Raw genomic sequence first — 57,671 nt, forward strand, 5'->3', positions numbered from 1 at the left:
TGGAATCCAGACGGAACATACACGTTTGAACCAGCCGATGATTTTTCAGGAACGGTAGATATAGTTTATGAAACCTGTGATGATAATGCTCGTGTACCAGCATGTGATACGGCTACATTATCGGTAACAGTAATCGACAATACATCAGAAGTAAACAGTGTGATAGCTAATAATGATGAGAATGTATCTTATGGAAATACAGTGTCAGGCGATGTTTATGCCAATGATGTAGATCCGCAAGGGGATACTTTTACAATCACCGGCTTTGAAGTAGATACTGATGGCGATGGCATAGCCGAGGCACAAACCCCAGGCACAACAGTACCAGTTTACGGAACGGATTCCGAAGGCAATGTTGTCGAAGCCGGAACCATCACGGTAACAGATTCAGGCGTATACACATTCACACCAAACGATGATTTTGTAGGTGAAGTAGAGATCAGTTATACCATAGCAGACGATGGTAGTCCATCGGCATCCGACAGTGCATTAATCACCATTGATGTGTTAGAAGATCCGAGTGAAGGTTTAGCTAATCTGGCACCATTTGCAGGCGACGATCAGTCAATTACCGAGGAGAATACTTCAGTAATGGGCGAATGGGCATCGAATGATAACGATCCAAACGGAGATATGATTGTGTTAAACGGCACGAGTACAGAGATCGATTTAAGCAATCCGACAGGAACAACAAGTTTAGGAACGTATCCAACAGATATGGGCGGAAACATCGAGTTCTTTAGTGATGGTACTTATCAGTACACGCCACCAACAGATTACTATGGCGGCGATCAGGTAAGTTATGAGATCTGTGATGTAACAAGCGTTGAACCACAACCATTATGTAGTACAGCAACGATTTACCTAACGGTATTAGAAACAAACACTACGGTAGCTATAGGAGATGAGAACACCACTTTATCAGGTTTACCAGTAAGTGGGGATGTAACGACGAATGATTTTGATCCGGAAGGAGATAATCAGATATTCCAAGGATTTATAGATGAAAACGGGGATCCGATAGCAAGTGGATCGACGGTGTCAGGAGTAGATTCCGAAGGCAATGAAGTAGCTAATGCCGGAACAATCACCTGGAATCCAGACGGAACATACACGTTTGAACCAGCCGATGATTTTTCAGGAACGGTAGATATAGTTTATGAAACCTGTGATGATAATGCTCGTGTACCAGCATGTGATACGGCTACATTATCGGTAACAGTAATCGACAATACATCAGAAGTAAACAGTGTGATAGCTAATAATGATGAGAATGTATCTTATGGAAATACAGTGTCAGGCGATGTTTATGCCAATGATGTAGATCCGCAAGGGGATACTTTTACAATCACCGGCTTTGAAGTAGATACTGATGGCGATGGCATAGCCGAGGCACAAACCCCAGGCACAACAGTACCAGTTTACGGAACGGATTCCGAAGGCAATGTTGTCGAAGCCGGAACCATCACGGTAACAGATTCAGGCGTATACACATTCACACCAAACGATGATTTTGTAGGTGAAGTAGAGATCAGTTATACCATAGCAGACGATGGTAGTCCATCGGCATCCGACAGTGCATTAATCACCATTGATGTGTTAGAAGATCCGAGTGAAGGTTTAGCTAATCTGGCACCATTTGCAGGCGACGATCAGTCAATTACCGAGGAGAATACTTCAGTAATGGGCGAATGGGCATCGAATGATAACGATCCAAACGGAGATATGATTGTGTTAAACGGCACGAGTACAGAGATCGATTTAAGCAATCCGACAGGAACAACAAGTTTAGGAACGTATCCAACAGATATGGGCGGAAACATCGAGTTCTTTAGTGATGGTACTTACTTGTACACACCTCCAGTAGATTATTTTGGTCCAGACCAGGTAAGTTATGAGATTTGTGATGTAACAAGCGTTGAGCCACAACCATTATGTAGTTCTGCAACAATTTTCGTTACAGTCTTAGAAAAACAATGTTTAGACTTTGACTTGTGGGTTTACTTAGAAGGTAGTTTAGTAGAACCGCAAACAGGTTTGTATAATAATCCGCCAATGCGAACAGCATTAAATGATTCTTATTTATTACCTGGACAGTACAACGAGAACACTACAGGAACTAAGTATGCATTACCGGGTCAACCATTTGCTGCGGCTCCGTGGAATTATAATGGAATTGAAGGTAGCTATTACGATTCAGAAGGATTAGTTGCTAATGCAAAAGCTAATTATCCAGCAACAGTAGTAGATTGGGTATTAGTTTCATTGCGAACAACTCCAGATGAAGGAGGCGAAACAATTTGTCAACGAGCTGGATTATTACATAGCGACGGTCACATAGAATTATTAAATACTTCAGATTGTTGTTATATTGATGCTAATGTTAGTTACTATATTGTTATAGAACATAGAAACCATTTATTAATAATGTCTCAAGATCCAGTTAGCGTAGTAAATAAGACAATTACCTATGATTTTAGAGATAAACAAACCTATATTAATGATGTATTTAATTCAGGGGTATACATTGGTCAGAAAGAAGTACTTCCAGGAGTATTTGTAATGTATGCTGGTAATGGTGATCAAACCACTACAGAAAATGAAGATACAGACATTACGGCAGAAGATGGTAACAAATGGATTAACAATGGTACAGCTAGTGATGTTTATAACGCAGCAGATTATAATATGGATGGCGAAGTAAACGCATTAGATTATGAGCTATGGAAGAAAAACTCTCCAGGATTTACAAGTGTACCACGTAAATAATAGTTAAGTAAATATTTTAAGTGAAAGGCACCTTGAAACTCAACTTGTTTCAAGGTGTTTTTTTTATTATTAGAATGCGAAAATACAACTGTGATAAAAAGTAGGAGTAATAACTAACGGATAACACTTAATTACTAAAAAGAAATTTAAACATTAGCAAACCACATTCAATTTTGTACTTTTGTTTCACTATGAAAGAAGAACAAGTCATTTTAGTAGATCAAAACGATGAGCAAATAGGACTGATGCCAAAAATGGAAGCCCACGAAAAAGCATTATTGCATCGTGCGTTTTCAGTGTTTGTCTTTAATGAGAAAAACGAATTAATGCTACAGCAGCGTGCAGCGCATAAATATCATTCTCCTCTGTTATGGACGAATACCTGTTGCAGTCATCAGCGTGAAGGGGAATCTAATATAGATGCAGGTAAGCGCAGATTGCAGGAAGAAATGGGATTTGTTACCGATTTAAAGGAAACAACCTCTTTTATATATAAGGCTCCTTTTGATAATGGGTTAACAGAACATGAGTACGATCATATTATGGTTGGACATTATGAAGGCAATCCCAAAATAAATCCAGATGAAGTTGAAGCTTGGAAATGGATGTCGTTGGATGCTGTAAGAGCCGATATTGAAGTACAGCCAGAACTTTATACGGCTTGGTTTAAAATAATTTTCGAGAAATTCTATCAACATATTAATATTAAAAAATAATGAAAGCAACTGTTAGCAGAAAAGCTCATTTTAATGCTGCTCACAGACTTTTTAAGGAAGGATGGAGTGATGAGAAAAATCTACAGGTTTTTGGAAAATGCAGTAATCCTAATTATCACGGGCATAATTATGAGTTAGTAGTTAGTGTGACAGGAGAAATAGACCAGGAGACTGGTTTTGTAGTTGATTTAAAAATATTAAAAGATATTATAAAACAAGAGGTAGAGGAACCATTGGATCATAAAAATTTAAACATTGAAGTTGATGCATTTAAAACCTTAAATCCCACGACTGAGAATATAGCAGTATATATATATGAAAAACTAAAACCTCATTTAAAGCCAGAATTAGATTTAGAGGTTACTTTATTTGAAACTCCTAGGAATTTTGTAACCTATTCAGGAGAGTAGAATTTATTAAAACAAAAAAATCCCAAGTCCTTTACTTGGGATTTTTATTTAACAAGCAGTTTTACTTTCGGTAAATTCTGTATTGTTTACAGGGAAATTAAATAATGCGCTACAAACCCTCTCATGATGATTTAAAGTGGTCTTCGCTTTTGTTACTAGAATATTCACAGTAAAACTAGTCGTGGTTTGTTTTACCAATTGAGCCTGAATAGTAAGTTTGTCCTTAATAAAGGCGTTTTTATGCATTTTAAATTTATAATCTGTGAATTCAGGAACATCCTGTAAATAAAAACCTTTAACAGGAATTGTTGCAATATCTTTTACCGCGTCGTAAAGAGTACTTGGTAATAAAAATCCGTTGGCGTTACTAATTTTTTTTGTCACTATAAAAGATGCGTTTGTATGTGTATTTGTTTTCATAATTTAAAGGGTTAGGGGTACAACAATATGGGAGAGAGTTTAAAATGACTAGGCATAAAACATAACGTTTTCTGTATAAGAAATAAATTAATAATAGATTGGACGGTTTTGGAAATGGTTTTAATTGTTTTCATAATTTAAAAATTTAAGGTTTGAATTTGTTTTAAATAAAAAAGGTGCTTTTATTAATAAAAGCACCTTTAAATTGTTATCTATTGTTAAAAAGAATTATTTGTAATGAAGATGCTCACGAGATGAAATATGTAACATAGTAAAAGCGACCGCTTTCCACTGTTGCGAAATACGGCTACACTTCTGTTTATATGACATCATTGTTGTGTTCATCGATATAAAAGTACGTATATTTTTTTTATAATTAATTATTTAATTTAAAATAGATGTTTTTATTTAGGATTAATGTAATTTTGCACGCAAATAAAACACATTATAATTATGGCAAATAAGAGAGACCTTAAAAAAGACATTAACTATGTATTAGGAGATATTATTGAGGCAGTGTATGTTTGGGAGTACGCCAATACAGATAAAGATACAAAAGAAAGTTCGGCTATTATAGACGAAGCTATTGTTACTTTTGATGAGTTAATCGCTAAAGTAAATGCAAAGGATATTGATAATGCTAAGGCGCATTTTAAAAGCATCCAAAACGAGTTAGAAAGTAGAGGAAACGAATTAATTGAAAAAATTAATAAATTAAGTTAATTTTTTTGACGGAATATTTGCAGATTCAATTTTTGCTTTTATATTTGCACCCGTCAAAAACGCCGATATAGCTCAGCTGGCTAGAGCAGCTGATTTGTAATCAGCAGGTCGTGGGTTCGAGTCCCTCTATCGGCTCAAAAAAAGCTTCACTTTTTAAGTGAAGCTTTTTTATTTTAAATAGTTAATAGAAAGTTATATTTAAGGATTAAAAAAAAGACATTCAATAACTATTGAATGTCTTTTTTGATGTCAAAATGAATATATATTATTCTGCTTCTTTTATCTTATCAATAAATTTTTGAAGTTCTACACCATATTTAGAGGCTTTAACCTTATCGGTTAAAGAATTGTTTATCGTGTCTAGTAGATTTACTTTAGCATTATATATTTCTGATAGCGCTAAATAAGGAGCCACTTCACTATTTTTATTGTTAATTGCGAAATTAACTGTAAATAGGTAACGTCTTTTTATTAAGTTAAGCGATAGTTTATCGATACTATCAATTTTTGTTTGATCATTTTCTTTACGGGCCTCAAAACTTGCTTTTATCAGGTCTAAATTTTGGTCGTTTAGACGTCCAATCATTTGTTGGTAATTTTCCAGTGTTTTTTGTTGTTCAGATCCATTTATTTTGGCGTCTAAAGCGAAGTCTTTAACCGTTGTATGGATCTCAGTAACTCCTTTGTCAGCAAAAAAAGGAATTCTTTCATTTTCGGACGTATTTTTATTTAAATATAAAAAGAACATTTCAGGAGATTCAAGAGGGCTGTAAAGTTCAAATTGGGAATTACCATTAACTACAACTGAGTCTACAGTTACTAAAACCGTGTCTTGTACTTTTTTTAAATACACTGTTCCTTTTTTTAAACCTTTAACGTTTGTTTTTACAACTAAATCATGCTGCTCTTTAGAACAGGAGGCAATAACAATCATTGCTAGAGCGAATACTATTTTCTTCATATTTAAAATAAAATTTTACCCGATAATCGAGCGAATACTGTTTTGGGATTCAACCCTCTTTAAGTTCAAATAAATTTACCTTGATATTATTTTAGGGAATTTTTTAAAAAGCAAATATGCTAATAAAATTGTTAAGTTTTAGCTTGCTGAAGCTAATTCCATCAAAATGGTACAAACAATTGCTGATATAGTCCCTATGGCATAACCAAATACAGCCAGTAACACGCCTACAGTTGCCAGCGATGGATGAAATGCAGATGCGACAATGGGGGCTGACGCTGCACCTCCTACATTTGCTTGGCTACCAACAGCCATAAAAAAGTAAGGGGCCTTTATCAATTTGGCTACCAAAATTAATAAGCCTGCATGTATAGACATCCAAACGAGCCCCACGGCAATCAAACCAACATTATCAAAGATCAAATTCAGGTCCATTTTCATGCCTATTGAAGCAACTAAAATATAAATAAATACACTTCCAATTTTACTAGCACCAGCGCCTTCGTAATTTCTAGCCTTTGTGTATGATAGAAATATGGCTATTACTGTTGATAAGCTAATCATCCAAAAGAAACCCGAACCAAGGAAAGTAAACATGTTTCTGGTTGTAGAATTGCTAATTTCAGAAACTAATTTATCAAAATAAGGAGCAATATAACCAGAAAGTAGATGCGCAATGCTTACTGTTCCAAAAGCAATTGCAAGCATGAGCATATAATCGGTTAAAGTTGGTGTTTTTTTTATGCCCTCTGTAAAATTAGAAACTTTTTCTTTTAGGCTATCAATAGAGGACGTATCTGCTTTTAGCCATTTGTTAATTTTGTCTCTTTTTCCAATGCCTATTAATAATATAGCCATCCAAATATTAGCAACAACAATATCGACAAATACCATTCCGCCATATAATTTTTGGTTGTAGCCGTAAATTTCCAACATAGCGGTTTGGTTGGCTCCACCACCAATCCAACTGCCCGCTAAAGTCGAAAGACCACGCCAAACTGCATCAGGACCTGCTCCTCCAACAGTTTCTGGCGAGACTATCGAAATGAGCAATATAGCAATTGGGCCGCCTATTATAATGCCAATCGTACCCGTAAAAAACATGATTAAAGCTCGCCATCCAAGATTGAATACACCTTTAAGGTCAATACTTAATGTCATTAAAACAAGTGCAGCAGGTAGCAAAAATCGGCTTGTTATAAAATATATATTGCTTTTATGTTTAACAACTTCATTCGCTTCATTTACTGTTTCCCATTCTGGGGAAATTAAACCAAAGGACGTTAAAATAGCTGGTACCATATAAGCCATGAAAAGTCCAGGAACAATTTTATAAAATTTTGACCAAAAACCGGTTGTTCTAGACTCAGTATAAAAAACAAAGCCCAGTGCAAGCATAAGTAGACCAAATGTGATTGTATCGTTTGTGAAAATTGGAGAGTTATCCATGATTGTTTATTAATGTTTTGAGAAGTTTCAAAATTAATATAATAAACTATGTGGTTGTAAACTTGTGATATTAATTTAAAATTTTGTTTTATGTTTTAGTTTGGCACAGTAATTGAAACGTTAATATTAGTTGTATTCAAGTATAAAATTATTGAGTGGTTACTTTAATTTTTGAATTGCAACTCATATTTTTGGTTGGTTAGTTAAAAAAAGCATCCTCGTTCGGATGCTTTTTTTCATTTATAGTATTAAAGCTAAACATTAATCATAAGGGCATGCGCAAAATTTCTTTTTAAACAAATCTCCAAGTGGCATATCTGTTCGTAAAATGTCAATAAACAAGCTAAGTCTTATCATACTGGCTTGATAGGGCTTGAGGTCGGCTAGGTTAGTGCCGTATTCGCTATAAATAATATCTAGAAGTTCTTCTTCGGTGGTATTATTCGAACGTTCGTAGCGTAGATCTAGTCCAAATCGGTTATAACGAAACATAACTCCAAAATTAAAACTCATGGTATTTTTATCTAAATCTGGCCCGCCATCACTATAAGAGGTAACTTGAACACCTTCTAATTGTGTGTCATCGTAAAAATTAAAGCTTGGCCCTAGATAAAGTCTAACGGGTTTCAAAATGCGTACACCAACTAATAACGGGATTTCCATTTTTGTTGTTCTCCATTCAGCCTTCTTTCTAGGTAATTCGTAATTATTATTTAGGGTTACATAGTTAAATTCTGGTTGCACGAAAAAAATGCCGAACTCACCTGTAACGTAGGCACCCAGCTGATAGCCCAGTTCTTTGTTCGGTTCATGGTTTATGGCAGGTTCGTTATTGTATGCACGTTGATATAATGTCCCAATACTATTATTATTTAGCCCTCCTTTTATTCCAAAGGCATATTCTTGAGAGAAGCTAATTATAGTATATAATAAAAGTGTAGAAGTTAGTAGTTTTAATTTCATATCTGATTCGTTTTCAGGGCTTCGATTTAAAATTAAAAGGCTTCAACGAGTAGATTGTAATTTAATCGTTAAAAAGAATGTTTTTTCGATAAGGATTTGTTTATCGATAAAATAGTTACTGATTTATGCAATGTTTATGTGGTTAATTATTCAAAATAAACCAGTTTTTATAATTATAGAGCTTGCTTTTAATCGATAAAACCGGATTTTAATCGTTAAATGTTAAAATTTTATGCATTTCATCGAATATTAAGGTATTTTGTCGTTGTGTAATTATGAATAGTTATATATTTGAAGTGTACTAAATAAAATACTTTTAGTTCAATGGATTAATTAATTAATATTTGCATTATGTTGTTAGTTAGGAAACCCTGAATCTACTTCGTAATAAAAAGCAAATTAGAAAAGGCCGAGTTTGAGGGAACTCGGTTTTTTTGTGCTCATTAGTTTTTTTTCGACAGATTTTACTTATTTTAGCCTACATGAGTAGTGCTATCAAATATCTTTTCTTTTTTCTTATTTCTTTTTCTTATGCTCAATTACCGGAAGGCTTCGTTTATGTTAAGCAAGTTGTTCCTGATTTGGATGTAGATTTACGATATTATTCAAATAATAATTTTATAGGTAAGCCTGTAAAAGGATATGAAACTGATAAATTGATTTTAACAGTTGAAGCTGCAAATGCCCTTAAAAAGATTCAGAAAGAATTACAGGATATGAATCTGTGTTTGTTAGTTTTTGATGGTTACCGACCGCAACAAGCTGTTAATCATTTTATAGACTGGGCAAAAGATTTAAACGATACTGTAAATAAGCACGCATTTTATCCGAATGTAGATAAGAGAAATCTTTTTAAGGAAGAATATATTGCCACACGTTCCGGCCATAGCAAAGGAAGCACAGTAGATTTAACCATTATAGATGGCAATACAGGAGAGCCCTTAGATATGGGAAGTTCTTTCGATTTTTTTGGCGAAGTGTCTTGGGTAAATTATAACAACATTACAGAAAAGCAAAAAGCGAACAGAATGCTTTTGCAGCAGGTTATGCTAAAATATGGCTTTAGGAATTATCCTAAAGAATGGTGGCACTTTACCTTAAGAAATGAGCCGTTTCCAAAAACCTATTTCGATTTTCCTGTTCAATAAAATTAATACCAACGTTTCTTTTTCTTTTTAGAAGCTTCACTTTTTCGACCCTTTTTGTGCTTGCTTCCTTGTTTTTTAGATTTATGAACAACTGGTTTTGCTTTCGGATCTAGGGGGTAGGGGTGATCTTCAACAACATCTAATTGTAATTGAATAAGTTGTTGAATTTTGGTGATGTATGTTTTTTCATCTGCCGAACACAGTGAGTAAGCAGTACCGCTTTTACCTGCTCTGGCTGTTCTTCCAACACGATGTACATAAGTTTCAGGAACGTTTGGTAAATCGAAATTGATAACAGCATCTAATTCATTTATATCAATACCGCGAGCGGCAACATCAGTAGCAATTAAAATATTAACATAGCCTGTTTTAAATTTATTTAGGGCTTCCTGACGTAAATGCTGGGTTTTATCACCATGAATACTATCTACTTTATAGCCGTTTTTAATTAGTGTTTTCTCCAGTTTGTCTACACCAAATTTGGTTCGTCTAAAAATAATGATCGTGCCTTTTATAGTGTTTCTCAATAAATGCAAACATAATTCTATTTTATTACGCTTCGGCACATAATAAAGCACTTGGTTAATGTTTCCAGATGTGGACGCATTAGGTGCTACTTCAATACGTTCTGGATTTTTTAAAATGGTATTAGCCAGTTGTTCTACTTTATATGGGATAGTTGCAGAGAACAGTAATATTTGTTTTTCTTTAGTGCAAAGTCGTTCTATTTTTTTAACATCATCAATAAAGCCCATATCTAGCATTAAATCGGCTTCATCAAGAACAAGAGTTTCTACGTGGTCTAAATTAACCAAATCTTGTTTGTGTAAATCCAGAAGTCTGCCTGGAGTGGCGATTAAAATATCAATGCCTTTGTTTAGAATATCTTTTTGAGGTTCTATAGAAGTTCCTCCAAAAACAACGGCAGTGCGTAAATTTGTGTAGATACCGTATGTTTTAAAATTATCAAGAATTTGAACGGCCAATTCTCTGGAAGGACTAACAATTAAAGCTTTAATTTTTTTTCCTTTTTTAGGTGCATCTTGATAATCGAAAAGCGATTGTAAAATAGGAAGCGCAAACGCAGCGGTTTTTCCGGTCCCTGTTTGTGCAGATACAATAACATCTTTTTTATTTAGTACAAAAGGAATGGTTCTTTCCTGAACTAAAGTTGGATTATCATAGCCAGCTTCAGCAATGGCTCTTAAAAGTGGTTTGTTTAATTGTAAGTCTTTAAATGACATAATCGTGTTTTATGCCACAAAGATAAGTGAATTTTAAACGAGGATTTTTTTTATTTTAATGGCATTCCAAGTGTCATCAACTGAAAGTAATTTTGTGGGTTTTAATCTGTAATCCCCTAAGAAATCCCAATCGAATTCAATGTGTAATTTGGAAATTTCGCTAATGGTGGTTTCATTTGGATAAAATACCCATAAAATGGAGTTGTCTAAAAGTCTAGGAAAAAGGGTGAGCATCTGGTTAACAAAGTCTTCTTTGCTTTCTACAAATACCAACGCGCATTCTACACAAGAGGTTGTAACCAGCGATTCAGAATAATTAACATCGCTAAAAATGGCATTAAAAGATTCTGGTTTATTTAAAATATAAACGTCCTTAAAGTTTTGAAGTTTTAGTTTTTTAGGTAATGTTCGCATATTCTAAATATACAAAAAATATCAATGTTTTAAAATAACAGGACCTGTATAATTCTATGAGATGAACTGAAGTAATTTTTCCTTTTTTTTCGCAGGAATAGCATCACTTTCGATTAGCGATTTTACTATGTTTTTATCTTTTTCAGGGTTGTAAAGTAAATTGAAAAATGCGTGAACAGAGATCTTGTTTTTGTCTTTTTGAATACGTTTTAAAGCATCTCCAGAGGATGCAAAACCTTCCTGCAGTACGCGTACGTATGTGCCAGAATAGCCTCTTTTTATAAATTGTTTTAAAACATCCTGAGTGCCAAACTTTATACCTAATTTATAACAAGGTTCACGTGGTTCGGTAATTTGGATTATAGCTGTGCCCACCTGAAAAATATCGCCAACAAAAATTTTAGTTTCATCTAAGTTGCTAACCGTTAAATTTTCACCAAACATTCCCCATTCCCAATTTAAATCAGGATAAAGCGATTTCCAGTATTTGTATTCATTTTCTGAAAAAAGATAGCAGGCCTTAAATTCACCACCGTGATATTTTCTATCAATAACCTGATCGTTTTTTACATCACTTTTTCCTAAATAGATAGGAGAAGTAGTTGGTATTTTAAATATGCCTGTTTGTTCTTCTTTGTTATTCCAAATAATCGTTTTGGCATTGGCAATATTGGTAGATTTTATATACATAATTATGTAGCTTCTATTTTTCTAAGGTACCAAAAATTATAGGCTTAATTAATTTTTAATCTAAAAACTTTGTTTAATCCATGCTTGGCTGGTTTAAGGGTTATGGCTTTATAATTGAAGGATAGAAACAACAAAGCCATCTTAAAAATTAAGATGGCTTTGTTAAGTTATAATTGTATGTGCTTAATTGATCGATTTTAATTCGATATCGAAAATTAAAACAGAGCCACCAGGAATAGTGTAATAATTCGAGTTTCCGTAGCCCAAATGTGCAGGAACTAATAATTTTCCTTTTCCACCCTCGTTGAAATAAGGAATGCCTTCTTTCCAGCCGCTAATAACCTGATTTAAACTAAGTGTTGCTCCAGAGACTGTGCTTTCATCAAAAACTTCTCCATTTGTAAAATACCCTGTGTAAGCAACGGTTACTTGGTCGGTAGAAGTAGGGTTTTCTCCTGTTCCTGTTTCATCTATAATATAATAAAGACCAGATTCTGTTTTTTGAGCTTCTAAATTATTATCAGTTAAATACTGTTGAATTTCAATGTCGTTTTCTGTTTTGTAATTCACGTAAACCACTTCAATATCAAAAATAATAACTGATCCAGCAGGGATATTGTTGTGTTTGTTGCTACCGTATGCCAAATGTGCTGGAATTAATAATTTTCCGCTTCCACCTTCATTAAATTTAGTTAGTCCTTCTGCAAACCCCGGGATTACGTATTGTAAGATGAATGAAGCTCCTTCAGCTGTACTCTCGTCGAAAACCGTTCCATTGGTAAAATACCCTTTATAAACAACTTTAACACGGTCGTTTAAATTTACAGGTGCTTCGCCGCCACCTTGTTCGTCGATAACATAATAAAGTCCTGATGTTGTTTTTTCTGCGTTTAGATTGTTTTCAAGAATATAGGCTTGAATTTCTTCATCATTTTGAACTGTATAGTCCACAGGTTCATCTGTACTGCATGATAAAAAGCATACTATAGCAGTCGCTAATAAAAATAGTCTTCTCATAATTTTTTTTGAGGGCAAATATAAGAGAACCTATTCGTTTAATCTATTTTTTTAAGACTTAGCGTTTCTTCGCCGTTAGCATTTAAAAATGTAAGTTTTAACTCTTCCTGCTTGTAGCTAACCGATTCGTTTAACGCTTTATTAAACTGCATTGAAACCGTCATGTCCGGACACATTTTTCTTGTAGAAGCTAAAGGACCTAATGTTATATTTCGGGCAGTAAGGTTTTTTATTTTTCCTGTAAAATTGTTGCAACCATCGTTACCTGAAATTTGCATTTTAGAGATGTCAATTTCAATACTTGGTGTTTTTGGGGCATTTGTAACTGGCTCGCCTTTTATAGTTGTTACCGACCATATATCATTTAAAATCATTTTCGGATCTTTTATTTTTTCCATAACTTTTACTAGTTTGTATTTAATAGACGATGCATCGGCAGGCACGTTTTTAGGGTCTAATTGCGTTTCGGTAACTTCAATTTTTTGAAAATATCCAAATTCAAAATCGAACCCTTCAATTGGGGCATAAAAGGAACTCCAGATTGCTTTATCGACGTCGGTGCCTTTGTAAACTTGTAAACACATCATTTTACCTGCGCCTGAACTGCATTCTGTTTTTACACTATTAACCCAATAGGTTGTCGTTTTAATTGAATTGCATGAAGTAAAAAGTGTTGCTATAATGGTAATTGGTAACATGGATTTAAGTAATGACATATTTTATTTTGTTTTTAAAGTTATTCACTATGTCTTTTCAAATGTCTTGCCAAATTGTGGCGAATTAAGTTAATGAAATGTTATAAAATAAAAAAGCCCATTCTAAATTAATAAAATGGGCTTTAAAATAACGCTTTTTTTAAATTACTTTAAAATATCGTAACTACGTTTAATGAAGTTTGTTAACTCTTCACCTTTTAATAGGCCTTGAGATAAACGTGCTAAATCTAAACTTTGATTAATTAAACGTTCTTGCTCTGCTTTATCGTCTTTATTTAAAATGTCGGTAACCAAGTCGGCGTTTGTGTTAACCACTAGGTTGTACATTTCTGGCATATTGCCAAACATGTTCATGCCTCCGCCACCAGTTGCCTGCATTTCTTTCATTCTACGCATAAATTCTGGTTGTGTGATGATGAACGGCGACGCATTACTGTCCATTGCTTCTAGTTGTACCATGAATTTTTCAGAAGGAATGACTTCTTTTAATAATTCATCTAATGCTTTCTTTTGGTCTTCATCTAATTTCGAAACAGTACTGTCCTCTTTCTTAATTAAATTGTCAATATGATCTCCATCTACACGAGCAAAGGAAATATTCTCTTTTGTCGTCTCCAGTTTTTGAATTAAGTGAGAAACAATTGGAGAATCTAATAATAAAACTTCATAGTTTTTCGCTTTTGCAGCTTCAATATAACTGTGCTGCGCATCTTTATCGGCTGCGTAAAGTATAACTAGCTTGCCATCTTTATCGGTTTGATTGGCTTTAATTTTATTGAAAAGCTCTTCGTATGTGTAATAAGTTCCATCAACGGTTGGGTAAAGTGCAAAAGCATCGGCTTTTTCGAAGAATTTTTCTTCAGAAAGCATACCATACTCAATGACCACTTTAATATCGTTCCACTTGGCTTCAAAATCTTCACGGTTATTATTGAATAACGATTTTAATTTGTCGGCCACTTTACGGGTAATGTATGATGAAATCTTTTTAACCGCACCATCAGCCTGTAAGTAAGAACGCGATACATTTAACGGGATATCTGGCGAATCGATAACACCGCGTAACATGGTTAGGAATTCTGGAACAATACCTTCAACGTTATCGGTAACGAAAACTTGATTTTGATATAATTGAATTCTATCTTTTTGAATGTTCATATCCTGACCTAGCTTTGGGAAGTATAAAATTCCAGTTAAGTTAAACGGATAATCTACATTTAAATGAATGTGGAATAACGGATCTTCGAATTGCATTGGATACAATTCACGATAGAAATTTTTATAGTCCTCATCCTCTAAATCGGTAGGTTGTTTTGTCCACGCCGGGTTAGGGTTGTTAATAATATTATCAACAGTAATTTGTTTGTGAGGTTCTTTGGTTTCTTTGCCGTCTTTATCGGTAATTGTAGCAGGCTCATGCTCTGGATCGTTAATTTCCTTAGTTCCAAATTTAATTGGAATCGGCATGAATTTGTTGTACTTAGTAAGTAGCGCGCTAATACGAGACTCTTCTAAAAATTCGGTTGAATCTTCTGCAATATGAAGGATAATTTCTGTTCCCCTATCTTCTTTGTTAGCTTCTTCTAGTGTAAACTCGGGAGATCCATCGCAAGTCCAGTGCGCAGAAGGTGCGCCAGTGTGTGATTTAGTGATGATTTCTACTTTTTCTGCAACCATAAACGCTGAGTAAAACCCTAAACCAAAGTGACCAATAATTCCGGAGTCTTTAGCTGAATCTTTGTACTTATCTAAAAATTCTTCAGCCCCAGAAAACGCTACTTGGTTAATGTACTTTTCAACCTCCTCGGCTGTCATACCAATACCTTGATCTATAATATGAAGTTTTTTACCTTCTTTATCAATTTTAACTTCAATTTGAGGGTTTCCATATTCAGATTTAGATTCCCCAATACTTGTTAAATGCTTTAACTTTAAAGTGGCATCTGTGCCGTTACTAATTAACTCACGTAAAAAGATTTCGTGATCGCTGTATAAGAATTTTTTAATGAGAGGGAAGATGTTTTCAACCGAAACATTAATATTTCCTTTTGTCATGATATATAGTTTTTATTTTGTTTATAATTATCTGATTTTGGAACATTCAACAAAAATGCCAAGGCTAAAAATGTGACAAACTGACACGATGAGCGTAAGCATATTTAATAAGGATATTTCTATAATTATGTCTAACTTGTCATTTTAAAACTAAATTTTTAGACATTATGTATAATTCAAAAATTATTGGATTAGGAAAATATGTGCCAGATAACGTGATTACCAATCATGATTTGTCTGAAATGATGGACACCAACGATGCATGGATTCAGGAACGCACAGGAATCCAGGAACGGCGATGGGTTAAGGAAGGGAGTGATGATACAACTGCCAGTATGGGTGTTAAAGCCGCAAAAATTGCTATAGAACGTGCTAGAATAGATAAAGACGATATCGATTTTATCATTTTCGCAACTCTAAGTCCGGATATGTATTTCCCCGGGCCTGGGGTGCAGGTACAACATGCCTTGGATATTAAAACGGTAGGTGCTCTAGATGTGAGAAACCAGTGCTCTGGCTTCGTGTATGCCTTGTCGGTAGCCGATAATTTTATAAAAACTGGGATGTATAAAAATATACTGGTTATTGGAAGTGAATTGCATTCGCATGGATTAGATAAAACCACACGCGGAAGAAGTGTGTCGGTTATTTTTGGTGATGGTGCCGGAGCAGCAATACTAACCAGAGAAGAAGATAAAGCCAATGGTATTTTATCAACACATTTGCACTCTCAAGGGGAGCATGCCGAAGAGTTGGTATTAATGGCTCCCGGTATGGGAACGCGCTGGGTTAACGATATTTTGGCAGATAATAACCCGGAAGATGAAAGTTATTTTCCTTATATGAACGGGCAATTTGTGTTTAAAAATGCTGTTGTTCGTTTTAGTGAAGTTATTATGGAAGGCTTAACTAAAAATAAGTTGAGCACAAAAGATATTGATATGCTTATCCCACATCAGGCGAATTTACGTATTGCTCAATTTATCCAAAAGAAATTTCAATTAAATAACGATCAGGTGTTTAATAATATTCAAAAGTATGGGAATACTACAGCTGCATCAATTCCAATTGCTTTAACTGAAGCCTGGGAAGAGGGGAAAATTAAAGAAGGAGATACTGTGGTTTTAGCTGCTTTCGGAAGTGGTTTTACTTGGGGTAGTGTTATAATGAAGTGGTAAGTAAATAAAAAACCCAAAACGTATGGTTTTGGGTTTTAAAAGCTATTAATCAACTTCAAATTAACATAATATGTTTTCTATGAAGGATATATTAATGTAGACGGGAAAACTTTCTATTTATTGCATGTGGGGTGCGATTTAACGTCATTTTAACAAAAAAAATCCTGGAGTTCCTAAACTTCAGGATTTTTTATTGTACAATTCTTACAATTTTGATGAAAAAATGTGTAGACGACTAACTCTAAATAATTAATTTTTTGAATATAAGTAAGAATGCATAAAGTGCTAACGTACAATAAGATGTTTTATTGTATCATCACTTAAATAATTTGTATTTTTTTCTATTATTATCGCGTTGCAAGAGAAAATGAATACTTTAAAAATCAAGTTTTAAGTGTTTAATTGGTATTTGAACAGGTAACACTCAAAGAGTGGGGTTGCGATTAAATAAAACCTCCGCTGCTTGATTTTGTATTGTTGTCTCTGTTTTTTCTAGATTTAGCTTTGAAATTATTACCGCCAAAGCGATAGGACAAACTAACATTCCATGTGTTACTCTCCCAAGTAAAGGCACCTTCCTGAACAAATGGCTTTGTACCGTAAAACGCAAATTCCTGGGTGTTAAAAATGTCATTGTAATTTAAACTTAGCAATCCACGGCCTTGAGCAAAACCTATGCGGGCTCCCAGGTTTACAAAATACATCGCTTTCCTTTCAAACTGAATGGTTTTGTTTTTACCTCTATAGTATCCAAAAGCTGTAAAACTGATGGTTTTGTTAAGGCTAAAATTGTTATACATTCTAAAGTTCCAAAGTACGTTATCTACTTCATCGACGATAGTCACAATATCATCTACTGTGGCGGTTTCTATTGGGGCAGTTAATTGCTCGGTAATACCTTTTTGTTTTTGGGAATATAAATCGAAACTACCATTGATGTTCCACCATTTAAATGGACGGTAATTACTTGTTAATTCAAAGCCAAAAGCCGATGTGTTATCAAAATTATCACGTGTTAAAATAATTCGGCCAGAATTAACATCACTTCGGTCTATAAATACCGCTCTGTTGATCTCATTTGAAATTAAACGATAAAATATTCCACCTGTTACAGACCCTTTTCTGTTATTTAAAGTGCGCGTATAGTTTGTTTCAATTGAGTTTGTAAATTGGGGCTCTAAATTAATATTTCCGTAGGATGAAATTAAAGGCGTGCTCCATTCTTTTATAGGGTTTACCTGATCGATTCCAGGCCTGTCAACACGTCGACTGTAACTTATTTGATACGCATTTTTATCGGAAGCAGTATAGGTGACAAATGCCGATGGGTAAATTTCGAAGTAATCATTTTTAAATTGTTGTGTGCTTGCCTCTTCCGATGATAAGGCAAATGCATCCTCCATGACGTTTTCGGCACGTATACCTATTTGGTAGTTCCATGTCTCTCGAGTGTTACTGTATGTGGCGTAGGCAGAATAAATATCTCTGGTGTAATCGAAGTTTGTGTTGGGTGTTGGTCTTAATATGCCTTGGTTGTTTAAGGTTACCCCAGTTGAGGTATAGGCGATATCAGAGTTAAAAAGTCTTGTTTGTAAGCCTGCTTCTAATTTTGAGGATTCTGATAACGGATTGATATAATCTAAATTTAAGGTGACACTTTCACGCTCAGTAAAATTGAAATCCTGATAATCTTTATTAGCCCCTAGAAGATAGTTGAAATCTACCGGGTTTTCGTTATTGAATGTGTTGTAGTCGGTTTCGAATTCTATATTATGGCCTTCTTTATTAAAGTCTATTTTATAGTCGAAATTATATTGCGACGATATATTATCGCCCATGGCATTAAATACCTGTTTTTGATTAAAAGACTGGTCGTTGTAAAACATAGCATTAGTTTCACTTATTGTATTGTTTTCAGAGGTGTTTTGCGTAGTGAAAATAGAAACGGTATGTTTATCGTTTAAATAAAAATCAATACCAAATTTGTATAAATGTGCTTGTTGTTTGTCTAATGTTTTGAAAGTTTGTTCTGAGTTGTTCTCTGGTCTCAGTACGATTCCGGTAGTTCTGTTTTTGGAAATAGTATTACTGTAATTACCATAAAAATTAAATTTACCATTTCGGTAGTTTAAATCGAGGGCACTGTTAAATTTAGCTTCGTATTGGTGAGATAACCCTATCGATACATTCCCATTAAAACCTTGCATCGTATTTTTGTGAAGTACAATATTTATAATCCCGCTCATGCCTTCGGGATTGTATTTGGCCGATGGATTCGTAATAAGTTCAATAGATTTGATGGCGGTAGACGGAATTTGTTTTAGTAATTGTGCTGTTGGGATATTAGAAAGTTTACCGTCGACCATAACTCTAACATTTTGGTTTCCGCGTAAACTAATGTCGCCAGTTTGTGCATCAATACCCACAGAAGGAATGCCTACCATGAGCTCTGAAGCACTTCCCGTGGCTGCTAAATCTTTTCCAATAGTAATAATCTTACGGTCTACTTTTTGCTGGATGGTTGAAACTTCGGCGACAACAGTAACTTCGTCTAAACCTTCGGCTTCTTCTTCTAGCAATATTTTCCCTAAATTAATCTCGTAGCTGTTTTTGCCAATATTTATGGATTTGTTTATTGTTTTGTAGCCTATATATTGAATGTTAACAATTAAACTACCAGGTTCCAGGTTTTTAATTTCGAAGGAACCGTCGTCTTTTGTTATGCCTCCGGTAATTATTTTTCCACCAGAGGATTTAATAATTACATTGACATACGGTAAAGGTTGATTTAAATTAGCATCTATAACAGTACCAAAAATAGTACCTTTTTTATCTAAAGAGAGCCCGTAAGAATGAGGGGTGGTTAGTAAGACACACAAGAAAAGTGTACATAGAATTTTCATTATAATTGATTTGATTGATGTACTGTAAGACGATTATCGTTATTTTGTGTTACTGTTTTATGTAATCCTTAACAGTACTTTAACATATGAAAAAGAAGACACTAGTGCTAGGAGCATCATTAAAACCTAATCGATATTCAAATTATGCTATAAAAAGTTTAGTTAGTAAAAACATTGAAGTTCTTGGTATTGGAATTAAATCAGGCAATGTGGAAAACGTAAAAATTAATACTGAGTCCTTACCGTTTGAGAATGTACATACGGTTACAATATATTTAAATGCTAAAAACCAAAAACCTTATTATAATTATATCTTATCCTTAAAACCAAAGCGCGTCATATTTAATCCAGGAACTGAAAATCCTGAATTATATGAGCTTTTAAAAAATAAAAATATTGATTTTGAGGAAGCCTGTACCTTAGTGCTGCTTTCTACGAATCAGTATTAAGCCAAGAAAAGTAAGCAAGCCATTAATAATTAAAATCTCGAAGCCTATTTGATAGCCGTTAAGAAGATCTACAGAAAATGTGTTAATTACATAGGATACTAATGGTGCGATAATCGCAATAATCCAAACATAATTGTCTTTTAATTGTTGTTTTGTGAAAATTCCAAAAGCAAATAAGCCAAGTAGAGGTCCATAGGTGTAACCTGCGGCCTTAAATAATTCCCAAATTACCGATACATCTTTAAAAACTGCATCAAAAGCAATAATTACAAGGACTAATAGTGCGCTTATAAAGGCATGAGCTTGTTTTCTTATTCGTTTTTGGTGTTCCTTAGGCTTTTTCTGAATGTCTAATATATCAATACAAAATGATGTGGTCAGCGATGTTAACGCCGAGTCGGCACTACTATAGGCAGCAGCAATTAATCCTAAAATAAAAAAGGCTGAGGTTGTGAAGCCGATTTCAGGAAGCATAGCAATGGTTGGAAATAAATCGTCTTTTCTAGCTGTAATATTGTTATCTATCGCGTATTGGGTTAATAAAAGTCCTAAAACCAAAAACAGAATATTTACAAAAATTAAAACAACGCTAAACGAAAGCATGTTTTTTTGAGCTTCTTTTATGTTTCGGCAGGTTAGGTTTTTTTGCATCATATCCTGGTCTAAACCTGTCATAGTAATGGTAATAAACATTCCCGATAAAAAGCTTTTTATAAAATATTGAGCATTGTTGATGTCGTTAAAAAAGAACACTTTGCTCATGGCGTTAGATTGCACATAATGGTACATTTCTGTAGCACTATCCAGTCCTAACGCATTTGCTAAAAAGAATATAGTAACAACCACCGAAATAAGCATGAATAACGTTTGAAGCGTATCGGTAAAAATAATAGTTTTTATACCGCCTTTAAAGGTGTAAAGCCAGATGAGAAGTACTGTAATTATAACGGTAATAGTAAAAGGAATTCCAAACTGATCAAAAACTAAAAGTTGTAATACTTTAGCAACTAAGAACAGTCGGAACGAACCACCTACAATTCGCGAAATTAAAAAGGCTACAGAGCCGGTTTTGTAACTTGTAGGACCAAAACGATCTTTCAAATAGGTGTAAATTGAAGTTAAATTCAATTTGTAATAAATAGGAAGTAAAACGTAGGCGATGGCCAAATAGCCAAAAAAGTAACCAAACACCACCTGTAAATAACCAAACTGTTTAGTTTCTACAGCGCCGGGAACCGAGATGAAAGTAACTCCAGAGAGCGATGCTCCAATCATGCCAAATGCCACTAAATACCAAGGCGCCGATTTGTTAGCTTTAAAAAAAGCATCGTTAGAATCTTCTTTTCCAGTGAAATAGGATATTAGAATTAAAACAATAAAATAGGCTGCTATTAAAATTAGGATTTGCGTTGGAGACATCTGTTGTTAATTAAGGCGGCAAAATACAAAATTTGAATGAAGCTAAAACCTATCGCTTTGATATTATGTGCGTAATGATTCATTTTATTGGATAAAAAAATATTAAATTCGCAGCATGGAATTTTCATCAAAATTATTGGAACGTGCTGTAAATGAGATGTCACAATTGCCAGGTATTGGTAAACGAACGGCATTACGTTTGGTTTTGCATTTATTAAAGCAACCAAAAGAGCAAACCAATGGACTGGCCGATGCCTTGCAGACTATGCGAAGCGACATAAAATTTTGTCGTTCCTGTAATAATATTAGTGATGTAGAATTGTGCGAAATTTGCTCCAGTTCTAATCGTGATGAAACGCTGGTTTGTGTGGTTGAAGATATTAGAGATGTAATGGCGATAGAAAATACCAGCTCGTTTAAAGGCTTATATCATGTGCTTGGCGGTAAGATTTCGCCTATGGACGGGATAGGGCCGCACGACCTAAATATAGAGCCTTTGATAAAAAAAGTTAAAGAAGGCACAATAAAAGAACTCATATTTGCGTTAAGTTCAACTATGGAAGGTGATACAACCAATTTTTATATATATAAACAAATTCAGGAATACAATATCAATATGTCTACCATCGCCAGAGGAATCTCGGTTGGTGATGAATTGGAATATGCCGATGAGATTACATTGGCAAGAAGTATATTGAATCGTGTTCCGTTCGAATCATCTTTAAAAACTTAAAAACTGAAAAGATCAAAAAATTAACCTAAGCTAAAATCTGCACCAACTTCCCTTTGAAACTCTCAATAGTCATTTTAAATTATAATGTACGCTACTTTTTAGAGCTTTGCTTAAAAAGTGTGCAAGCTGCTATAACAGATATTGATGCCGAAATTATTGTGGTAGATAACGATTCAGAGGACTCCAGTTGCGAGATGGTCAAAACACTATTTCCAGACGTAACCCTAATAGAAAATCATGAGAATTATGGGTTTTCAAAAGGGAATAACATTGGAGTAGCAAAAGCAAAAGGAGAGTATATATGTATATTAAATCCAGATACTGTTGTCGCCGAAGATACCTTTTCGCAATTGATACAATTTGCCGATAGTAAAACTAAATTGGGCATCGTTGGGTGTAAACTTATTAATGGGGTTGGAGAATTTTTGCCTGAAAGTAAGCGCAATGTGCCGTACCTTAAAGTAGCTTTTAAAAAATTACTTGGTAATCCAGGGTATTATTATGCCAACCATATTAATGAAGATGAAATAGGTATGGTTAGGATTCTTGTCGGGGCTTTTATGTTTTTAAAACGTGAGGTTTATTTTGAGGTTGGCGGGTTCGATGAAGCATATTTTATGTATGGAGAAGATATCGACTTGTCTTATACCGTACGTAAAGCAGGTTATAAAAACTACTATTACGGAAAAACCACTGTAATTCATTATAAAGGAGAAAGTACCGTACGAGATAAGCATTATGTGCGTCGTTTTTATGGTGCGATGCAAATATTCTACAGGAAGCATTTTAAAAAGAATTTATTATGCGATATGACGGTTTGGTCGGCAGTTAAAATGGCGTATTTTCTAAATTCTGTTCCAGTTAAAAACAAAAAAGATATAGAAAGATATGCGTTTATGTCTTGTTGTATGAACGAAAGACTCAAAGCGGTTTTGCCTAAGGAAGTGCTTTTAACAGAAAGCTTCGATAACATAAAGGATGAAACCGAAATTATCTTCGACGGAAGCTCATGGTCTTTTAAATCTATTATCTCTGCAATTCAACAAAAAAAGACATCTAAATCTGTTACTTACAAAATATTACCTAAAAACAGTTCTTACATCATAGGGAGCGATAATGCCGTGTGTAAAGGTGAAATTATAAGTTTAAGTTAGTATTATTTGAAAATTGTTTAAAGGAATTGACGATTTTTAAGTAATTTTGCAAGCGAAAAATTAAAACTTAGTATTACTTTATTGATATGGCAAAATTTGAACTCAAATTACCTAAAATGGGAGAAAGTGTTGCAGAAGCAACCATAACATCTTGGTTAAAGGAAGTAGGCGATACTGTTGAACTGGATGAAACCGTATTAGAAATTGCAACCGATAAAGTGGATAGCGAGGTTCCAAGTGAAGTTGAAGGTGTACTTTTAGAAAAGCGATTTGATGTAAATGATGTAGTTCAAGTAGGTCAAGTAGTTGCCATTATAGAAACACAAGGTGAAAATGGAGTAGCTGTTAATGAGGAATCATCGCCTTTGGAAGTAAACTCAAAGGAAGAGGAAATTGCTGTTGAAGAAGTTGTAGAGTCTATCAAAAAAGTGAAAGAAACTTTAGAGCCAGTTACCTCTACGGAAGATAGGTTTTATTCTCCTTTAGTAAAAAACATCGCGAAACAGGAAGGGGTTTCCCAGGAAGAACTAGATGCTATTTCGGGAACAGGTAAAGAAGGACGCGTTACCAAAAACGACATATTAGACTATATAGCTAATAAAGGGACTCAACAGGTTGAAACAAGAAGGTTGGAGTCTAAAACTGACGAACAACCTAAATCGGCTCCACAACCCAAAATCACTCAGCCACCTGTTATTAGTAGTGGCGAAGATGAAATTATCGAGATGTCGCGAATGGGTAAACTTATTGCTCATCATATGGTTGAATCTGTACAAACCTCAGCACATGTTCAAAGTTTCATAGAGGCCGACGTAACTAATATATGGAATTGGAGAAAGAAAGTTAAAGATGGTTTTATGAAGCGTGAAGGTGAGAATTTAACTTTTACGCCAATCTTTATGGAAGCCATAGCCAAAGCGTTACGAGATTATCCGTTAATGAATATATCAGTTCAAGGTGATTCTATAATTAAGAAAAAGAATATTAATTTAGGTATGGCAGCATCGTTGCCTGATGGCAATTTAATTGTTCCGGTAATTAAGAATGCCGATCAATTAAATTTAGTCGGCATGACCAAGCAGGTTAATGATCTGGCTAATCGTGCCAGAGCAAATCAATTAAAACCTGATGATATTCAAGGAGGAACCTATACGGTAACCAATGTAGGTACTTTTGGAAGTATTATGGGTACACCAATTATCAATCAACCGCAAGTGGGTATTTTAGCGCTCGGAGCTATTCGTAAGGTTCCAGCTGTAATCGAAACCCCAGAAGGGGACTTTATAGGCATAAGGTACAAAATGTTCTTATCGCACTCTTATGATCACCGTGTTGTGAATGGAGCGCTAGGAGGTATGTTTGTTAAAGCAGTTAAAGATTATCTCGAAGCCTGGGATGTAAATAGAGAAATTTAGTATTTTCAAAATAGTACGAATAAAACCAACCTACAAAACGGTTGGTTTTATTTTTTACACCTTTCCAATTTAGTATCTTTACCCGATACAAGCAGAACGATTAATAAAAAACGCCTTTTTAATTGTTTTATTTAGTTTAAAATGAATTCAAAAGGCCATAAATGCGTAATATTAAAGAATGCAACTTAATTTAAACAAGCCCATTTGTTTTTTTGATTTAGAAACAACAGGTGTTAATATAACATCGGATAGAATTGTTGAAATAGCTATTTTAAAAATTCATCCTAATGGTAAGGAAGAAAGTAAGCGTTGGTTGGTAAATCCAACAATCCCTATCCCAAAAGAGGTAACGGCAATTCATGGAATCTCTGATGAGGATGTTGCCGATAAGCCCACTTTTAAAGAGCTGGCAAAGGAGATTTATAATTTAATTAAGGATTCCGATTTAGGAGGATTTAACTCTAACCGATTTGATATTCCGCTTTTGGCGGAAGAAATGTTACGCGCCGATGTTGATTTCGATATGAAAAACAGGCTAGCAGTGGATGTACAAACTATTTTTCATAAAATGGAACAACGTACATTAAGCGCAGCCTATAAGTTTTATTGTGATAAAAACCTTGAAGACGCGCATACTGCCGAAGCTGATACTTTGGCAACCTACGAAGTTCTTAAAGCACAAATTGCTAAATATGACGAACTAGAAAATGATACGAAGTTTTTAGCTGAATTCAGTTCTAGAAAACGTTTTGCCGATTTTGCAGGTTTTATTACATATAACAAAAATGGCGAAGAATGTTTTTCTTTTGGTAAGCACAAAGGTAAATTAGTTACCGAAATATTAGAAAGCGAGCCTGGGTATTTTGGTTGGTTACTTAATGCCGATTTTCCGTTATACACCAAAAAAGTACTCACCTCAATAAAGCTAAGGAGTTTAAATAATAAGTTAGGTTAGTTTACTGTCAATTTAAATCCATATGAAAATAATTTGTATTGGTAGAAATTATACCGACCATATTAAAGAATTAGAAAATGAAAAACCTACAGATCCAGTGGTTTTTCTTAAGCCAGATACCTCTATTTTATTAAAAAAGCAACCCTTTTTTATTCCCGACTTTTCGAATGATGTACATCATGAAATCGAAATATTGGTTAAAATAAACCGGATTGGTAAGTATATTGATAAAAAATTCGCACATAAATATTACGATGAAATTGGTTTAGGAATCGATTTTACAGCACGCGATTTACAATCCGAACTAAAAAGTAAAGGATTGCCATGGGAGAAAGCAAAAGCTTTTGATGGTGCTGCTGTTGTAGGAAAATGGCTGTCTGTTTCCGAAGTAAAAGATGTAAATAATATTACATTTTCTTTAAAAAAGAACGATAAAATTGTGCAATTAGGAAATACGAGCCATATGCTTTGGAAAATTGATGAATTAATAGAATATATTTCGAAATATTTCACTTTAAAGATCGGAGATATTATATTTACAGGAACGCCGGCAGGTGTTGCTAAAGTAATTGCTAACGACAAACTTAAAGGGTATATAGAAGATAAAGAAATGTTTTCAATAACTGTAAAATAAATGGAACAGTATTACAAATTACACAGAGTTAAAGAATTAGCTGATAACGACGAAGATTTTATAAAAACCCTAGCAGAAGCCTTCTTAGAAGAGGTGCCTGAGGATGCCGAGCGTTTAAAAAAGGCAGTTGCCGAAAAAGATTACGAAACAGCTTATCAGGCTGCCCATAAAATGAAGCCTACAATAGACTTATTTGAATTGGGTGTTTTGGATACATTAATTGAAGTCCAAGACTGGGGTAAATTTAGAAAAACGGATATGGATATTACCAACCAGTTGGCGATTGTAATTAAAGCTGTCGATAATACCATTGCTGAACTAAAATCGGATTTTAATATATAAAATAATACATGCTAGCCGAAATCATCACCATAGGAGACGAACTTCTTATTGGACAAGTTATTGATACCAATTCTGCTTTTATAGCAAAGCAGCTCAATAAAATTGGGGTTTCTGTGTATCAAATAACTTCGGTGCAAGATGATAGAGAGCATATATTAAAGGCTTTAAAGGATGCCGAAACCCATGTAGATGTTGTTATTCTTACCGGAGGGTTAGGGCCTACAAAAGACGATATAACCAAAAAAACCTTAGCCGAATATTTTAATGACAACTTAGTTAGAAACGAAGGAGTATTAAAAAATATTGAAACCATTTGGGCTACGCACGTTAGAGGAAACCTATTACAGGTGAATAAAGATCAGGCTCTTGTGCCTTCAAAATCGAAGGTGCTTATGAATGTGTTAGGAACAGCTCCTGGCATGTGGATGGAGAAAGGAGACAAAGTATTTATTTCTCTCCCTGGTGTTCCTCACGAAATGCAGGCATTGGTGGAAGAAGAGGTTATTCCTAAAATTAAAGGAAAATATAATTGTCCGTTTATTTTACATAAAACATTATTGGTTTATGGATTAGGCGAAAGCGCATTGGCAGAACGTATTGAAGCCTGGGAGGATGCGCTACCTTCTTTTATCCGATTAGCTTATTTGCCTAGTTTAGGAAAAATGCGTTTGCGACTATCGGCGAAAGGATTCGATGAGATTAATTTGCGGGCGCTTGTAGATGCCGAAATCGCTAAAGTTATTCCGTTAATAAAAGACGAATTTTTTGGTTTAGAAGATGAAGAAGGTTCGGTTGAGGTAGTAATAGCAAAGAAACTTGCTAAATTAGGCAAAACTTTGGCTATAGCCGAAAGTTGTACAGGAGGAAAAATTGCCGAACAATTTACCTCACATCCTGGTGCCTCAATATATTTTAAAGGAGGTGTAGTTACCTACTCAACACAATCCAAAATCAATATTTTAGGAATAGCAAAAGACCTTGTAGAACAGCATTCAGTTGTAAGTAAAGAGGTGGTAGAGGCTATGGCGAAAAATGCGTTAGGTTTATTTCAATCAGATTTTGCAGTTGCAACCACAGGCAATGCAGGTCCAAGTAAAGGAGATTCCGATGCAGAAATAGGAACAGTTTACATTGCTATTGCTACAGAAACAGAGGTGTATTCTCAAAAATTTATATTGGGAAATCAACGCGTCAAGGTTATAGATAAAGCGGTAAACAAAGCTTTAGAAATGCTATTAAAAGAAATTTTTAAAAATTGATGAAATTTAAGTTGTTACAAATGAAAGATTTTGTATATTTGCACCTCGATTTTAAACAACAAAGAATTTTTAAAGTTATATAATAATGTCAAGAGTTTGTGAACTAACAGGAAAGAAGGCAATGGTTGGAAACAACGTGTCTCATGCTATGAATAAAACTAAGCGCAAATTTAACGCGAATTTAGTTAAGAAACGTTTTTACATTCCAGAAGAAGACAACTGGATAACTTTAAAGGTTTCTACATCTGCATTAAAAACGATTAATAAAATTGGTATTTCTGCAGCATTAAAAGAGGCAAAGTCTAAAGGATTTTTAAAATAATAGCCACATTTAATACGATAGAAAAATGGCAAAGAAAGGTAATAGAATACAGGTAATTTTAGAATGTACTGAGCATAAAGAGTCTGGACAACCAGGAACTTCAAGATACATTACTACAAAAAATAAAAAGAATACGCCAGATAGAATGGAGATTAAAAAATTTAATCCTATCCTTAAGCGTATGACGGTTCACAAAGAAATAAAATAACATTAAGTCATGGCAAAGAAAACAGTAGCATCGTTACAAACATCTTCTAAAAGATTAACAAAAGCGATTAAAATGGTTAAGTCACCTAAAACTGGTGCTTATATGTTTGTTGAGTCTATCATGGCTCCTGAAATGGTTAACGATTTCTTTAACCAAAAGTAAAAACAAACTTATTTACGATATACAAAGCTGCTTTCTTTTAGAAAGCAGCTTTTTTATGTTTATATTTGACAGATTTCTGACAGAATAGCATAAAATTAATTTGGTAAGAAATTTGACTAAAAGGTTTTAGTCGTTAGTATAAAACGTTTAAATACCAACCAACCAATAAAAGTGTACAATGAGCTTTTTTAAAAAAATATTTTCTACTGAAAAAAAGGAAACCCTAGACAAGGGGTTAGAAAAATCTAAAACCAGTTTTTTTGGCAAGTTAAGTAAAGCCGTAGCAGGAAAATCTAAGGTAGATGATGAGGTACTTGATAATCTTGAAGAGGTGTTGGTAACTAGCGATGTTGGTGTAAATACGACTTTAAAAGTTATCGAGCGTATCGAAGAGCGCGTGTCTAAAGATAAATATTTGGGTACCGATGAGCTGAATCAAATTCTAAGAGAAGAAATAGCTGGTTTATTAAGCGAAACAAATTCAGGAGAGGAAACAGAGTATACTATCCCAAGTTTGTCGCCTCAAAGTGATGGAACAAAAACGCCTTATGTGTTAATGGTTGTAGGAGTTAATGGTGTAGGGAAAACAACAACTATCGGTAAATTGGCATATCAGTTTAAAAAGCAAGGTTTAAAAGTTGTTTTGGGTGCAGCTGATACATTTAGAGCGGCAGCTATCGATCAGCTTCAAGTATGGGCAGACCGTGTTGATGTACCGTTAGTAAAGCAGGCCATGGGTAGTGATCCGGCTTCAGTAGCATTTGATACCTTAAAGAGTGCGGTATCACAGGATGCTGATGTAGTGATTATCGATACCGCAGGTCGTTTACACAACAAGATTAACTTAATGAACGAGCTAACTAAAGTGAAGCGCGTTATGCAGAAGGTTGTTGGAAATGCACCGCACGATGTTCTGTTAGTTTTAGATGGTTCTACGGGTCAAAATGCTTTCGAACAAGCGAAACAATTTACCGCCGCAACCGAAGTAACATCCTTAGCAGTAACTAAATTAGATGGTACTGCAAAAGGAGGCGTGGTAATCGGTATTAGCGATCAGTTTAAGATTCCAGTAAAATATATTGGTGTAGGAGAGGGCATTGAGGATTTGCAGGTGTTCAATAAATACGAATTTGTAGATTCTTTCTTTAAATAATAAGATATTTTAAATCTTTATTTGAAAGCGGTAAGTAATTTGTATGCCGCTTTTTTATATTTCAAAAGTACCAAATTGTTTTACCACATATTGAAATGTTAAAGATCACTGTGCGTTTATTTGGCTAATTCTGCTATTAGTAAATTCTTAACGGAATAATCAACAATGATTCCGTATCTTTGCGCCCTGATTTAATAAAAACTATGCGCACAAAATCACTTAAAAAGAACAAGATAAATGTAGTTACCTTGGGTTGTAGTAAAAATGTTTACGACAGCGAAGTGTTAATGGGACAACTAAAAGCCAGCGGAAAAGATGTTGTTCATGAAGAAGAAGGTAATATTGTGGTGATTAATACCTGCGGATTTATCAATAACGCCAAGGAGGAAAGTGTAAATACCATTCTGGAGTATATGCAAAAGAAGGAAGAAGGCGATGTTGATAAAGTGTTCGTAACGGGTTGTTTAAGTGAGCGCTACAAACCAGATTTGCAAAAAGAAATCCCGAATGTCGATCAATACTTCGGGACAACTGAATTACCAGGATTATTAAAGGCATTAGGAGCCGATTATAAGCATGAATTAATTGGTGAACGATTAACGACAACACCTAAAAACTACGCCTATTTAAAGATTGCCGAAGGATGCGATCGCCCATGTAGTTTTTGTGCCATTCCTCTGATGCGTGGTAAACATAAAAGTACACCAATAGAAGATCTGGTAACAGAGGCAGAAAAACTGGCAGCCAATGGCGTTAAAGAATTAATACTTATTGCACAGGATTTAACCTACTACGGATTAGATTTATATAAAAAACGTAATCTTGCCGAGCTTTTAGAAGCTTTAGTAAAAGTGGATGGTATCGAATGGATTCGTTTGCACTACGCTTTCCCTACAGGCTTCCCTATGGATGTTTTAGAAGTTATGAATCGCGAACCAAAAATCTGTAATTATTTAGATATTCCGTTACAACACATTTCTGATTCGATATTGAAGAGTATGCGTCGTGGTACTACAAAAGAAAAAACCACAAAATTGCTTAAAGATTTTAGAGCGGCTGTACCTAATATGACGATTCGTACAACATTAATTGTGGGATATCCAGGAGAAACTCAAGAAGATTTTGAAACTTTGCGAGATTGGGTGAAAGCCATGCGTTTCGAACGGCTAGGCTGTTTTACCTATAGTCACGAAGAAAATACCCACGCTTACACTTTAGAAGATGATGTTCCGGAAGATGTAAAACAAGTTCGTGCGAACGAAATTATGGAAATTCAGTCGCAAATCTCCTGGGAACTAAATCAGGAAAAGATTGGACAAGAGTTTAAAGTGGTTATTGACAGAAAAGAAGGTAATTATTTTGTGGGGCGCACAGAGTTCGATTCTCCGGATGTAGATAATGAAGTCCTTATAGATGCCAGTACCACCTATTTAAAAACTGGTGAATTCGCTACGGTAAAAATCACTGACGCGGCCGATTTCGATTTGTATGCTGAAGTAGTCAATTAAACAGCTATAATTTTATAGTGAGATGTATTTTTTATTCGCCATAAAAAAATGTGCGTGAAGCCATGGAATATTATTCTATTTTTGGTAAAATAGAATTGTTTCTTTATGAAGTCAGACATGTTTTTAGAAGTGCTCAGGGCGATTAGTGAGTATCCACTTAAGGTTTTAGATGTTCCTAATACGGGAGATAACTATGTAGCAATAGATTTGTCTGAAACGAACAATGCTCTAAATAAAGTCGATTTAACTTGCTCAAAAAACTTTAGTGAATTCATCAAGGACTACCTGAAAATAAATCATGCTAAAGTAGCCTTTGGCGGTTATTTGGAACACAGAAATCTATACAGGCGTAGTATTCATTTCAATCAGAAAAACGAGGAAACCGAACGAAATATTCATTTAGGTATCGATTTATGGTGTGATGAGAAAACTGGAGTGGTGTCGGTATTGGACGGGAAAGTACATAGTTATAAAAATAATGCAAATTTTGGAGACTATGGTCCAACAATAATTTTGGAACATGAAGTCAATAACTTTTCATTTTATACACTTTACGGGCATTTAAGTTTAGATTCGCTTTCAAAATGGCACGTTGGCACAACTGTAAAGCAAGGCGAAGTTATTGGATATTTAGGAAGCTCAGAGGTTAATGGCGATTATCCGCCTCACCTTCATTTTCAATTAATTAATGATTTACAAGGCTTTTCTGGCGATTATGTTGGCGTTTGTAATAAAAAAGATTTGGAGTTTTATAAAATCAATTGCCCTGATCCAAATGTGTTGTTGAATTTGTAATAAGGATTTAGTTAATTAATTGCATTTGAGCTGTTCGCCAAATATAATATCTAATTGATTTAATATCTGATTTTCAATTATAAAATCCTGATTAGGGTGATTGCAGGTGTACTCTATGATGGTGTGATTAAAATTTAGAGCATTTGAAATTTGATAGAAATAAAATGCGTCTCTTTTGTTTCTGTTTGAAGGGAAGAATTCAATAATAGAAGGGTTTTCTGAAAAAATAATATTTGTTAAACCGGCACCGTGCGTAGCTAAAATAATGCCTGCATTTCTAAATAATTGGAGTTGATCCAGAAAACTAAAACTTTCTAAGTCGATAATTTCAAAATTTAAATGTTTATACTTTTCTAGAAGATAATGAACGTTTTTAATTCTTCTTTGTGAGGTTTTATTTCTAGAGATTATAATATTTCTTTTTTGTTTCGTTGATATTGTTTTTGTCTTTGAAATTGAATTAATCTTTTTAATGATGTTTTGATTATTAATGTTTGTCCAAGAAGACTGTTTTGATCTGGTGTGCGGATAGGATGGTAATAAAATATCAGCTATTTTGAGTCTTACGTTTTTATTTTGTATTATGTTTTCAGGAGGTATGTTAAATAAAACTTGAAGGGATTCAATAGCAAATATTGGAGCATTATGGTTTAAAATAATTTTATATTCATTAAGTACGTTTTTATCAATTATAACTAGCCTTCCAACACTTTCTAGTATCCAATGGTAATAATTCCTTTCCAGATAATTTGATAGTATGATTGCTTTATTGTAGAATTTAAAAGGAAAAAACTTTCGAAAATATATGAGATGATTACATTTTAATTTATAAAGATATTCCTTTTGGAAAATTGTAGATTCAAGTTCTATTTCACCGATATCGTTTACAACAACACCTTGAAAAATAACTTCGACATTAAATAATGCTTTAACAACCAAGCTTCTTAATCTAATATTTTTAAATTTTGTCCAATAAGGATTATTGCCTAAATATTTAAAATGCTGATTGGAAAAGCTATATGTCTCTTCTGAATCCTCGTCATTAATAGTTTCGGGAGCAAATTTTATTTTATTTGAAAACGATTTAGATAAATGACTGTTGAGTTTTTTTGAATATTTTTTTGCAAAGTTTCTAAATGTTTTCACAGTTATTAGGGATTGAATCTTACTTTATAAAGGTATTCATTTTATAATAATTTTTAATTTTAGTTTTCTATTCAGATTTGGTTTTAGTCAATCTTCAAAGAGGTCATAGTTAACGCCCCTGCAACAGGTTTATCGTTAAAAATAGAAACACTTTCATTTTTATTTTTAAGTCCTAGCGTGTATATGAGTGGTAAATAATGTTCTGGTGTAGGTATAGCCAAATCGAAAGCACGACCTTGCGATTTAAAATGAATCAAACTTTTATGATCATTATCTAAAATAAAAGTCTTCATAGCTTCATTAGCTTCTAGGGCCCAGTCGAAGGCGAAGGTGTCTTTTAATCTGCGCCAGTCAACCATTCTTAGGTTATGAACCATATTTCCGCTACCAACTATTAGCACCCCTTTATGACGTAGGCTGTTTAATTGTTGCGCCAGTTCGTAGTGATACTCTGGTGGTTTGGTGTAATCTATACTCATTTGAATAACCGGAACATCGGCGTTAGGGTACAAGTGTTTAATAACGCTCCAGGCTCCATGGTCTAACCCCCAATTATTATCCAATTCTATATCAGTTTTTGTAATAAGATGCTGGGTTTCTTTTGCCAGTTCAGGACTTCCTGGTACTGGATATTGCACATCGAATAAAGCTTGAGGAAATCCGCCAAAATCATGAATGGTCCTTGGGTGTTGCATTGCGGTAACATGAGTGCCCTTAGTTTCCCAATGCGCCGAAATACATAAAATAGCATGAGGTTTAGTTAGTTCCTGCCCAAGTTTTCTAAATGATGACACAAATTCATTGTCCTCAATGGCATTCATCGGGCTTCCATGGCCTAAAAACAATACGGGCATTTTGCTCGTATTGTTTAGGTCAGCTGTCATTTTATCTAAATCTTTTAAACTCATGCTCGAACTTACTAAAGGTAACCATGCTAGTGATTTTATAAATTTTTTCCTATTCATTTTTTTCAAAGAATTAAGAAAGCTTTATTAAAAGAATATTTTATAAAACCTCACGTATAGATTTTTCAAGAGTGGTTGTTGGCCTACCTATTATGGTCGACAATTTGTAATTATTGTCAAATAAATCTCCTTGAGAGGCAGATACATCCCAGCTTGCTAAACCTTTAGCTAGAACCTCTGGGAGTCCAACTTGTATTAAAATATTAGAATAGGTATCTTCAGGTAGATTGTTATAAGGAATGTCTTTGCCTGTTTGTTTAGATATTTCTTTAGCTAATTCTGTTAAGGTATAACTGTTATCTCCAGCAAGTTCAAATGTTTGTCCTTTATTATCTTCATTGGTAATAACCACAGCCAGCGCTTCAGCATAATCTATTCGTGCTGCCGAAGAAATTTTACCATCGCCGGCACTACCTATAAAAGCTCCATTTTCAATAGCACTAGGCACTGATGCGGTATAATTTTCTGTATACCAACCATTACGTAAAATGGTATAATCAATTCCAGAAGCTTTTATTTCTTGTTCTGTAGTTAAATGTTCTCCGGCTAAGCTTAAAGAAGACGTATTTGCTCTAAGAAGGCTTGTATAAACAATCCACTTAACGTTTTGTTTTTTGGCGGCCTCGATTACATTTTTATGTTGGCGAGCTCTTTGGCCTATTTCGTTTGCAGAAATAAAAATTAACCGATCAATATCTTTTAAAGCCTTTTCCAGACTTTCAGGATTGTTATAATCAAACTCGCGGGTTTCAATTTCCAAATCTTTGGCTTTCTCGGTGGAGCGTACCAAAGCAACAAGGTTGTTACTGCTTTCTCGTTGCTTAAGTTCGTTTACTACTAATCTACCCAATTGGCCTGTAGCGCCTGTTATTCCAATTTTCATAATATTTGTTTATTAAAGTTTCTATTGTATATTTGATGAGTAAAAGTATTTAACTTACTTTTAGTTAGTCAAATATAAAGAATAACTTGCTTTAAAACAAGAGGTTACCGCTATGAGACTTGCTGACTTTAAAGTTAGTGTTATTGAAAATCAAGATGTTATGAAAGGAGAAATTCAAAATAAATTTGCAGAACCAGAACAGTGTCCTGTTAGAAATGTGTTAGATCGTATAGGCGATAAATGGTCTATGCTGGTGTTATTGCTTTTAGAAGAAAAAGGTTTGTTGAGATTTAATGAAATTGATAAACACATTGCTACTATATCTCAAAAAATGCTTTCGGTAACTTTAAAGGGCCTGCAAGCCGACGGGCTAGTTAAGCGAACTATTTATCCTCAAGTTCCACCAAAAGTGGAATATGAGTTAACAGAATTAGGCCAGACGTTAATACCGCATTTAAATATTTTAGTTGAATGGGCTAAAAACAATATGTCTAAGATAGAAGCTTCAAGACTACAATATAAAAGCTAAGATTGCTCATTTAAGTAGTTTTTCAATTCTTCCTTAAGTTTATTATAAGTTTTTAGCTTTTTTTGCAGAATGTCTTCTTCTGATTTTGGTGCTGAAATTGTTTCGGGAGCATTAAAGTTTTTGTTAATAACTTCTATAGTTATTTTATCCCCAAGTTTTAACGGTGTATTAACCCATTTTACATGTTGTTGAGATGCTGTAATTAATCCTGAGACTTGTAAATTTGTTTCTGTTTCAGGTGAAATTTGTCTATTGAAACTGTCTAAAATACAGGAGACTATGAATTGCTTGTCTTCAATGCCAGCATGAGTAAGAACATTTTCGTTTAAAGTAACTTTAAAGCCATGGTTAGTGTTCATGTGAATAAGTTTTTCTAATTAGGGTGTCATATTTTTACGGTTAAATTAAGGATATTTATAATTAGTGTCCTGTTATTTATTAATAAATTTTAAATACTTGCCATAAGTGTTTCGTGAATTGGTACTTGCGGTTTTTTATTATTACTCAGAATATGTCTTTCCCTCATTCAAATGTTACGTTTACTAATTGATGGTTTTAATATGATGTGTTTATCTATAGGTTTGAGATAGAATCTTAAAAACGAAAATCATGAGAAATCAAATTAAACTTAATGTGAAAACACCGTGTAACGAAGATTTTAATTCTTTTCCACAAACAGCTTCCGGCGGTTTTTGTAGTTCTTGTAAGCAAGAGGTGCTTGATTTTACAAACATGAATCCGGACGACATAGCCGATTATATTAATCAGGAAGGCACAAATAATATTTGTGGCAGATTCAAGCAATCCCAATTAAAGGTTTATTACAAAAGTAAAAGGAAGAAAACTTGGTTAAGAATTTTAAAAGTGATAGGCGCTGCTTGTTTATCTCTTTACTTTGGAAAGCTGCAAGCTCAAGCCCCTAAACAAGCAGAGGTTAATACTTTAAAAAGCAAAAATATGACCCAGGTTCAAACAAAAGCGATAACCGTTAAAGGACGTGTTTTAGAAGAAAATTTACCATTACCGGGTGTGAACGTGGTTTTAGAAGGTAGTACCGTGGGTGTTGCTACCGATTTTGATGGGAAGTTTGAATTTCCTGAAAAATTAAAAGCAGGCGATGTTTTAGTATTTAGTTATTTAGGTATGAATTCTAAACGGGTAGTCATCAAAGATAACAATACGAATTTAAAAGTAGAATTACAGGTTGAGATGAAGGCGTGTGATGCTATTTTAATGGGTAAAGTTGCGACAAATCAGATCTACAAACCAAAAAGAAAATAGTCAATTGAAAACAATATTATTTTTTCTTTTTAGTGTAGGTGTCGCAAATGCACAGATTTCAGATTTTAAGGCTGTTGATTTTACTCAAGCCGACCACATGGCCAAACTATACGAGGGTGAAGGGCTAGATAATATGCCTGCGCTCGTTTATAAACTTACTAATACATTGACCTCACCAATTGAAAAGTTCAGAGCTATTTATATGTGGGTTTGTAATAATATTGCTTGCGATATAAATCAGGATAATACAGTTACAAGAAAACGACAGGTGTTTAAAAATGATTCCCTTGGCTATGTAAACTGGAATAACACTTATAAAAAGAAAGCTTTTAAAAAATTACTGAAGCATAACAAAACGATGTGTACGGGTTATGCCTATTTAATAAAGGAATTATGTTTTTTAGCTCAAATAGATTGTGTAATAATTAATGGTTACGGACGAACAGCTAATGCAAATGTTGAGTCTTTAGAATTAGTAAATCACTCGTGGAATGCTGTGAATTTAAACAATAAGTGGTATTTATGCGATGCCACCTGGTCCAGTGGGTACAATTTGATAGGTAGTGGTTTTATAAAATCCTATAACGATGGGTATTTTTTAACCAACCCAGAATTGTTTGCTTTAAATCATTATCCTGTAGATAAAAAATGGTTGCTAAACAATGATAAGAAAATGTCCGAATATGTTTTGGCGCCTCTTGTTTATGGCCATACATTTCGGTATGGTGTAGAGCCTGTAAGTCCTGATAAGCTTCATGTTCAAGCTATTGTTGATGATGAAATTGATTTCAGGTTTAAAGCTTTAAACGGAATTAATCCCGAAACATTGGCCATGGTCAGATTTGTTGGTGATGACCTAGTAAAATTAAAAATTTATGACGTTGTAAAAGAACAAGACCAGATATCATTTAAGTGTCAATTTAAGCGCAAAGGGGTTTTCGATGCCCATTTAAAAATTAATGACGATATTATTGCGACGTATGTTGTTGAGGTTGCTACAAATAAAAAATCCCAATAGTTTAAACTATCGGGATTAATTTATAGGTTAGCTCTTTATGGATTTTTTATTCTTCAATAATCACCCATTCGCCTTTAGACAGTAAAGGCTCCGCTTGTTTGAATTTAACGGTTTTACTTTCACCATTCATAACATTTTTAATGGTAACCTTATCGTTACGACCAATTTTTGGTTGTTCGCGAACAATGGTTTCGGTTACTTGCGGCCGTTGCTGCGTGTTACCAGCTGCTGCTCTGTTTTGTGCTGAACGTTCATCAAGGTTAGGAATTTCATCTTTTTGGATGTTTAATTTTTCCTGTCTGCGTTCTCTGGCCTCCTGAATAGTATTTTGAGTTTCCTGTGGTAATTCACCTTTAAATAAGAACGAAATTACATCTTTATTTACTTGGTCAATCATCGATTTGAATAACTCAAACGCTTCAAATTTGTAAATTAATAACGGGTCTTTTTGTTCGTGAACCGCTAACTGAACAGATTGTTTTAACTCGTCCATTTTACGTAAATGTGTTTTCCACGAATCGTCAATTATGGCGAGCGTAATATTTTTTTCGAAATCGGTAATTAATTGTTTTCCGTTAGTTTCGTAAGCTTTTTCAAGATCGGTAACCACATTTAAACTTTTAATACCATCGGTAAAAGGTACCACGATACGCTTAAATCGGTCACGTTGATTTTCATAAACGTTTTTAATTACCGGGAAAGCAATATCGGCATTTCGAGCCATTTTATCTTTGTAATGATCGAATGCAGCGCGGTATACTTTTGATGTAATTTCTTGAGCCGAAAGTTTGCCGAACTCGTCTTCAGTAATGGGCGACGTTAAAGAGAAATAACGTATCAATTCAAACTCGAAGTTTTTATAATCGTTAGCTTCCTTGTTGCCTTCTGAAATATTTTCAGCGGTATCGAAAATCATGTTTGCCAAGTCTACACGAAGACGCTCACCAAATAGGGCGTGATGGCGACGTTTATAAACGACTTCACGTTGCGCATTCATAACATCGTCGTATTCTAATAAACGCTTACGAACACCAAAGTTATTTTCTTCTACTTTTTTCTGTGCACGCTCAATAGATTTAGAGATCATAGAATGCTGAATCACTTCACCTTCTTTAAGTCCCATTCTGTCCATCATTTTCGCAATACGTTCACTACCAAACAAACGCATTAAGTTGTCTTCAAGTGATACGTAGAATTGTGAACTTCCCGGATCTCCCTGACGACCGGCACGACCACGTAACTGACGGTCTACTCGACGCGAATCGTGACGTTCGGTACCTATAATAGCTAAACCGCCTGCTTTTTTAACTTCGTCGGTTAATTTAATATCGGTACCACGTCCCGCCATGTTAGTAGCAATGGTTACCTGACCTGGTTGACCTGCTTCTGCTACAATGTCGGCTTCTTTTTTATGTAATTTCGCGTTTAATACATTGTGAGGTATTTTACGAATGGCAAGCATTTTTCCAAGTAGCTCACTAATTTCAACCGATGTTGTACCAATTAGTACCGGGCGACCTGCTTGCGATAATTTGGTAACCTCGTCAATAACCGCATTGTATTTTTCACGTTTGGTTTTGTAAACTAAATCGTCTCGGTCATCACGAGCGATAGGACGGTTGGTAGGGATTTCAACAACATCTAGTTCGTAGATTTCCCAGAATTCGCCAGCCTCAGTTACCGCTGTACCTGTCATACCTGACAATTTGCGATACATTCTAAAGTAATTTTGAAGGGTTACTGTTGCGAATGTTTGTGTAGCATCTTCGATTTTTACATTTTCTTTAGCTTCAATCGCCTGGTGTAAACCATCGGAATAACGACGGCCATCCATAATACGACCAGTTTGTTCATCAACAATCATCACTTTATTGTCGATAACGACATACTGAATGTCTTTTTCAAATAGGGCGTAGGCTTTTAATAACTGATTTAAGGTGTGAATACGTTCCGATTTAACACCAAAATCTTTATAAAGCTCTTCTTTTTGAGCTGCTTCTTCTTCTTTCGATAAGTTTTGCTTCTCAATTTTAGCAATTTCCAATCCAATTTCAGGAAGAATAAAGAAATTAGGATCTTCTTTTCCTGAAATGAATTCAACCCCTTTATCGGTTAATTCTACCTGATTATTTTTTTCTTCAATAACGTAGTACAGCTCCGCGTCAACCTTTGGCATTTCGCGGTTGTTGTCCTGCATGTAGAAGTTTTCGGTTTTTTGTAATAATTGTTTAACCCCCTCTTCGCTTAAAAACTTAATAAGGGCTTTGTTTTTAGGCATACCGCGGTATACACGCAACAATTGGAAGCCTCCTTCTTTGGTGTCGCCTTCTTTAATAAGCTTTTTAGCTTCGGCCAAAACACCGGTTAAATATTTACGCTGAACAGATACGATATTATCTACTTTTGGTTTCAATTCGATAAACTCGTGACGCTCACCCTGAGGTATAGGCCCGGAGATAATTAATGGTGTACGCGCATCGTCAACCAATACAGAGTCGACCTCATCGACAATGGCATAGTTGTGTGGGCGCTGTACTAAATCGTTTGGCGAATGCGCCATATTATCACGTAAATAGTCGAAACCGAACTCGTTATTAGTACCGTAAGTAATATCGGCATTGTAGGCATTTCTACGACCCTCAGAATTTGGCTGGTGGTAGTCAATACAGTCTACTGTTAAACCGTGAAACTGGAATAAAGGCGCCATCCATGCGCTATCACGTTTTGCTAAATAATCGTTTACCGTTACCAAGTGTACGCCCTGACCAGATAATGCATTTAAGTAAACGGGTAGGGTAGCAACTAAGGTTTTACCTTCACCAGTTTGCATTTCAGCAATTTTACCCTGGTGCATAGCCACACCACCAATAAGCTGTACATCGTAATGAATCATATCCCAAGTGATGGCTTTTCCGGCAGCATCCCACGAGTTAGCCCAAGTGGCTTGGTCGCCATTTAGTGTTACGTAATCTTTTGTGCCTGATAACTCTCTGTCAAATTCGTTTGCGGTAACGGTAATAGAGGTGTTATTAGTAAATCGTTTTGCAGTTTCTTTTACAACAGCAAAAGCTTCTGGTAAAATGTCGTTTAAAACGCTTTCGGTTTTTTCGTAAACTTCATCTTTAAGTTTATCAATGTCGGCGTAGATGTCTTCACGACGATCGATATCATCGGTGTTTTCAGCTTCGTTTAGAAGCGTGTTTATTTGTTCGTTTAGAGGTTTGATTGCTTCGGCAATAAGACCTTTAAATTCAGTAGTTTTTGCACGTAAAGCATCATGGGATAAACCTTCTAAAGCAGCTTCAAAAGATTTTATTTTATTTACTATAGGTGTGATGGCTTTAACATCTTGTTTCGATTTATCGCCAACAAATACTTTAAGTACAGAATTTAAAAAACTCATGTGTATATATGTTATTTAATTCCAGGGGTGCCTGGATATGTTTCAGTTGTTAAACTGTAGTTTTTGAGATTGCCTCAAAGATACAGTTTGTAATGTGTTTTAATAAAGATTAGGAACAAAAAAAAGTCTCGACTCGAGACTTTTTAACTTTTCTTTATACTTTATATTAATATTCGTCCTCGTTCCAGAGGTAATCTTCATCTGAGGGATAGTCTGACCAAATTTCTTCTATCGAATCGTAAGCATCACCTTCGTCTTCAATAGCTTGCAAATTTTCGACAACTTCTAAAGGTGCTCCAGTTCTAATAGCATAATCTATCAACTCGTCTTTTGTTGCTGGCCAAGGAGCATCACTCAAATAATTTGCTAATTCTAAAGTCCAATACATGTTATTATGCGTTTTAATTTTGTGCAAAAATAAATTTTTAGGTTAAACATGCAAGAAAAAAATCATTTATTTAACGGTAATTTAAAAGAACGTATTTTTCTACAGAAAAAACTTAGAAATTAATAGTTGCATTACAATAAATTAATAATTTGTTACTATTTCTAAAATTTTAGGATTTTTTTTCAGGAATCCATTTAATTTCATCTGCTTGCAAGTCGTATGACAACTTCCGTGCCAACACAAAAAGATAGTCAGAAAGGCGGTTTAAGTATATTAAGCAGTTTGAATCAATCGGGGCTATGTCATTAAGCGCTGTGGCTAAACGCTCTGCTCTACGGCACACACAACGTGCTATGTGACAGAATGACACGGTTTGATGTCCGCCGGGAAGTACAAAGTGTGTCATTGGTGGTAAAGCGGCATCCATGGTGTCCATTTCCTGTTCTAAACGCTGAATGTCGTCTTCTGAAATTTTTGGAATATTTAAACGTTCCTTACCGTTTTTTAAGATGGCTTTTTCCGGATCGGTAGCCATAATGGCCCCAACGGTAAATAAACGATCTTGGATATGAATCAATATATCTTTATACTCTGAATGAATATCCTGATCTCTAATTAAGCCCAGGTGAGAGTTTAATTCGTCCACCGTTCCGTAACTTTCAATTCTTATATGGTGTTTAGGTACACGCGTTCCTCCAAACAAAGCAGTGTCTCCTTTATCTCCGGTTTTTGTATATATCTTCATATTGCAAAGTTAAAGGTTTCAAAGTTACGAAGTTTATTATTGACATGAATCCTCTTATGATGGCGTTACCCTTGGTGATTGGGCTCATCCGCTATATCTTTTTACGATTCTCGATACAATTTTTCGTTCCTCAAAATCACTCGAATTGACGTAAGAAAGTAAAATCACGCTATTGTTTGAATTTTTGTTTTATTAACAACCAAAAACCACACTAACACCTAATTGTAAAATGTTCTTTTTCTTGTTCCTTTCTAAAAAATACAAAGCCCCAATAAAAGGTGTCGATGGTTACTTTAACTTCGGGATGTTGTTTTATTGTTTCCCAGGCCTCGGTCATATCTTTGGACCAGTAAATGTCGTCAAAAATGAAAACCGAATCGTTATGTTTGCTTTTAATTAAAGATTCGAAATACTTTAAGGTTGCTTTTTTAGAATGGTTGCCATCAAAGAAAATTAAATCGTAAGTGTCGTTTTTTAGTGCATTTATGGCGGCTTCGAATTCAGAATTGACTAAGGTTATATTTTTAAATGGCAATAGGTTTTTTTTTGCTTGATGATATGTATTAGTGCAGCCTTCCACTGTTGTGATTCGTAAATCTTTAGCTAATGCCATGGCTTGTGTGGCAATACCCAGTGATGTGCCTAATTCCAGAGCGGACTTGATTTTCAGATAATTCATCAGTCGATATAATAATTGAGCGCGCTTAATGGTTGTGCCAGAATATTTAGCGACATGTTTTAGGGGGCGCGTGTTTTGTTTGCACACATTGGAACCCGCACCTAAATCAGTTATAGTTAACGATTCGTTTTTAAGTAATAAATGTTTTTTGAAGTCTGAAATCTTTTGATAATCGGGATGTTTTTTTCGATTGTAAAAGCATTTAGTCACCAGATTATACACAAAAGGGGAATGTACGCCATGCTGATTCGTTGAACGAAATAGGAATTTTATGTATTGTGAAATTTGATAAATCATCAATAAGTTACCAGTGTTTTGAGATGCTTAAAGGCATTTAGTGTGATGTATTTAATTTTCCCTAGTCTTTATGTCTAAAACCAATTTCATTATTTAATCCTCCAGTTTCGACGATAATTCGAACCAACGTTCTTCTTTAGATTCAATGGTATCTATGATGTCTTGAAGTTTAAGCGATAATGCGTTAATTTCATCCTGAGTTAAATCAGGGTTGTTAAATTTAGCTTCCATTTCCTTTTTATCGAAGGCTAAACTGTTTAGCTTGCTTTCAATATTTTTAAGTTCTTTTTCTTCGTTAAAACTCAGCTTACTGGCTTCGTTTTGTTTCCATGATTTTTTATCCTTCTTGTCTTCAGTAGCCGCAGATTCTGCCGGAAGGCTATCTTCATAAATCCGGTAATCGGTGTAGTTGCCAGGGAAATCTTCAATAACACCATCGCCTTTAAAAACAAGCAAGTGGTCTACAACTTTATCCATAAAGTAGCGGTCGTGAGATACCACAATAATACAACCTGGAAAATCCATAAGGAAACTTTCCAGAACATTTAGTGTAACAATATCTAAATCGTTGGTAGGCTCATCCAGAATTAAAAAGTTTGGATTCTGAATTAAGACGGTACATAGGTATAGGCGTTTGCGTTCACCGCCACTTAATTTTTCAACAAAATCATATTGTTTTTTTCTGCTGAATAAAAAGCGCTCTAAAAGTTGTTGTGCGCTTATTTGACGTCCCTTTTTTAGTGGAATAAAATCACCAAATTCGCGAATAACATCAATAACCTTTTGTTCGGGTTTTATATTAATACCGTTTTGGGTGTAGTAACCAAATTTAACGGTTTCACCCAATACGACTTTTCCAGCATCGGGTTGTGCGGTTTGCGTTAAAATGTTTAAAAATGAGGTTTTACCTGTGCCGTTTTTACCAATAATACCAACGCGTTCGCTTTTTTGGAAGGTATAATCAAATTTATCCAGTATTATCTTGTCTTTAAAAGCTTTTGATACTTTATGAAATTCAAGAATTTTACTTCCGAGTCGTTCCATGTTTAACTCGAGTTGCACCACATGGTCTTTACGACGCTGATGTGCTCGATGCTTAATATCTTTAAAATCGTCTATACGCGATTTCGATTTTGTCGTACGGGCTTTAGGCTGGCGACGCATCCAGTCCAGTTCTTTTTTGAACAGTTGTTTGGCTTTCCCGGTTTCGGTTTCGAATTGTTCGATGCGGGCTTCGCGCTTTTCTAAATAATACGAATAGTTGCCTTTATAACTGTAAAGCTGGCCTTCGTCCAACTCAATAATTTCATTACACACGCGCTCTAAAAAGTAACGGTCGTGTGTTACCATAAATAAGGTAATATTTTCTTTGGCAAAAAATGCTTCCAGCCATTCAATCATTTCTAAATCTAAATGGTTGGTGGGCTCGTCCAGTATTAATAAATCCGGTTTGTTAATTAACGCATTGGCTAAGGCTAAACGTTTTTTTTGTCCGCCCGAAAGGGTGCTTACTTTTTGATTTAAATTATCGAGTTTTAATTTGAAAAGAATTTGCTTGTACTGGGTTTCAAAATCCCAGGCCTGATGAATTTCCATTTGCTCGAAGGCTTTTTGGTAGGCATCGGAATCTTCAGGATTTTCTAAGGCTTTTTCGTAATTTCCAATAACCTTTAAAATATCGTTATCGCTGGCGAAAATGGTTTCTTCAACGGTAAGGGCTGGATTAAATTTTGGATCTTGTGATAAAAACGATACGGTTATATCTTTGCGATAGGTTACAAGCCCTGAGTCGGGTGTGTCTTCACCAGAAATAATACGTAAAATGGACGTTTTTCCTGTACCGTTTTTGGCTACGAAAGCTATTTTTTGGTCTTTATGAACGCTAAACGAAATGTCCTGGAACAAGGTTAGTTCTCCATACGATTTCGATATATTTTCTACGGTTAAGTAATTCAAAGGTTTAATTTTTTGCAAATAACGTGTAAAATTAAAAAATAAGAGACAATATCACTCTAAACTTCATTTTAAAAAGAAGTGTGTAGGTTGTCTTAATATCCTACAGCTAGAAATAAAGGTCATTATTAATGCTTAATTAAAAATTTGAAAACCTTACTCAATTTTTAATATTTTAATTAATAGTGCGTATTAATTTTATACTTTAGGTTGAAAAGTTATATTTGTTGTAAAGTTAACCAACTCTATGCTCAAACCATTTTTCTTTTTGTTCTGTGTTGTTACGCTTTTGTGTAGCTCATGTATTACCAATAAAGATATTGTGTATTTACAGGATAAAGGTCATGCTGCTGCTAGCGATTCATTGCAAATATTGGCATTATCCAAACCTTACCGCGTTCAAATAAACGATATTTTAAGTATTGACGTAAAAGCTTTAGATAAGGAGTTGGTTGAGATTTTTAATCCTACGAGTTCAAATACTACGTCTGGGGCTTCTGAAAAATCACTTTACTTTAATGGTTTTACGGTAGATTTACATGGTAATATAGAATTTCCTATCCTGGGTCAGATAAATGTGCTTGGTTATACCGTGGAAGAAATTGAAGATATGGTAAAAAGCGCGTTGTTGGAACGTTACTTTAAAGAAACCGCTCAAATATTTGTAACGGTTAAACTCGCTGGTTTAAAGTATACCACACTTGGAGAAATGAAAGCGGGGACTCATGTTATTTATCAGGATCGTGTTAATATTCTCGAGGCTATTGCAAATGCCGGAGATATACGGGTAACAGGCGATCGTCGTGATGTAATGATTATACGTCAGTATCCGCAAGGGCAAAAAATACATCATATCGATTTAACCGATATAAATGCTACAAAATCGGAGTTTTACTTCATTCAGCCTAATGATATTATTCTGGTTAAACCTTTAAAGCGAAAAGCTTTGGGAGGCGGACAAACGGCGGTACAAAATTTAACAACTATTGTGAGTGTGTTTTCTGTTTTAGTGAGTACTTATTTTATAATTAGAAGCTTATAAGGTATGGAAGATCGTTACACGTCGGCACAGCAATATGCATTAAATTTCGATTTCAGGGCTTTTGTATTTCGTTTAATAAGTTACTGGAAATGGTTTTTGCCTGCTATATTGTTGGGGGTTTATATTGTGTATCAGCAAAATATAAGAAAGGAGTTTCCATACACCTTAACGGCATCTATTTCAGTTCAGGAAGATAAAAACCCATTGTTCACATCCAATACCAGTTTAATTTTTAATTATGGCGGTATTACAGGAAAAATTCAGGATGTGCTCCTTAATTTACGATCACGTAAACATCATGAAAAGGTGGTTGATAGTTTAAATTTATGTTTGAATTATCTAAAGGATGGCCGCTTTCATAAAATTGATGTTTATAAAGCAACACCTTTTACGTTTGTTGGCGACGAAACCGCATTTCAGGTTATTGGAAGGCCAATAAAAATAACCTTTATCGATGCCGACAGTTTTCAATTGTCTTATGATTTTGGTGAAACGAAGCAAGTGTCTGTTCAAAATTTTAAAACAAAAGACATAAAGCAAATCCCTGTTAACGAAAGTGCATTTTCTAAAACATTTGCCTTTAACGAATACATTAATCTGGATTTTTTTAAAGGCAGTTTGGTAAAAGTGCCAGATGCAAAAATTGTAACGGGACAGGAATTTTATATTCAATACAATAGTTTTAATAGTACGGTGTCGCAGTACAAAGGACAATTTAGAGTAATTAATGAAGGTGGTTCTTTAGTGAATTTAAGGTTAAGCCATAAAAATAAGGCGAAGATTGTTGATTATTTGAATGCCTCGGTTGAAATTCTAGATCGGGATTTGCTACAACGAAAAAATCAATACGCTATTAATACGGTAAACTTTATAGATAAGCAATTGGCCAGAGTACGAAATGAGCTCAATAAGAAAGCCGATTCTCTAAATGCCTTTAAGCAGCGCAATAATATATTCGATATTCAAAGTGAAAGTGCCACTCTGGTGAATAAGATAGAAACTTATGAAACCGAAAAAAAGGTACTTGAGGAATCTTTATTGTATTATGATTTATTGAAAAGCTATCTGGAAACCAGTAAAGATTTTACCAATTTTCCGGCGCCGGCACTTCAAGGTATAAACGATAGTAATATAACGAATGCCATAGGGCAAATAATTGCCTTGTCGGGCGAAAAGTCGAAATTAGAATATTCGGTGCGAGAAGATGCAGCTGTGTTTAATGATTTAAACCGTCAGATTGAAGGCTTGAAGCAGGTGATTTATGAAAGTATTTCATCTAATAAAGCGAATATTGCTTTTCAGATTCAAACTTTAAGTAAAAATATAGCAGCTGTAGAACGTGAGTTTTCCGTATTGCCCGAAAATCAGCAGAAGCTCATGGGGATAGAGCGCGAATATTTGTTGAGTCAGAATACATATAATTTATACCTGGCCAAGCGTGGTGAGGCCGATTTGGTAAAAGCTTCGAATACTTCAGATATTGTCATTATTGAACCCGCCAAAGATATTGGTCAGGGGCGTAATGTGGTAAATTTGAACATACGCTATGTGTTTGCCATAATAGCCGCTTGCATTCCGATAATTTTAATCGCTTTTATAATTACATTTTTCGATCGTAAAATTCATGAACCTAACGATTTAGAGGTGCTTACTAAAATACCAATGCTAGGCGTTGTAGGTAGGAGTAATGTTAGTGGTAATCTGGCGGTTTTAAGGATGTCGAACTCACCGGTAGCCGAAGCCTTTAGAGCTATTAGAACGAGTTTACAGTTTATTTACAGAAAACAGAAAGAATCGGGCTCCAAAACGGTATTGTTGACTTCCTCAATAAGTGGCGAGGGAAAAACGTTTTGTTCCATTAATATCGCTTCGGTGTTTGCTCTAAGTGGTAAAAAAACCATTCTAGTGGGTTTAGATTTAAGAAAGCCCAAGATTTTCGACGATTTTAATATTAACAATGATACTGGTGCTGTTAATTATTTAATAGGGCAGGCAACCGTGGATGATATTATCCAAAAAACCGAAGTGGAGCATTTGGATGTGATTACTTCGGGGCCTATTCCACCAAACCCATCAGAATTATTAATAGGCAGTAATCTCGACGATCTAATTTCAGAATTGCAGAGCCGTTACGATTATATTGTTCTCGATACACCGCCTGTAGGTTTAGTTTCAGACGCTTTAGAACTCATGTCGCATGTTGATGCGACCTTGTATGTGGTGCGTCAGGATTACACCAAAAAGGATATGTTAAAACAGATTAACGACAAGTATAAAAAAGGAGAGGTTAAAAATATAAGTCTGCTTTATAATTTTTACAATAACAAATCGAAGTATGGCTACGGTTACGGTTATGGCTACGGCTATCATAACGATACCCATAAAAAAACGGGTTGGTTAAAGCGTTTTAAACGAAAATAATATAAATCGAACGTCATTCACCAGATGCCACTCCGGTCTGTAGTCCTTATCCTTGAATCTGGTATTTTATCGAATTAAGTAAAGAATGATTTTTTAATGCGTATGAAGCTAGTTATATTTACTTAGTTGTATATTATTAATTAATATTTTAATTATTCATGCCCTTAGAGACTCGTATATACCAAAAGGAAAATAACATTAGTTTTTTAAAGCTGTTAAAGGCGAGTCTTAAAGATGTATATGGTTCCAGGTTTTTAGCGAAACAATTAACGATTCGAGATATTAAAGCCCGGTACAGGCAATCTTATTTTGGGTTTTTATGGGCTTTTATCATGCCTTTAACGACAGCCTTTATTTGGGTATTTTTAAATGGTACGGGAACTGTTAAATTATCAGATACAGGTATTCCGTACCCCGTGTATGCCTTTTCGGGAACTTTAATCTGGTCTATTATTACAGGTGCTATAAATGCGCCCTTAAGCAGCACGAAATCTGCCAAGGGTATTATGAGTAAAATTAACTTTCCTAAAGAAGCTCTAATCCTTTCTGGTATTTATAAACTGTTGTTCGATAGTAGCATTAAAATAGTAGTTCTATTAGCATTCGTAATTATTTATGGTGTAGGATTTCATTGGTCTTTACTTTGGTTTCCTGTTGCTTTATTGGGAGTGATCTTATTTGGTGTAACCATCGGCTTGTTTATAACGCCTTTGGGGATGTTGTATAATGATATATCAAAATTAATCACTATGGGGTTAGGCTTTGTTATGTACGTTACTCCAGTGGTGTATGCGATTCCAAAAACAGGACTTATGAAAACCATAATGAGTTATAATCCGTTAACCGCATTAATTTTAACATCCAGAGATGTGGTGGTAGGTACTACAACTGGGTTTTTTAATTATTTTATAATAATCGGTTTACTATGTATTCCGTTATTGTTTTTCGGGTTGGTGTTTTATAGAATCTCCATTCCAGTCATTGTAGAACGAGCATAATCCATTAAAATAAAAATGTTGTTTAACGAAACAAATACATGAACAAGAATCAGCAACACAGAAATGCGAATGAAGTGCTTGTTAAGGTGGAAAACCTGAGTAAAAAGTTTTGCAAAGATTTAAAAGCTGGCCTGTGGTATGGGGCTAAGGATTTATTGAGTAATGTTAGTAGTAATACCCATGCACGCGAATTAAGACCTAAAGAATTCTGGGCAGTAAAAGACGTGAGTTTTGAGTTGAGACGCGGGGAATGTCTGGGGTTAATAGGGCATAATGGAGCTGGTAAAAGTACCTTACTTAAAATATTAAATGGGTTAATAAACCCCGATGCTGGTAAGGTAACCATTAAAGGGCGAGTTGGATCCTTAATAGAGTTGGGTGCAGGATTTAATCCCATTCTTAGCGGCCGAGAAAATATATATAATAACGGAGCTATTATAGGGTTAACTCGGCAGGAAATAGATTCCAAACTCGAAGAAATTATAGATTTTGCTGAAATACATGAGTTTATAGATATGCCGGTGCAGCATTATAGCTCAGGTATGAAGGTGCGTCTGGGTTTTGCTGTGGCTGCTCAAATGAAACCCGATGTGTTAATTATTGATGAGGTGTTGGCTGTAGGGGATGTTGGTTTTAGAGCGAAATGTTTCAATGTCATGAGTGAATTGGCAAAAAGTTGTGCAATAATATTTGTAAGTCATTCAATGCCTTTGATTGGTAGGATTTGTACTACTGGAATTCTTTTAAAAAATGGAGTTATAGTCGAGCATGGTGATATAAATCAGGTGATCTATGAGTATTCGATTCAATATGAAAATAAATATGAAAAAGTTGTAGGAGAAATGACTCCTACAATTTATAAAGTTAAATTAAGTAAAGATGTTATTGATTATGATGAAGATTTAACAATTTATTTTAGTTTTCAATTTCCAAAGGATTTTACAAAAGTTGTGCTACATTATTCTGTTATAGATCAAGAAATGAAAACTGTATATCAGTCTTATTCAATTTCAGATGGGAAGTTTTATGAGATTATTAATGGAGAATTAAAGGCAAGTTTTACAATTAAAAATGTGGATTTGACAAACGGAAAGTATTTTATAAATATTGGAGTCATAAAAAACAATTTTAATGGTAAAAATATTTGTAGAGTGGATGGTGCAGCTAGTTTTGTTGTTGGAGGAAGTAAGTATAATAGTTTTGGTTCAATTGTTAAAAGAACAGTTTGGAATAATTAAAAGTTAAAATGAAGGTTATTTTAGTAAATGATACTAGAATTGAAGAAAATCCTGGGTGTCATGCAACTGTAGATTCACTTGTTGGTTTTTTAAAAACAAACTTGCCTAAAAGTAAAATTGAGAGTTTGCCTCTCGGATTTGGTTATGATGTTTTGAAAAACAAAAAAAATCTATATATAACAACTTCCAAAAACAAGTTTTACAAACAAGCATTAAATAAAATATTCAATGTAAAATTTACTAGACAGGTAAATTTTAAAGTATGGATGCAATTGGTAGAAAATGAGGTTAGCGAATTACTTAAGCCATTTTTAAAAGAAAGTGATTTGGTAATTATAAATATGGAGGGAACAATCCATCACAATAATATAGGCTCATTAGCACTTTTGAGTATAGCCCATGCTTCTAAACTTTTGAATAAACCTGTAGCAATGGTAAATGGAAGTTATCAAGAAATGGATAAAAAAGTTTCAAAGAAAGTATTGAATATAATCGATTTCTTAAGTTTTAGAGAAGTACTGTCTTATGAGTATGTGAAAAAAATGAAAATTAAAAATAAAATTAATCTTATTTATGATTTTGCCTTTAAAGCTGATATTTTTCAGCATACCGATTTTATTCTGAGGAAAAAAGAAGGAATAAAATATTGCCTATATACTTGTGGTGTATTAGGAGTTTATCCGAATCAAGCAAATGGAATTGATATTTTCAAAATTTTTAGTCATATTAGAGAGATTTATGAGTTGGGGTACATCCCTTTGTTTTTGCAGATTGAACCTAAAGAAAGGATAATTGTTGATCAACTAAATATTAAAGGAATAGAAGTAATTAGATTAAATCAGTATAATTATTCTAATTTGGGAAGCGTAATTAAAAATTTTGATTTACTCATTACTGGTAGATATCATGTTGGTATTTTTGGATTGATGAGTAATGTTAAGACGATGTTTCTTCCTTCAAATACGCATAAAATAGAAGGATTGTTAAAAATGTTAGAAATACATGATTCTTTTATAGGCTCTTTAAAATTAAAAGATTTATCAATTGAGGAGCTTGAACAAGAATTGATTTTGAACAATGATGATATAAATTATTTTGAGAAATTTTTAAGAAATTTAAATGAGAATAAGAACCATATTAAAGGATTATATTGAAAATTTAAATTTTAAAGAAAGTGATATTTTAAAAAAATATTCACATCATGATTTATATGAATCAATAGAATATCTGTTTAGTAATAGATTATATCGGAAGAAATTTTTTTTTATCAACTTTTTAGTTACCTCAAAGGCGGAAGTTAGAATTTTCACGCCATTGCTTGAATTTTTATTTAAAACTGAATCAATAGAGGTAAATGTTATTTACTTAAATAAACATCGGTTTGATAGAATACTAGAAGATAAATTAATTAGTAAGCCTAATTTTAATATAACGAAATCTGTTTATCCAATATTAAAATCATTTAGAAATAAGAATGCTGTAAACGTTATTTGTTTGGATTTTAAAAAATATTTTAAGTATCACAAAATAGGATTGGAGCTAATAGGAGAAATAAACTTAAAAGGAGGAAAAACAGTTTGTATTCAGCATGGGGGCATTCAAGAGGATAATGTTCAAGGGCAAATTAGTTCGATATCAAATAATCAAATAGTTTTTGGAACCTATATGTATGAGCGTTTGTCAGAAAAAAGGTCTGAAAAAGAACTTTTTTTGACAGGTAACCCTTTACATGATAAATTGGTCACAGGAGAAAAGAAAATAATTGGGGGTAGTATTCTTAGTTTAATTAAAAATAGAAAGGTAATTCTTCTTGCAACATGTTTACACACTGAGTACGATTATAGATTTGATGCTAAGTTGTGTTATAGTAAATATATTCGGGAAGTATACAATAGTATAAATTTTAATAAGTATTTTTTAATAATTAAAATGCATCCAAATGACGATATTCAAAACAATATTTATGAGCAGGAATGTAAATTATTAAACTTATCAGACAAGGAAGTGTTGATCGAACCGCCACATTCTAGGCTTACATTTTATGATTATTTGAATATATCTGACCTATTAATTAGTAGGGCGTCAACTGTTATTGAGGAAGCTTTGATCTTTGGAAAATTAGTGTTGGCTTTTGATTTGTTTGAAGATGGTCCAATTAATTCATATAACTCTTTAAAAATTTATAAGAACTACCTACAAATAATAGGAGATAGAAAAGATCTAGTTCTAGGAATAGAAAATTTATTAACTAATAAAGAAAGATTAGATAATTTGAATACCAACCTTATTAGTTTTAACCAAAATGGATTGGCATCAAACAGAGTTTACGAAGCTCTATTAAAAATTGGACAACAACAAAACCTTTATTAAGTCTATTTATGCTTATTTCTATCATCACTATAAACTACAATAATGCACGAGGGTTAAGACAAACTGTAGAAAGTGTGTTTAACCAAACTTTTAAAGAATTTGAGTACATTGTTATTGATGGAGGGTCTACCGATGGAAGCGAACAGGTTATACAGGAGTATATAAATAAGTTCGATTATTGTATTAGCGAACCAGATACAGGTATTTATAATGCAATGAATAAGGGTATAAAGGTAGCTAAGGGACAATATTTATTGTTTTTAAATAGTGGAGACTGGCTTATAAATCAAGAGGTATTGCAACAAGTAATTCCCAATTTAAACCCTGAATATGCTATTTATTACGGTGATGTGGTTCGTGTATATAATAATAAGAAATTAGTGACGAAAACTTATCCAAAGACATTAAGCTTTAGTTTTTTTGTTAATTCCGCTTTACCTCATCAGGCTACATTCATTAACAGAGATTTATTTGAAACTATTTTTTATTATAATGAAGAATATAAAATCTGTTCCGATTGGGAGTTTTTAATTTATGCTATTTGTAAAGTTAATGTGCCTTACAAAAAAATGGATATTGTTATTTCTAATTTTGTAATGAATGGTGTGAGTAATCAAATTTCAGGTAAAAAACTTATCGAAGTTGAACGCCTAAAGACCTATCAAAAGTATTTTCCTTTATTCATTGATGATTATATAATGCACAATAATAAGACAAAGGAAAAAGAAAATAATGTCAATAGATTTGAAAGAGCTGCTTATTTGTTGAAACGGGCATTAAAAATTATAATAAAAGGCTGATGAAAGTAGTGGAAAAGGGAGTTTCAATAATTTTATGCACATACAATGGTAAAAACCGTTTAAAGTCTACATTTCAGCATATTTTTAAACAAAAAACAAAAGTACCTATAGAAGTTGTTTTTGTAGATAATGCATCAACAGATGAAACAAAAAGCATGGCAGATAATTGGTGGAAGGAAAATGCAGTGGAACATATTACGTATGTGTCTGTAATACAGTCTATTCCAGGTAAATCGTACGCGCAAGATTTAGGTTATACTAAAGCGAAATACGAATATTTAATTATTTGTGATGATGATAATTGGTTGTGTGATACTTATGTTCAAACGGCATATGATATTATGTCTTCAAATTCTCAAATTGGAGCTCTAGGAGGTTGGTGTGATGCGGTTTTTGAATCAAATAAACCATTATGGTTTGATAAATATGCCAGATTTTTTGCGGTTTCTAAACAAGGTACAGACTCAGGAGATATTACCCAGAAAAAAGGGTGTTTATATGGCGCAGGAATGGTTATTAGAAAGTCTCATTGGATAAAATTAAAAAAAATAGGATTTGAACATTTATTATCTTGTAGAAAAGGAAAAAGTTTGAGTTCAGGAGGAGATACAGAATACAGTTATGCTTTGAGACTTTTGGGTTATAAAATATGGTATGATGAGAGATTGTATTTTAAACATTATATGATTAATTCTAGACTGAATTTTAATTATTTATCACGACTACGAAAGGCTATGACCTTTTCCAATTTTATACTTTGGCCTTATTTAGATTTATTAAATAATAAACCTAATACATATAATTATTTTATTTCTAGAGTTTTATTAGGGTTTCCAAAAAGAACTTTGATAAAATTAAAACATGCCATTAGTGGGAATTATGAGAGCAAAGAACAGGCTAAATTTTATTTTCGAACTTTTTATTATTCTCTCTTTTACTATAAAAATTATAGAGCAAATAGAAATTTAATAGAGCAATGGTTAAAAAATAAAATGTAATTTTCATGAAAACAATCTGTTTCGTAGTGTCTGCATTTCCTTCCGTTTCAGAGACATTTGTAGTTAATCAGATTGTGGCAGCCAAGCGAAATGGGTTAAATATAAAAGTGCTAACTAATAAATGCCTGCCCATATCACTTTCTTCACAGTTAAAGATTTTAGAGGAGCACGAAATTTTAAAGGATATTATAAGTGTAAATTTTGATATGCCTAAGAATAAAATGGTTAGAATATTAAAAGCTTTTTTCTATATAATATGTTATTTTAGGTTTTGGATAAAATTAGAAAAGAGGTATTCTTTTAAACAAGGTATTTCTTTATTACCCTACAAGTTAGCATATTATTGTCAATTTAAGTTTGTAGATGTTTTTCATATTCAGTTTGCAACTGTAGGTAATGATGTTGCCGAAATGAAGTATGCTGGTCTATTAAATGCCAAAGTAGTAACCACGCTACATGGATATGATGTACATTTTGAAAATCAAACACAGTTATCAAGATTGAAGGAACGATACAAACTTTTATTTGATGTTTCGGATTTTATAACTGCAAATACTGCTTTTTTAGCCGAAAAGGCGGAGCAGCTATTTGTTAAACCTTATAAACTTCTTCTAATTCCAATGGGAGTTGATAATACTTTTTTTAAACTATCCGTGCCAAAGTCAATTAATAGGGCTAGCACGATTAAATTACTTTCGGTAGGTAGATTAATTCCATTAAAGGGGCATGAATTTGGTGTTTTGGTGGTTAAGAAATTAGTTGATAATGGTTATAATATTTGTTATGATATAGTTGGAGAGGGCAAGGAATATCTTGAATTAAAATCTTTAATCGATACTTTGGGCTTAAATGATGTGATAAGATTACATGGTAAACAAAATCAGGAATTTATAAAAAAATGCTTAGATGAATGTCATGTTTTTTTAATGACATCTATTACAGATTTTACGGGTAGAGCAGAGGCTCAAGGTTTGGTTTTAGCTGAAGCCCAAGCTATGGGTATGCCAGTTGTGGCATTTAACTCAGGGGGAGTAAAATATTCTATAAAATCAAATGAAACAGGAATTTTAGTTTCTGAAAAGAATATAGATGCTATGGTTAGTTCTATAAAAGAATTAATAGAAACACCAGAAAAGTATGGTAAGATGAGTATAGCGGCAATTAAACATGTTTCGAATGAGTTGTCGATGGTAAAAATGGGTGCACGATTTTTAGCTTTATATGAATCGTAGTAGTGTTTGTTTTTTTAAAAGAATAATTTTAGTAGTCAAATATGGTTGGTATAAAAAATGATAATCAACATAAAATACTAATAAATGTGCTTACCAGAACATCGAATCGTCCTATTGGATTTTTAAATTGTCATCAGTCGGTAATAAATCAAACATATAATAATGTTCTGCATTGGGTTTCTTATGAAGATGAAGCGACAAAAAAATACATCGAAGGTCATAACGTCCATAAAGTAAAAGTTGATGCTTATAACGGGACACCCGTACAACATTCAAATGGTTTTAAGCATGCCCCTTATAATCTGTATTGTAATAAACTTTTAAATCAGATAACTAAAGGATGGGTGTTGTTTTTAGATGACGACGATCATTTAATTCACCATAAAGTTCTGGAAGAAATAGTGAGTAAAATAGAACAGGGAAATGAAGACACTCTGTTTATTTGGCAGATGCGTTACCCTAATGGAAAAATTCTACCCTTGAAAAAACACTTTCAAAAAAAGAGAATTGAAAGAAATCAGATAAGTACACCTTGTTTTTTGTTTCATTCAAAGTATAAAAACCAGGTTGTTTGGGATGAATGGAAAGGAAGTGATTTTCGGGTTGTAAGTAATTTATTCAAAATTATTCCAAATAAAAAATGGATTGAAAAGGTGTATGTGCAAATTAATAATTTTGGCGATTATGGTAACAGAAATGATATAAGTTTAAAAACTAGTAGCAAAATAATATTTAAAAAAAACGCTTTCTGGTCCTTTATACCTAAGTATCATACTAAAATTAATGGTGTTTTTGTATTTCATAAAAAAACGTATATCGAATGGTCTAAACGGTTGATGAATAAAATTAAAAGGTATGTCAAAAATAACCGTTAGTATTTTTATGCTTACTTACAATCAGGAAGCTTATATCTCGCAGGCCATAGAGGGTGTTTTAATGCAAAAAACCAATTTTAAATATCAGTTGGTTATAGGTGAAGATTGCAGTACCGATAAAACCAG

55 protein-coding genes and 1 tRNA gene (1 of these 56 only partly in view) are annotated in these 57,671 nt (G+C 34.0%); 35 read left to right on the forward strand and 21 right to left on the reverse strand.

The features are described 5' to 3' along the window. The 3 genes from ICJ83_RS12935 to ICJ83_RS12945 all read left to right on the forward strand — a co-directional run. Positions 1–2,769, forward strand: a 2,769-nt coding sequence (locus ICJ83_RS12935) for an Ig-like domain-containing protein (RefSeq protein ID WP_188230829.1), incomplete at its 5' end; no start/stop codon positions are given. A gap of 191 nt (positions 2,770–2,960) precedes the next feature. After that, positions 2,961–3,485: an isopentenyl-diphosphate Delta-isomerase gene (idi, locus tag ICJ83_RS12940; protein ID WP_188230830.1), complete on the forward strand. Its 525-nt coding sequence runs from the start codon at positions 2,961–2,963 to the stop codon at positions 3,483–3,485. Then, positions 3,485–3,895 carry a 6-pyruvoyl trahydropterin synthase family protein gene (locus tag ICJ83_RS12945; RefSeq protein ID WP_188230831.1) on the forward strand — a complete coding sequence of 137 codons (411 nt, stop codon included), beginning with the start codon at positions 3,485–3,487 and terminating at the stop codon, positions 3,893–3,895. Before idi ends, ICJ83_RS12945 begins: the two co-directional genes overlap by 1 nt. 48 nt (positions 3,896–3,943) lie before the next feature. On the opposite strand, the gene ICJ83_RS12950 is transcribed toward ICJ83_RS12945, so the two are convergent. Next, a complete protein-coding gene (locus ICJ83_RS12950; RefSeq protein WP_188230832.1) occupies positions 3,944–4,315 on the reverse strand; it encodes a hypothetical protein in 372 nt (123 codons plus the stop codon). A gap of 453 nt (positions 4,316–4,768) precedes the next feature. Here ICJ83_RS12950 and ICJ83_RS12955 point away from each other — a divergent pair, with 453 nt between their 5' ends. Both ICJ83_RS12955 and ICJ83_RS12960 read left to right on the forward strand, forming a co-directional pair. Further along, positions 4,769–5,038 (forward strand): hypothetical protein, encoded by a 270-nt coding sequence (locus ICJ83_RS12955; RefSeq protein WP_188230833.1) that lies wholly within the window; start codon positions 4,769–4,771, stop codon positions 5,036–5,038. A 61-nt stretch (positions 5,039–5,099) separates the two neighbouring features. Next, positions 5,100–5,173: transfer RNA gene (locus tag ICJ83_RS12960), tRNA-Thr, on the forward strand. 130 nt (positions 5,174–5,303) lie between these two features. On the opposite strand, the gene ICJ83_RS12965 is transcribed toward ICJ83_RS12960, so the two are convergent. The 3 genes from ICJ83_RS12965 to ICJ83_RS12975 form a co-directional block, all read right to left on the reverse strand. After that, positions 5,304–5,999: a DUF4369 domain-containing protein gene (locus tag ICJ83_RS12965; RefSeq protein WP_188230834.1), complete on the reverse strand. Its 696-nt coding sequence runs from the start codon at positions 5,997–5,999 to the stop codon at positions 5,304–5,306. Positions 6,000–6,137: 138 nt separating this feature from the next. Then, a complete protein-coding gene (locus ICJ83_RS12970) occupies positions 6,138–7,448 on the reverse strand; it encodes a DUF819 family protein (RefSeq protein WP_188230835.1) in 1,311 nt (436 codons plus the stop codon). A gap of 261 nt (positions 7,449–7,709) precedes the next feature. Then, positions 7,710–8,411, reverse strand: a complete 702-nt coding sequence (locus ICJ83_RS12975) for an outer membrane beta-barrel protein (protein WP_188230836.1) — start codon at positions 8,409–8,411, stop codon at positions 7,710–7,712. Positions 8,412–8,893: 482 nt separating this feature from the next. Here ICJ83_RS12975 and ICJ83_RS12980 point away from each other — a divergent pair, with 482 nt between their 5' ends. After that, positions 8,894–9,559 carry a M15 family metallopeptidase gene (locus ICJ83_RS12980; protein ID WP_188230837.1) on the forward strand — a complete coding sequence of 222 codons (666 nt, stop codon included), beginning with the start codon at positions 8,894–8,896 and terminating at the stop codon, positions 9,557–9,559. A 2-nt stretch (positions 9,560–9,561) separates the two neighbouring features. On the opposite strand, the gene ICJ83_RS12985 is transcribed toward ICJ83_RS12980, so the two are convergent. From ICJ83_RS12985 to htpG, 6 genes are all read right to left on the reverse strand, one after another. Continuing rightward, positions 9,562–10,803, reverse strand: coding sequence for a DEAD/DEAH box helicase (locus ICJ83_RS12985; RefSeq protein ID WP_188230838.1), 1,242 nt, complete (start codon positions 10,801–10,803; stop codon positions 9,562–9,564). 33 nt (positions 10,804–10,836) lie between these two features. Beyond that, positions 10,837–11,217, reverse strand: a complete 381-nt coding sequence (locus ICJ83_RS12990; protein WP_188230839.1) for a hypothetical protein — start codon at positions 11,215–11,217, stop codon at positions 10,837–10,839. A gap of 54 nt (positions 11,218–11,271) precedes the next feature. After that, on the reverse strand, positions 11,272–11,907 hold the full coding sequence (locus ICJ83_RS12995) for an MOSC domain-containing protein (RefSeq protein ID WP_188230840.1): 636 nt from the start codon (positions 11,905–11,907) through the stop codon (positions 11,272–11,274). Positions 11,908–12,090: 183 nt separating this feature from the next. Beyond that, on the reverse strand, positions 12,091–12,924 hold the full coding sequence (locus ICJ83_RS17100; protein WP_188230841.1) for an FKBP-type peptidyl-prolyl cis-trans isomerase: 834 nt from the start codon (positions 12,922–12,924) through the stop codon (positions 12,091–12,093). A 38-nt stretch (positions 12,925–12,962) separates the two neighbouring features. Then, positions 12,963–13,640, reverse strand: a complete 678-nt coding sequence (locus ICJ83_RS13005; RefSeq protein WP_188230842.1) for a DUF4377 domain-containing protein — start codon at positions 13,638–13,640, stop codon at positions 12,963–12,965. A 144-nt stretch (positions 13,641–13,784) separates the two neighbouring features. Then, positions 13,785–15,695 carry a molecular chaperone HtpG gene (gene htpG, locus ICJ83_RS13010; RefSeq protein WP_188230843.1) on the reverse strand — a complete coding sequence of 637 codons (1,911 nt, stop codon included), beginning with the start codon at positions 15,693–15,695 and terminating at the stop codon, positions 13,785–13,787. Between the two features lie 167 nt (positions 15,696–15,862). Here htpG and ICJ83_RS13015 point away from each other — a divergent pair, with 167 nt between their 5' ends. After that, positions 15,863–16,873 (forward strand): 3-oxoacyl-ACP synthase III family protein, encoded by a 1,011-nt coding sequence (locus ICJ83_RS13015; protein ID WP_188230844.1) that lies wholly within the window; start codon positions 15,863–15,865, stop codon positions 16,871–16,873. Between the two features lie 443 nt (positions 16,874–17,316). On the opposite strand, the gene ICJ83_RS13020 is transcribed toward ICJ83_RS13015, so the two are convergent. After that, positions 17,317–19,776 carry a TonB-dependent receptor domain-containing protein gene (locus ICJ83_RS13020; protein WP_188230845.1) on the reverse strand — a complete coding sequence of 820 codons (2,460 nt, stop codon included), beginning with the start codon at positions 19,774–19,776 and terminating at the stop codon, positions 17,317–17,319. A gap of 86 nt (positions 19,777–19,862) precedes the next feature. On the opposite strand from ICJ83_RS13020, the gene ICJ83_RS13025 reads away from it, so the two are divergent. Continuing rightward, entirely contained in the window at positions 19,863–20,225 is a 363-nt protein-coding gene (locus ICJ83_RS13025) for a CoA-binding protein (protein WP_188230846.1), read from the forward strand. Here ICJ83_RS13025 and ICJ83_RS13030 read toward each other — a convergent pair. Continuing rightward, complete coding sequence (locus tag ICJ83_RS13030) at positions 20,196–21,644, reverse strand: sodium:solute symporter (protein ID WP_188230847.1); 1,449 nt, start codon at positions 21,642–21,644, stop codon at positions 20,196–20,198. The genes ICJ83_RS13025 and ICJ83_RS13030 overlap by 30 nt on opposite strands. A gap of 115 nt (positions 21,645–21,759) precedes the next feature. Between ICJ83_RS13030 and recR the strand changes: the two genes are divergently transcribed. The 13 genes from recR to ICJ83_RS13095 all read left to right on the forward strand — a co-directional run bounded on the left by recR (position 21,760) and on the right by ICJ83_RS13095 (position 32,284). Continuing rightward, positions 21,760–22,377: a recombination mediator RecR gene (gene recR, locus ICJ83_RS13035; RefSeq protein WP_188230848.1), complete on the forward strand. Its 618-nt coding sequence runs from the start codon at positions 21,760–21,762 to the stop codon at positions 22,375–22,377. Positions 22,378–22,430: 53 nt separating this feature from the next. Continuing rightward, positions 22,431–23,531, forward strand: coding sequence for a glycosyltransferase family 2 protein (locus tag ICJ83_RS13040; protein ID WP_188230849.1), 1,101 nt, complete (start codon positions 22,431–22,433; stop codon positions 23,529–23,531). An 86-nt stretch (positions 23,532–23,617) separates the two neighbouring features. Then, a complete protein-coding gene (locus ICJ83_RS13045; RefSeq protein ID WP_188230850.1) occupies positions 23,618–24,946 on the forward strand; it encodes a dihydrolipoamide acetyltransferase family protein in 1,329 nt (442 codons plus the stop codon). A 178-nt stretch (positions 24,947–25,124) separates the two neighbouring features. Then, positions 25,125–25,901 (forward strand): 3'-5' exonuclease, encoded by a 777-nt coding sequence (locus ICJ83_RS13050; RefSeq protein ID WP_188230851.1) that lies wholly within the window; start codon positions 25,125–25,127, stop codon positions 25,899–25,901. 22 nt (positions 25,902–25,923) lie between these two features. Next, entirely contained in the window at positions 25,924–26,535 is a 612-nt protein-coding gene (locus ICJ83_RS13055; protein ID WP_188230852.1) for a fumarylacetoacetate hydrolase family protein, read from the forward strand. Next, a complete protein-coding gene (locus tag ICJ83_RS13060; RefSeq protein WP_188230853.1) occupies positions 26,536–26,877 on the forward strand; it encodes an Hpt domain-containing protein in 342 nt (113 codons plus the stop codon). It abuts the gene before it with no gap. A gap of 8 nt (positions 26,878–26,885) precedes the next feature. Further along, entirely contained in the window at positions 26,886–28,136 is a 1,251-nt protein-coding gene (locus ICJ83_RS13065; RefSeq protein ID WP_188230854.1) for a competence/damage-inducible protein A, read from the forward strand. An 85-nt stretch (positions 28,137–28,221) separates the two neighbouring features. Continuing rightward, complete coding sequence (gene rpmB, locus ICJ83_RS13070) at positions 28,222–28,458, forward strand: 50S ribosomal protein L28 (protein WP_188215045.1); 237 nt, start codon at positions 28,222–28,224, stop codon at positions 28,456–28,458. 25 nt (positions 28,459–28,483) lie between these two features. Further along, positions 28,484–28,666 (forward strand): 50S ribosomal protein L33, encoded by a 183-nt coding sequence (rpmG, locus tag ICJ83_RS13075; RefSeq protein ID WP_007648529.1) that lies wholly within the window; start codon positions 28,484–28,486, stop codon positions 28,664–28,666. Positions 28,667–28,675: 9 nt separating this feature from the next. After that, positions 28,676–28,828 (forward strand): DUF4295 domain-containing protein, encoded by a 153-nt coding sequence (locus tag ICJ83_RS13080; RefSeq protein ID WP_188230855.1) that lies wholly within the window; start codon positions 28,676–28,678, stop codon positions 28,826–28,828. Between the two features lie 178 nt (positions 28,829–29,006). Beyond that, positions 29,007–29,981 carry a signal recognition particle-docking protein FtsY gene (gene ftsY, locus ICJ83_RS13085; protein WP_188230856.1) on the forward strand — a complete coding sequence of 325 codons (975 nt, stop codon included), beginning with the start codon at positions 29,007–29,009 and terminating at the stop codon, positions 29,979–29,981. Positions 29,982–30,184: 203 nt separating this feature from the next. Next, positions 30,185–31,489, forward strand: a complete 1,305-nt coding sequence (gene rimO / locus ICJ83_RS13090; protein WP_188230857.1) for a 30S ribosomal protein S12 methylthiotransferase RimO — start codon at positions 30,185–30,187, stop codon at positions 31,487–31,489. A 105-nt stretch (positions 31,490–31,594) separates the two neighbouring features. Beyond that, a complete protein-coding gene (locus ICJ83_RS13095) occupies positions 31,595–32,284 on the forward strand; it encodes a peptidoglycan DD-metalloendopeptidase family protein (protein WP_188230858.1) in 690 nt (229 codons plus the stop codon). A 15-nt stretch (positions 32,285–32,299) separates the two neighbouring features. Here the strand turns inward: ICJ83_RS13095 and ICJ83_RS13100 are convergent, their stop codons facing one another. From ICJ83_RS13100 to ICJ83_RS13110, 3 genes are all read right to left on the reverse strand, one after another. Continuing rightward, positions 32,300–33,430 (reverse strand): glycosyltransferase family 61 protein, encoded by a 1,131-nt coding sequence (locus tag ICJ83_RS13100; RefSeq protein WP_188230859.1) that lies wholly within the window; start codon positions 33,428–33,430, stop codon positions 32,300–32,302. Positions 33,431–33,513: 83 nt separating this feature from the next. Then, positions 33,514–34,338, reverse strand: coding sequence for a 4,5-DOPA-extradiol-dioxygenase (gene ygiD, locus ICJ83_RS13105; protein ID WP_449369428.1), 825 nt, complete (start codon positions 34,336–34,338; stop codon positions 33,514–33,516). Positions 34,339–34,435: 97 nt separating this feature from the next. Continuing rightward, positions 34,436–35,278 carry an SDR family oxidoreductase gene (locus ICJ83_RS13110; RefSeq protein ID WP_188230861.1) on the reverse strand — a complete coding sequence of 281 codons (843 nt, stop codon included), beginning with the start codon at positions 35,276–35,278 and terminating at the stop codon, positions 34,436–34,438. A 112-nt stretch (positions 35,279–35,390) separates the two neighbouring features. Between ICJ83_RS13110 and ICJ83_RS13115 the strand changes: the two genes are divergently transcribed. Further along, the gene (locus ICJ83_RS13115; protein WP_223154776.1) at positions 35,391–35,807 is read left to right on the forward strand and encodes a winged helix-turn-helix transcriptional regulator; all 417 of its coding nucleotides are present in this window, start codon (positions 35,391–35,393) and stop codon (positions 35,805–35,807) included. On the opposite strand, the gene ICJ83_RS13120 is transcribed toward ICJ83_RS13115, so the two are convergent. After that, positions 35,804–36,166, reverse strand: a complete 363-nt coding sequence (locus ICJ83_RS13120; protein WP_188230862.1) for a hypothetical protein — start codon at positions 36,164–36,166, stop codon at positions 35,804–35,806. The genes ICJ83_RS13115 and ICJ83_RS13120 overlap by 4 nt on opposite strands. Before the next feature lie 250 nt (positions 36,167–36,416). Between ICJ83_RS13120 and ICJ83_RS13125 the strand changes: the two genes are divergently transcribed. Together ICJ83_RS13125 and ICJ83_RS13130 are read left to right on the forward strand one after the other, a co-directional pair. Further along, on the forward strand, positions 36,417–37,088 hold the full coding sequence (locus ICJ83_RS13125; RefSeq protein WP_188230863.1) for a carboxypeptidase-like regulatory domain-containing protein: 672 nt from the start codon (positions 36,417–36,419) through the stop codon (positions 37,086–37,088). A 4-nt stretch (positions 37,089–37,092) separates the two neighbouring features. Next, entirely contained in the window at positions 37,093–38,106 is a 1,014-nt protein-coding gene (locus tag ICJ83_RS13130; protein WP_188230864.1) for a transglutaminase domain-containing protein, read from the forward strand. Between the two features lie 46 nt (positions 38,107–38,152). Here the strand turns inward: ICJ83_RS13130 and secA are convergent, their stop codons facing one another. The 5 genes from secA to ICJ83_RS13155 form a co-directional block, all read right to left on the reverse strand. After that, complete coding sequence (gene secA, locus ICJ83_RS13135) at positions 38,153–41,509, reverse strand: preprotein translocase subunit SecA (protein ID WP_188230865.1); 3,357 nt, start codon at positions 41,507–41,509, stop codon at positions 38,153–38,155. A gap of 166 nt (positions 41,510–41,675) precedes the next feature. Next, positions 41,676–41,897, reverse strand: a complete 222-nt coding sequence (locus ICJ83_RS13140) for a DUF2795 domain-containing protein (RefSeq protein WP_188215051.1) — start codon at positions 41,895–41,897, stop codon at positions 41,676–41,678. Between the two features lie 169 nt (positions 41,898–42,066). Then, on the reverse strand, positions 42,067–42,642 hold the full coding sequence (locus ICJ83_RS13145; RefSeq protein ID WP_188230866.1) for a cob(I)yrinic acid a,c-diamide adenosyltransferase: 576 nt from the start codon (positions 42,640–42,642) through the stop codon (positions 42,067–42,069). A gap of 211 nt (positions 42,643–42,853) precedes the next feature. Next, positions 42,854–43,618: an O-methyltransferase gene (locus tag ICJ83_RS13150; protein WP_188230867.1), complete on the reverse strand. Its 765-nt coding sequence runs from the start codon at positions 43,616–43,618 to the stop codon at positions 42,854–42,856. 93 nt (positions 43,619–43,711) lie between these two features. Further along, positions 43,712–45,574: an ABC-F family ATP-binding cassette domain-containing protein gene (locus ICJ83_RS13155; RefSeq protein ID WP_188230868.1), complete on the reverse strand. Its 1,863-nt coding sequence runs from the start codon at positions 45,572–45,574 to the stop codon at positions 43,712–43,714. 244 nt (positions 45,575–45,818) lie between these two features. On the opposite strand from ICJ83_RS13155, the gene ICJ83_RS13160 reads away from it, so the two are divergent. The 11 genes from ICJ83_RS13160 to ICJ83_RS13210 form a co-directional block, all read left to right on the forward strand. Beyond that, positions 45,819–46,613 (forward strand): polysaccharide biosynthesis/export family protein, encoded by a 795-nt coding sequence (locus ICJ83_RS13160; protein ID WP_188230869.1) that lies wholly within the window; start codon positions 45,819–45,821, stop codon positions 46,611–46,613. 3 nt (positions 46,614–46,616) lie between these two features. Then, the gene (locus tag ICJ83_RS13165) at positions 46,617–49,034 is read left to right on the forward strand and encodes a polysaccharide biosynthesis tyrosine autokinase (protein WP_188230870.1); all 2,418 of its coding nucleotides are present in this window, start codon (positions 46,617–46,619) and stop codon (positions 49,032–49,034) included. A gap of 158 nt (positions 49,035–49,192) precedes the next feature. Next, positions 49,193–50,032: an ABC transporter permease gene (locus ICJ83_RS13170; RefSeq protein WP_188230871.1), complete on the forward strand. Its 840-nt coding sequence runs from the start codon at positions 49,193–49,195 to the stop codon at positions 50,030–50,032. Between the two features lie 38 nt (positions 50,033–50,070). Next, a complete protein-coding gene (locus tag ICJ83_RS13175; protein WP_188230872.1) occupies positions 50,071–51,270 on the forward strand; it encodes an ABC transporter ATP-binding protein in 1,200 nt (399 codons plus the stop codon). An 8-nt stretch (positions 51,271–51,278) separates the two neighbouring features. Continuing rightward, on the forward strand, positions 51,279–52,424 hold the full coding sequence (locus ICJ83_RS13180) for a polysaccharide pyruvyl transferase family protein (protein ID WP_188230873.1): 1,146 nt from the start codon (positions 51,279–51,281) through the stop codon (positions 52,422–52,424). Then, positions 52,390–53,640, forward strand: a complete 1,251-nt coding sequence (locus ICJ83_RS13185) for a UDP-N-acetylglucosamine 2-epimerase (protein ID WP_188230874.1) — start codon at positions 52,390–52,392, stop codon at positions 53,638–53,640. Before ICJ83_RS13180 ends, ICJ83_RS13185 begins: the two co-directional genes overlap by 35 nt. Positions 53,641–53,648: 8 nt before the next feature. After that, positions 53,649–54,440, forward strand: coding sequence for a glycosyltransferase family 2 protein (locus tag ICJ83_RS13190; RefSeq protein ID WP_188230875.1), 792 nt, complete (start codon positions 53,649–53,651; stop codon positions 54,438–54,440). Beyond that, on the forward strand, positions 54,440–55,438 hold the full coding sequence (locus ICJ83_RS13195) for a glycosyltransferase (RefSeq protein ID WP_188230876.1): 999 nt from the start codon (positions 54,440–54,442) through the stop codon (positions 55,436–55,438). The genes ICJ83_RS13190 and ICJ83_RS13195 overlap by 1 nt, the downstream gene beginning before the upstream one ends. Positions 55,439–55,443: 5 nt before the next feature. Further along, positions 55,444–56,670 carry a glycosyltransferase gene (locus tag ICJ83_RS13200; protein WP_188230877.1) on the forward strand — a complete coding sequence of 409 codons (1,227 nt, stop codon included), beginning with the start codon at positions 55,444–55,446 and terminating at the stop codon, positions 56,668–56,670. A gap of 41 nt (positions 56,671–56,711) precedes the next feature. Beyond that, entirely contained in the window at positions 56,712–57,545 is an 834-nt protein-coding gene (locus ICJ83_RS13205; protein WP_188230878.1) for a glycosyltransferase family protein, read from the forward strand. Next, a protein-coding gene (locus ICJ83_RS13210) for a glycosyltransferase (protein ID WP_188230879.1) crosses the window boundary here: on the forward strand, positions 57,526–57,671 show its beginning. It continues 766 nt past the right edge of the window; only the first 146 of its 912 coding nucleotides appear in the window; its start codon is at positions 57,526–57,528; its stop codon lies beyond the right edge, outside the window. Before ICJ83_RS13205 ends, ICJ83_RS13210 begins: the two co-directional genes overlap by 20 nt.

The organism is Aestuariibaculum sediminum (assembly GCF_014596945.1).
GTDB lineage: Bacteria > Bacteroidota > Bacteroidia > Flavobacteriales > Flavobacteriaceae > Aestuariibaculum > Aestuariibaculum sediminum.

Bases quoted from the DNA above. Each gene is read 5' to 3' on its own strand.
- idi (WP_188230830.1), top strand. From the start codon at position 2,961: ATGAAAGAAGAACAAGTCATTTTAGTAGATCAAAACGATGAGCAAATA.
- ICJ83_RS12945 (WP_188230831.1), top strand. From the start codon at position 3,485: ATGAAAGCAACTGTTAGCAGAAAAGCTCATTTTAATGCTGCTCACAGA.
- ICJ83_RS12950 (WP_188230832.1), bottom strand. From the start codon at position 4,315: ATGAAAACAAATACACATACAAACGCATCTTTTATAGTGACAAAAAAA.
- ICJ83_RS12955 (WP_188230833.1), top strand. From the start codon at position 4,769: ATGGCAAATAAGAGAGACCTTAAAAAAGACATTAACTATGTATTAGGA.
- ICJ83_RS12965 (WP_188230834.1), bottom strand. From the start codon at position 5,999: ATGAAGAAAATAGTATTCGCTCTAGCAATGATTGTTATTGCCTCCTGT.
- ICJ83_RS12970 (WP_188230835.1), bottom strand. From the start codon at position 7,448: ATGGATAACTCTCCAATTTTCACAAACGATACAATCACATTTGGTCTA.
- ICJ83_RS12975 (WP_188230836.1), bottom strand. From the start codon at position 8,411: ATGAAATTAAAACTACTAACTTCTACACTTTTATTATATACTATAATT.
- ICJ83_RS12980 (WP_188230837.1), top strand. From the start codon at position 8,894: ATGAGTAGTGCTATCAAATATCTTTTCTTTTTTCTTATTTCTTTTTCT.
- ICJ83_RS12985 (WP_188230838.1), bottom strand. From the start codon at position 10,803: ATGTCATTTAAAGACTTACAATTAAACAAACCACTTTTAAGAGCCATT.
- ICJ83_RS12990 (WP_188230839.1), bottom strand. From the start codon at position 11,217: ATGCGAACATTACCTAAAAAACTAAAACTTCAAAACTTTAAGGACGTT.
- ICJ83_RS12995 (WP_188230840.1), bottom strand. From the start codon at position 11,907: ATGTATATAAAATCTACCAATATTGCCAATGCCAAAACGATTATTTGG.
- ICJ83_RS17100 (WP_188230841.1), bottom strand. From the start codon at position 12,924: ATGAGAAGACTATTTTTATTAGCGACTGCTATAGTATGCTTTTTATCA.
- ICJ83_RS13005 (WP_188230842.1), bottom strand. From the start codon at position 13,640: ATGTCATTACTTAAATCCATGTTACCAATTACCATTATAGCAACACTT.
- htpG (WP_188230843.1), bottom strand. From the start codon at position 15,695: ATGACAAAAGGAAATATTAATGTTTCGGTTGAAAACATCTTCCCTCTC.
- ICJ83_RS13015 (WP_188230844.1), top strand. From the start codon at position 15,863: ATGTATAATTCAAAAATTATTGGATTAGGAAAATATGTGCCAGATAAC.
- ICJ83_RS13020 (WP_188230845.1), bottom strand. From the start codon at position 19,776: ATGAAAATTCTATGTACACTTTTCTTGTGTGTCTTACTAACCACCCCT.
- ICJ83_RS13025 (WP_188230846.1), top strand. From the start codon at position 19,863: ATGAAAAAGAAGACACTAGTGCTAGGAGCATCATTAAAACCTAATCGA.
- ICJ83_RS13030 (WP_188230847.1), bottom strand. From the start codon at position 21,644: ATGTCTCCAACGCAAATCCTAATTTTAATAGCAGCCTATTTTATTGTT.
- recR (WP_188230848.1), top strand. From the start codon at position 21,760: ATGGAATTTTCATCAAAATTATTGGAACGTGCTGTAAATGAGATGTCA.
- ICJ83_RS13045 (WP_188230850.1), top strand. From the start codon at position 23,618: ATGGCAAAATTTGAACTCAAATTACCTAAAATGGGAGAAAGTGTTGCA.
- ICJ83_RS13050 (WP_188230851.1), top strand. From the start codon at position 25,125: ATGCAACTTAATTTAAACAAGCCCATTTGTTTTTTTGATTTAGAAACA.
- ICJ83_RS13055 (WP_188230852.1), top strand. From the start codon at position 25,924: ATGAAAATAATTTGTATTGGTAGAAATTATACCGACCATATTAAAGAA.
- ICJ83_RS13060 (WP_188230853.1), top strand. From the start codon at position 26,536: ATGGAACAGTATTACAAATTACACAGAGTTAAAGAATTAGCTGATAAC.
- ICJ83_RS13065 (WP_188230854.1), top strand. From the start codon at position 26,886: ATGCTAGCCGAAATCATCACCATAGGAGACGAACTTCTTATTGGACAA.
- rpmB (WP_188215045.1), top strand. From the start codon at position 28,222: ATGTCAAGAGTTTGTGAACTAACAGGAAAGAAGGCAATGGTTGGAAAC.
- rpmG (WP_007648529.1), top strand. From the start codon at position 28,484: ATGGCAAAGAAAGGTAATAGAATACAGGTAATTTTAGAATGTACTGAG.
- ICJ83_RS13080 (WP_188230855.1), top strand. From the start codon at position 28,676: ATGGCAAAGAAAACAGTAGCATCGTTACAAACATCTTCTAAAAGATTA.
- ftsY (WP_188230856.1), top strand. From the start codon at position 29,007: ATGAGCTTTTTTAAAAAAATATTTTCTACTGAAAAAAAGGAAACCCTA.
- rimO (WP_188230857.1), top strand. From the start codon at position 30,185: ATGCGCACAAAATCACTTAAAAAGAACAAGATAAATGTAGTTACCTTG.
- ICJ83_RS13095 (WP_188230858.1), top strand. From the start codon at position 31,595: ATGAAGTCAGACATGTTTTTAGAAGTGCTCAGGGCGATTAGTGAGTAT.
- ygiD (WP_449369428.1), bottom strand. From the start codon at position 34,338: ATGAGTTTAAAAGATTTAGATAAAATGACAGCTGACCTAAACAATACG.
- ICJ83_RS13110 (WP_188230861.1), bottom strand. From the start codon at position 35,278: ATGAAAATTGGAATAACAGGCGCTACAGGCCAATTGGGTAGATTAGTA.
- ICJ83_RS13115 (WP_223154776.1), top strand. From the start codon at position 35,391: ATGAGACTTGCTGACTTTAAAGTTAGTGTTATTGAAAATCAAGATGTT.
- ICJ83_RS13120 (WP_188230862.1), bottom strand. From the start codon at position 36,166: ATGAACACTAACCATGGCTTTAAAGTTACTTTAAACGAAAATGTTCTT.
- ICJ83_RS13125 (WP_188230863.1), top strand. From the start codon at position 36,417: ATGAGAAATCAAATTAAACTTAATGTGAAAACACCGTGTAACGAAGAT.
- secA (WP_188230865.1), bottom strand. From the start codon at position 41,509: ATGAGTTTTTTAAATTCTGTACTTAAAGTATTTGTTGGCGATAAATCG.
- ICJ83_RS13140 (WP_188215051.1), bottom strand. From the start codon at position 41,897: ATGTATTGGACTTTAGAATTAGCAAATTATTTGAGTGATGCTCCTTGG.
- ICJ83_RS13145 (WP_188230866.1), bottom strand. From the start codon at position 42,642: ATGAAGATATATACAAAAACCGGAGATAAAGGAGACACTGCTTTGTTT.
- ICJ83_RS13150 (WP_188230867.1), bottom strand. From the start codon at position 43,618: ATGATTTATCAAATTTCACAATACATAAAATTCCTATTTCGTTCAACG.
- ICJ83_RS13160 (WP_188230869.1), top strand. From the start codon at position 45,819: ATGCTCAAACCATTTTTCTTTTTGTTCTGTGTTGTTACGCTTTTGTGT.
- ICJ83_RS13165 (WP_188230870.1), top strand. From the start codon at position 46,617: ATGGAAGATCGTTACACGTCGGCACAGCAATATGCATTAAATTTCGAT.
- ICJ83_RS13170 (WP_188230871.1), top strand. From the start codon at position 49,193: ATGCCCTTAGAGACTCGTATATACCAAAAGGAAAATAACATTAGTTTT.
- ICJ83_RS13175 (WP_188230872.1), top strand. From the start codon at position 50,071: ATGAACAAGAATCAGCAACACAGAAATGCGAATGAAGTGCTTGTTAAG.
- ICJ83_RS13180 (WP_188230873.1), top strand. From the start codon at position 51,279: ATGAAGGTTATTTTAGTAAATGATACTAGAATTGAAGAAAATCCTGGG.
- ICJ83_RS13185 (WP_188230874.1), top strand. From the start codon at position 52,390: ATGAGAATAAGAACCATATTAAAGGATTATATTGAAAATTTAAATTTT.
- ICJ83_RS13190 (WP_188230875.1), top strand. From the start codon at position 53,649: ATGCTTATTTCTATCATCACTATAAACTACAATAATGCACGAGGGTTA.
- ICJ83_RS13195 (WP_188230876.1), top strand. From the start codon at position 54,440: ATGAAAGTAGTGGAAAAGGGAGTTTCAATAATTTTATGCACATACAAT.
- ICJ83_RS13200 (WP_188230877.1), top strand. From the start codon at position 55,444: ATGAAAACAATCTGTTTCGTAGTGTCTGCATTTCCTTCCGTTTCAGAG.
- ICJ83_RS13205 (WP_188230878.1), top strand. From the start codon at position 56,712: ATGGTTGGTATAAAAAATGATAATCAACATAAAATACTAATAAATGTG.